This is a genomic window from Sphingomonas sp. BL-S-30 (assembly GCF_055521475.1).
Genome location: NZ_CM145481.1, coordinates 2,501 through 60,171, shown reverse-complemented (window position 1 = coordinate 60,171; position 57,671 = coordinate 2,501). Strand labels below are relative to the sequence as shown.

38 protein-coding genes, 1 tRNA gene and 2 rRNA genes (1 of these 41 cut by a window edge) are annotated in these 57,671 nt (G+C 66.2%); 17 read left to right on the top strand and 24 right to left on the bottom strand.

Annotated elements, in window-relative coordinates; translation table 11 throughout:
- Positions 1–1,066 carry the start of a glycoside hydrolase family 3 N-terminal domain-containing protein gene (locus ACZ1I5_RS00220; protein ID WP_465173865.1) on the bottom strand. The gene continues 1,331 nt to the left of window position 1, outside the view, so the window shows 1,066 of its 2,397 coding nt (coding positions 1–1,066); it begins with the start codon at positions 1,064–1,066; the stop codon falls past the left edge of the window.
- A 157-nt stretch (positions 1,067–1,223) separates the two neighbouring features.
- Between ACZ1I5_RS00220 and ACZ1I5_RS00215 the strand changes: the two genes are divergently transcribed.
- The 6 genes from ACZ1I5_RS00215 to ACZ1I5_RS00190 all read left to right on the top strand — a co-directional run bounded on the left by ACZ1I5_RS00215 (position 1,224) and on the right by ACZ1I5_RS00190 (position 12,500).
- The gene (locus ACZ1I5_RS00215) at positions 1,224–3,371 is read left to right on the top strand and encodes an alpha-glucuronidase family glycosyl hydrolase (RefSeq protein WP_465171734.1); all 2,148 of its coding nucleotides are present in this window, start codon (positions 1,224–1,226) and stop codon (positions 3,369–3,371) included.
- Positions 3,372–3,845: 474 nt separating this feature from the next.
- Positions 3,846–4,925, top strand: a complete 1,080-nt coding sequence (locus ACZ1I5_RS00210; RefSeq protein ID WP_465171733.1) for a LacI family DNA-binding transcriptional regulator — start codon at positions 3,846–3,848, stop codon at positions 4,923–4,925.
- 81 nt (positions 4,926–5,006) lie between these two features.
- Positions 5,007–6,785: an IlvD/Edd family dehydratase gene (locus ACZ1I5_RS00205; RefSeq protein WP_465171732.1), complete on the top strand. Its 1,779-nt coding sequence runs from the start codon at positions 5,007–5,009 to the stop codon at positions 6,783–6,785.
- Positions 6,786–6,859: 74 nt separating this feature from the next.
- Positions 6,860–8,611, top strand: coding sequence for a glycoside hydrolase family 43 protein (locus tag ACZ1I5_RS00200; protein WP_465171731.1), 1,752 nt, complete (start codon positions 6,860–6,862; stop codon positions 8,609–8,611).
- Positions 8,612–9,069: 458 nt separating this feature from the next.
- Positions 9,070–11,307 carry a copper-transporting P-type ATPase gene (locus ACZ1I5_RS00195; RefSeq protein ID WP_465171730.1) on the top strand — a complete coding sequence of 746 codons (2,238 nt, stop codon included), beginning with the start codon at positions 9,070–9,072 and terminating at the stop codon, positions 11,305–11,307.
- On the top strand, positions 11,304–12,500 hold the full coding sequence (locus ACZ1I5_RS00190; protein ID WP_465171729.1) for a serine hydrolase domain-containing protein: 1,197 nt from the start codon (positions 11,304–11,306) through the stop codon (positions 12,498–12,500). The genes ACZ1I5_RS00195 and ACZ1I5_RS00190 overlap by 4 nt, the downstream gene beginning before the upstream one ends.
- Before the next feature lie 12 nt (positions 12,501–12,512).
- Here ACZ1I5_RS00190 and ACZ1I5_RS00185 read toward each other — a convergent pair whose 3' ends face one another.
- The 17 genes from ACZ1I5_RS00185 to ACZ1I5_RS00105 form a co-directional block, all read right to left on the bottom strand.
- Positions 12,513–13,811, bottom strand: coding sequence for a glycoside hydrolase family 1 protein (locus ACZ1I5_RS00185; protein ID WP_465171728.1), 1,299 nt, complete (start codon positions 13,809–13,811; stop codon positions 12,513–12,515).
- Positions 13,808–14,530, bottom strand: coding sequence for a TetR/AcrR family transcriptional regulator (locus ACZ1I5_RS00180; protein ID WP_465171727.1), 723 nt, complete (start codon positions 14,528–14,530; stop codon positions 13,808–13,810). Before ACZ1I5_RS00180 ends, ACZ1I5_RS00185 begins: the two co-directional genes overlap by 4 nt.
- Positions 14,527–16,233: a carboxylesterase/lipase family protein gene (locus ACZ1I5_RS00175; RefSeq protein WP_465171726.1), complete on the bottom strand. Its 1,707-nt coding sequence runs from the start codon at positions 16,231–16,233 to the stop codon at positions 14,527–14,529. The genes ACZ1I5_RS00180 and ACZ1I5_RS00175 overlap by 4 nt, the downstream gene beginning before the upstream one ends.
- A complete protein-coding gene (locus ACZ1I5_RS00170; protein WP_465171725.1) occupies positions 16,230–18,518 on the bottom strand; it encodes a TonB-dependent receptor in 2,289 nt (762 codons plus the stop codon). The genes ACZ1I5_RS00175 and ACZ1I5_RS00170 overlap by 4 nt, the downstream gene beginning before the upstream one ends.
- Positions 18,519–18,672: 154 nt before the next feature.
- On the bottom strand, positions 18,673–20,760 hold the full coding sequence (locus tag ACZ1I5_RS00165; protein WP_465171724.1) for a TonB-dependent receptor plug domain-containing protein: 2,088 nt from the start codon (positions 20,758–20,760) through the stop codon (positions 18,673–18,675).
- Between the two features lie 29 nt (positions 20,761–20,789).
- Positions 20,790–21,665: a hypothetical protein gene (locus ACZ1I5_RS00160; RefSeq protein ID WP_465171723.1), complete on the bottom strand. Its 876-nt coding sequence runs from the start codon at positions 21,663–21,665 to the stop codon at positions 20,790–20,792.
- A 113-nt stretch (positions 21,666–21,778) separates the two neighbouring features.
- Positions 21,779–23,395, bottom strand: a complete 1,617-nt coding sequence (locus ACZ1I5_RS00155) for a M56 family metallopeptidase (RefSeq protein ID WP_465171722.1) — start codon at positions 23,393–23,395, stop codon at positions 21,779–21,781.
- Between the two features lie 2 nt (positions 23,396–23,397).
- Positions 23,398–23,781: a BlaI/MecI/CopY family transcriptional regulator gene (locus tag ACZ1I5_RS00150; protein WP_465171721.1), complete on the bottom strand. Its 384-nt coding sequence runs from the start codon at positions 23,779–23,781 to the stop codon at positions 23,398–23,400.
- 63 nt (positions 23,782–23,844) lie between these two features.
- Entirely contained in the window at positions 23,845–24,693 is an 849-nt protein-coding gene (locus ACZ1I5_RS00145) for an aldose 1-epimerase (RefSeq protein WP_465171720.1), read from the bottom strand.
- A gap of 1 nt (position 24,694) precedes the next feature.
- The gene (locus tag ACZ1I5_RS00140; protein ID WP_465173864.1) at positions 24,695–26,137 is read right to left on the bottom strand and encodes a sugar porter family MFS transporter; all 1,443 of its coding nucleotides are present in this window, start codon (positions 26,135–26,137) and stop codon (positions 24,695–24,697) included.
- Positions 26,134–27,021, bottom strand: a complete 888-nt coding sequence (locus tag ACZ1I5_RS00135; protein ID WP_465171719.1) for an SMP-30/gluconolactonase/LRE family protein — start codon at positions 27,019–27,021, stop codon at positions 26,134–26,136. Before ACZ1I5_RS00135 ends, ACZ1I5_RS00140 begins: the two co-directional genes overlap by 4 nt.
- 1 nt (position 27,022) lies before the next feature.
- Positions 27,023–27,835: an SDR family NAD(P)-dependent oxidoreductase gene (locus ACZ1I5_RS00130; RefSeq protein ID WP_465171718.1), complete on the bottom strand. Its 813-nt coding sequence runs from the start codon at positions 27,833–27,835 to the stop codon at positions 27,023–27,025.
- Positions 27,832–28,986 (bottom strand): fumarylacetoacetate hydrolase family protein, encoded by a 1,155-nt coding sequence (locus tag ACZ1I5_RS00125; protein WP_465171717.1) that lies wholly within the window; start codon positions 28,984–28,986, stop codon positions 27,832–27,834. The genes ACZ1I5_RS00130 and ACZ1I5_RS00125 overlap by 4 nt, the downstream gene beginning before the upstream one ends.
- Positions 28,987–29,100: 114 nt before the next feature.
- Positions 29,101–30,015: a crotonase/enoyl-CoA hydratase family protein gene (locus ACZ1I5_RS00120; protein WP_465171716.1), complete on the bottom strand. Its 915-nt coding sequence runs from the start codon at positions 30,013–30,015 to the stop codon at positions 29,101–29,103.
- On the bottom strand, positions 30,012–30,623 hold the full coding sequence (locus ACZ1I5_RS00115; protein WP_465171715.1) for an Isoquinoline 1-oxidoreductase subunit: 612 nt from the start codon (positions 30,621–30,623) through the stop codon (positions 30,012–30,014). Before ACZ1I5_RS00115 ends, ACZ1I5_RS00120 begins: the two co-directional genes overlap by 4 nt.
- The gene (locus ACZ1I5_RS00110; protein WP_465171714.1) at positions 30,620–32,773 is read right to left on the bottom strand and encodes a xanthine dehydrogenase family protein molybdopterin-binding subunit; all 2,154 of its coding nucleotides are present in this window, start codon (positions 32,771–32,773) and stop codon (positions 30,620–30,622) included. Before ACZ1I5_RS00110 ends, ACZ1I5_RS00115 begins: the two co-directional genes overlap by 4 nt.
- Positions 32,770–33,237, bottom strand: coding sequence for a (2Fe-2S)-binding protein (locus tag ACZ1I5_RS00105; RefSeq protein ID WP_465171713.1), 468 nt, complete (start codon positions 33,235–33,237; stop codon positions 32,770–32,772). Before ACZ1I5_RS00105 ends, ACZ1I5_RS00110 begins: the two co-directional genes overlap by 4 nt.
- A 212-nt stretch (positions 33,238–33,449) precedes the next feature.
- Here ACZ1I5_RS00105 and ACZ1I5_RS00100 point away from each other — a divergent pair, with 212 nt between their 5' ends.
- From ACZ1I5_RS00100 to ACZ1I5_RS00060, 9 genes are all read left to right on the top strand, one after another.
- Complete coding sequence (locus ACZ1I5_RS00100; protein WP_465171712.1) at positions 33,450–34,028, top strand: ANTAR domain-containing response regulator; 579 nt, start codon at positions 33,450–33,452, stop codon at positions 34,026–34,028.
- Positions 34,025–35,233: an ABC transporter substrate-binding protein gene (locus tag ACZ1I5_RS00095; protein WP_465171711.1), complete on the top strand. Its 1,209-nt coding sequence runs from the start codon at positions 34,025–34,027 to the stop codon at positions 35,231–35,233. Before ACZ1I5_RS00100 ends, ACZ1I5_RS00095 begins: the two co-directional genes overlap by 4 nt.
- A 245-nt stretch (positions 35,234–35,478) precedes the next feature.
- Positions 35,479–36,702 (top strand): nitrate/nitrite transporter, encoded by a 1,224-nt coding sequence (locus ACZ1I5_RS00090; RefSeq protein WP_465173863.1) that lies wholly within the window; start codon positions 35,479–35,481, stop codon positions 36,700–36,702.
- A complete protein-coding gene (locus ACZ1I5_RS00085; RefSeq protein ID WP_465171710.1) occupies positions 36,702–37,910 on the top strand; it encodes an alginate export family protein in 1,209 nt (402 codons plus the stop codon). Before ACZ1I5_RS00090 ends, ACZ1I5_RS00085 begins: the two co-directional genes overlap by 1 nt.
- On the top strand, positions 37,907–40,393 hold the full coding sequence (nirB, locus tag ACZ1I5_RS00080; protein ID WP_465171709.1) for a nitrite reductase large subunit NirB: 2,487 nt from the start codon (positions 37,907–37,909) through the stop codon (positions 40,391–40,393). Before ACZ1I5_RS00085 ends, nirB begins: the two co-directional genes overlap by 4 nt.
- Positions 40,393–40,734 carry a nitrite reductase small subunit NirD gene (nirD, locus tag ACZ1I5_RS00075; protein ID WP_465171708.1) on the top strand — a complete coding sequence of 114 codons (342 nt, stop codon included), beginning with the start codon at positions 40,393–40,395 and terminating at the stop codon, positions 40,732–40,734. The genes nirB and nirD overlap by 1 nt, the downstream gene beginning before the upstream one ends.
- A 151-nt stretch (positions 40,735–40,885) precedes the next feature.
- Positions 40,886–43,468 (top strand): molybdopterin-dependent oxidoreductase, encoded by a 2,583-nt coding sequence (locus ACZ1I5_RS00070; protein ID WP_465171707.1) that lies wholly within the window; start codon positions 40,886–40,888, stop codon positions 43,466–43,468.
- Positions 43,461–44,240 (top strand): uroporphyrinogen-III C-methyltransferase, encoded by a 780-nt coding sequence (gene cobA, locus ACZ1I5_RS00065; RefSeq protein WP_465171706.1) that lies wholly within the window; start codon positions 43,461–43,463, stop codon positions 44,238–44,240. The genes ACZ1I5_RS00070 and cobA overlap by 8 nt, the downstream gene beginning before the upstream one ends.
- A complete protein-coding gene (locus ACZ1I5_RS00060) occupies positions 44,233–45,453 on the top strand; it encodes a molybdopterin molybdotransferase MoeA (RefSeq protein WP_465171705.1) in 1,221 nt (406 codons plus the stop codon). Before cobA ends, ACZ1I5_RS00060 begins: the two co-directional genes overlap by 8 nt.
- Before the next feature lie 21 nt (positions 45,454–45,474).
- Here the strand turns inward: ACZ1I5_RS00060 and ACZ1I5_RS00055 are convergent, their stop codons facing one another.
- The 3 genes from ACZ1I5_RS00055 to ACZ1I5_RS00045 are packed head-to-tail and all read right to left on the bottom strand — an operon-like array spanning position 45,475 to position 50,885.
- A complete protein-coding gene (locus tag ACZ1I5_RS00055) occupies positions 45,475–46,401 on the bottom strand; it encodes a PEP-CTERM sorting domain-containing protein (protein WP_465171704.1) in 927 nt (308 codons plus the stop codon).
- Between the two features lie 11 nt (positions 46,402–46,412).
- Positions 46,413–49,520, bottom strand: coding sequence for a TonB-dependent receptor domain-containing protein (locus ACZ1I5_RS00050; protein WP_465171703.1), 3,108 nt, complete (start codon positions 49,518–49,520; stop codon positions 46,413–46,415).
- 18 nt (positions 49,521–49,538) lie between these two features.
- Positions 49,539–50,885 carry a dicarboxylate/amino acid:cation symporter gene (locus ACZ1I5_RS00045; protein WP_465171702.1) on the bottom strand — a complete coding sequence of 449 codons (1,347 nt, stop codon included), beginning with the start codon at positions 50,883–50,885 and terminating at the stop codon, positions 49,539–49,541.
- 220 nt (positions 50,886–51,105) lie between these two features.
- On the opposite strand from ACZ1I5_RS00045, the gene ACZ1I5_RS00040 reads away from it, so the two are divergent.
- Both ACZ1I5_RS00040 and ACZ1I5_RS00035 read left to right on the top strand, forming a co-directional pair.
- Positions 51,106–52,893 (top strand): sensor histidine kinase, encoded by a 1,788-nt coding sequence (locus ACZ1I5_RS00040; protein WP_465171701.1) that lies wholly within the window; start codon positions 51,106–51,108, stop codon positions 52,891–52,893.
- Positions 52,893–54,251 carry a sigma-54-dependent transcriptional regulator gene (locus ACZ1I5_RS00035; protein ID WP_465171700.1) on the top strand — a complete coding sequence of 453 codons (1,359 nt, stop codon included), beginning with the start codon at positions 52,893–52,895 and terminating at the stop codon, positions 54,249–54,251. The genes ACZ1I5_RS00040 and ACZ1I5_RS00035 overlap by 1 nt, the downstream gene beginning before the upstream one ends.
- A gap of 96 nt (positions 54,252–54,347) precedes the next feature.
- On the opposite strand, the gene ACZ1I5_RS00030 is transcribed toward ACZ1I5_RS00035, so the two are convergent.
- From ACZ1I5_RS00030 to ACZ1I5_RS00020, 3 genes are all read right to left on the bottom strand, one after another.
- A tRNA-Met gene (locus tag ACZ1I5_RS00030) sits at positions 54,348–54,424 on the bottom strand.
- A gap of 88 nt (positions 54,425–54,512) precedes the next feature.
- Positions 54,513–54,627, bottom strand: a 5S ribosomal RNA gene (gene rrf, locus ACZ1I5_RS00025).
- A 245-nt stretch (positions 54,628–54,872) separates the two neighbouring features.
- Positions 54,873–57,668: ribosomal RNA gene (locus ACZ1I5_RS00020) — 23S ribosomal RNA — on the bottom strand.
- Between the last annotated feature and the right edge of the window lie 3 nt (positions 57,669–57,671).

Genomic DNA, 57,671 nt, shown 5'->3' with positions numbered 1-57,671 from the left:
GCAGTGCCGCCTCGGTCCGGTCGGCTGCGATATGGTGGATCGAGCGCAGCTGATCGATCGCATCATAATCGCTGGTGATCGCGCCGGTGAAACCCCATTCGCCGCGCAGCACATCGCCGAGCAGCCATTTGCTCGCATGGCTCGGCGTGCCGTCGATCTCGTTATAGCTGGGCATCACCGCGCCCGGCGCGGCGCGGGTGATTGCCTGTTCGAAGGGTGGAAAGAAATTCTCCCGCAGCTCGCGTTCGGAGATTTGCGCGGGTCCGATATTGGTGCCGCTCTCGGGCTGGCCGTGGCCAGTCAGATGCTTGAGCGTGGCGAACACCTTGCCCGGTGCGAGCTTCTCCGCCTTGTCCGCGCCCTGCAGGCCCTGCACCGCCGCGACGCCCATTTCGCCGACGAGATAGGGATCCTCGCCGAACGTCTCCTCGATCCGCCCCCAGCGCGGGTCGCGCGCGACATCCACCACCGGCGACAGCGCCAGGGTCACGCCGCGCGCCGCGATCTCGCGCGCGGTGATCGTGTTGATCTGGCGGATCATGTCGGGATCCCAGCTCGAGGCCAGGCCGATCGGCACCGGGAAGCTGGTCGCATCCCGCGCAGCATAGCCGTGCAGCCCTTCCTCATGGAACAGGATCGGGATGCCGAGCCGCGTCTTCGTCAGCGCGTAACGTTGCAGCGTGTTGACCACATCGATCGTGCCCTTCACGTCGTGACCGGGCGTCACGCGCGGCGAGCCGGCGCCGAGCGTATCGGACGGACGGGCGAACCCGCCGAACCCATTGGGGAAGAGCGCGGCGACCTTGGCCGGATCGATCCGCTTCCTCGCATCGAGCATCTGCGCCTTGGCGCCCCACACCGTCAGCAGCTGGCCGACCTTTTCCTCGAGCGTCATGCGCTTGAGCAGATCGTCGACGCGTGCAGCAATGGGTGCGGCGGCATCCTTGTAGAGCGGGCTGGCCTCCGCAACGGGCGCGGGCGGCGGCGCAGCGCCGGCAAGCGCGATCGGCGCGGCGCAGGCGAGCAGAATCGCCAGCGAACGATGAAGAGTACGCGGCGCTACCATCGGCATTTCGGCTACCCCCTCGGTGGCGCTGATTCGTCGGCCAACACCCACGTCAGCGCCTTTTTCTGATAGCGCTACCATGCTAAGTCAGGCAAAGACTGTCAATCGCCGATGGCCAAGCAAAGGGCCGTGGCGCGTGCGTTTGGAGAGGAATGACATGGGTCGGTTGATTGCCTGGTGCGCGGCATTGTTTCTGACGCTGGGCGCGCTGCCCGGCATCGCGCAGGCCGAGGACGGCTATGATCTCTGGCTTCGCTACCGACCGCTGCCCACCGATATTCAGGCCCGCGACCGGGCCCAGGCGACGGCCCTGGTGTTCGAGCGCAACGATCCTTCGATCCTCAAGGCGGCGGAAGAACTCGACCGCGCGCTGTCGGGCCTGCTCGGCGCGAAACCGCTGGCCGGCGCCATCCAGCCCGGTGCGATCCTGCTCGGCACTGCCGGCGAGCCCCGCATCCAGGCGCTCAACCTCCCGCTCGGCAAGCTCGGCAGCGAAGGTTATCTGATCCGCAGCCTTGCGGTCGACGGCAAGAAGGTCACGGTCGTCGCAGCGAATAGCGGCGTGGGCGTGCTCTATGGCAGCTTCGCGCTGATCCAGCATCTGCAGCGCGGCCTGCCGCTCGACGCGCTCGACATCGCCTCCACGCCGAAGCTCAAGCTGCGGCTGCTCAACCATTGGGACAATCTCGATCGCACGGTCGAGCGCGGCTATGCCGGCCAGTCGATCTGGGACTGGTGGAAGCTCCCCGACTTCAGGGACCCGCGCTACACCGATTATGCGCGCGCCAATGCGTCGATCGGCATCAACGGCACCGTGCTCAACAACGTGAACGCCAAGGCCGACAGCCTGACCGCGCCCTATATCGCCAAGGCGGCGGCGTTGGCGGATGTGTTCCGGCCCTATGGCATCAAGGTCTATCTCTCGGCGCGCTGGTCCTCCCCGATCGAGATCGGCGGATTGAAGACCGCCGACCCGCTCGACCCACAGGTCGCTGCCTGGTGGAAGGCCAAGGCCGACGAGATCTACAAGGCGATCCCGGATTTCGGCGGCTTCCTGGTCAAGGCCAATTCGGAAGGCCAGCCCGGCCCGCAGGATTACAAGCGCAACCATGCAGAAGGCGCCAACATGCTCGCCGCCGCGGTGCGCCCGCATGGCGGCATCATCATGTGGCGTGCCTTTGTCTATCAGCACGAGAACCCCGAGGACCGCGCCAAACAGGCCTATGACGATTTCAAGCCACTCGACGGCCAGTTCGCGGACAATGTCATCGTCCAGGTGAAGAACGGCGCGATCGACTTCCAGCCGCGCGAGCCTTTCCATCCGCTGTTCGGCGCCATGCCGAAGACGCCGCTGATGATGGAATTCCAGATCACCAAGGAATATCTCGGGATGGCGACTCACCTCGTCTATCTCGGACCGCTCTACGAAGAAGTGCTGCAGGCCGACACCTTCGGCCATGGCAAGGGATCGACCGTCGCCAGGGTGATCGAGGGCGATCTCGACCAGTACAAGCTGACCGGCATGGCGGGCGTCGCCAATATCGGCGTCGACCGCGACTGGAGCGGATCGACCTTCAACCAGGCCAACTGGTTCGTCTTCGGCCGCATGGCCTGGGACCCGCAGGCTTCAGCGAAGCAGGTCGCGGGCGAATGGTCCGAGCTGACCTTCGGCCCGAACCTGGCGGTCACGCCCAGAGTCGTCGACATCATGATGACCTCGCGCGAGGCCGTGGTGAACTATATGACGCCGCTCGGCCTCGCCCATCTGATGGCGACCAGCCATCATTACGGCCCCGGCCCCTGGGTGAAGGATCTCGCCCGGCCCGAATGGAACCCGGTCTATTATCACAAGGCCGATGCGACCGGCATCGGTTATGACCGGACCAAGACGGGCAGCAATGCCGTCGCGCAATATGCCCCGGTGCTCGCCAGGCAGTTCGGCGATGTGAAGACCACGCCCGAGCAGGACCTGTTGTGGTTCCACCATGTCGGCTGGGACTATCGCATGAAGTCCGGCAAGACCTTGTGGGAGGAGCTTGCCGGCAAATATTCGCTGGGCGTGCGCGAGGTGGCCGACATGCACGAAGCGTGGTCGGCGCTTGCTCCCTATATCGACCGGGAGCGCTTCGCGAAGACCGACGGCTTCCTGTCGATCCAGCAGCGCGAGGCGCAATGGTGGCGCGACGCGAGCCTCGCTTACTGGACCAGCGCATCGGGCCGGCCGCTCCCGGCGGGCGAGGCGCCACCGGCAAGGCCGCTCGCCGACTATGAAGCGATCTCCTGGCCGTACGAGCCCGGAAGATGAGCGCTAACAGATCGGGAAATGAAGGAAGGATGAGGCCGGCGCGGGAGGATTGACACTTCTCCAACATAGGAATAGCTCTGCATGTGATCGCTACCATGCCAGATGGCACGGAGCGTGGAACGGGCACGAAGAGGCCCGCACTGAAGGGACAGGATGATGAGGGAGCTGCTTCACCAACGCGCATTCGACCGATCCGCCGGCGCAGCCCGCGCGGTCGCGACGCACGCCGCAGCTTTGCAAACATGGTTTTTCGGCCCGCACGGCCGCTGCTGATCCGGATGGCGGCGGCTGTGGTCGCACGCCGCCATCCAGTCCCGGCATGGGCGCTCCTCGCTGCCCATGCCGGATGATCTCCCCTAGGGCGGCCGGCGCATATCCGGCCGCCCCTCTTTTTATCCCCCACCACCGAATATAACGTTCACATTGCAGCGCATGCCGCAACATTATAGCCACCGTGCCGAGGAGCATCACGCTTTGAGCCAACAAACGTCCCGTCGGCAACGCACCACCGCCACCATCACCGATGTGGCGCGCAAGGCCGGCGTCTCCCCCATGACGGTGTCGCGGGTGCTGAACGGCGAAGGCAATGTCCGCGCCACCACGCGCGAGGTGGTCAATGCCGCGATCGCCGCGCTCAATTACTCGCCCAACCCGGCCGCGCGCAGCCTCGCCGGCGCGGCGCCGGTGCGGATCGGGCTGCTCTACAGCAACCCCAGCGCCGCCTATCTCAGCGAGTTCCTGGTGGGCAGCCTCGATTATGCCAGCCGCGCCAACATCCAGATCGTGGTGGAGAAATGCGACGGGCTGGAACAGGCCGAGGAAGCGGCGGCGCGCCTGCTGCGTAGCGGGATCGAGGGAATCGTGCTGCCCCCGCCGCTGTGCGATTCCCTGCCGCTGCTCGAGGTATTGCGCCAGGCGAACGGCTTGGCGGTGACGGTCGCCAGCGGCCACCCCGCCCTGGGCTTCTCCGCCGTCAGCATCGACGATCACCGCGCCGCCTTCGCGATGACGCGCCACATCGCCGCGCTCGGCCATCAGCGCATCGGCTTCATCATCGGCAACCCCGACCAGACCGCGAGCGAACGCCGCCTCGCCGGCTATCGCGACGCGCTCGAAGCGGTCGGCCTGCCCTATGACGAGAAGCTCGTCGTCCAGGGCCTCTTCACCTATCGCTCCGGCCTGGACGCCGCCGAGCATCTGATCGATACGCCCAACCCGCCCTCGGCGATCTTCGCCAGCAATGACGACATGGCCGCGGCGACCGTCGCGGTCGCGCATCGTCACGGGCTTGACGTACCCAACGACCTCACCGTGTGCGGCTTCGACGATACCGCGCTGGCCACGACGATCTGGCCGGAATTGACAACGATTCACCAGCCGATCACCGACATGTCGCTTGCTGCGGTCGAGCTGCTGGTGAAGGAAATCCGCAGCCGCCGCGCCGGACACCGCGACCCGTCGCAGCACCGCCAGCTCGACTTCCAGCTGGTGCGCCGCCAGTCCGATGCCGCGCCGCGCCGCCGCCCTTCGGTGACGTCGGCGCGACCGTCCTGACGAGGTTTGCGCGCGACCGTCGTTGAGCGTAACGGATCTTTGCGTTAGCGGTACCATTCGAGACGACCAGGAGAGGCCATAGTGCAGCGTGAACCCGTAAAGCCATTCCGTTCGCGGGACTGGTTCGCCGATCCGGAGCGCTCGGACATGACCGCGCTCTATCTCGAGCGGTTCATGAATTACGGCATTACCGCCGCCGAGCTGCGCAGCGGCCGGCCGATCATCGGCATCGCCCAGACCGGCAGCGACCTGTCGCCGTGCAACCGCATCCACGTCGATCTCGCGCGGCGCACCCGCGAGGGCATTCGCGATGCGGGGGGCATTCCGATGGAATTCCCGACGCATCCGATCTTCGAGAATTGCCGCCGCCCGACCGCGGCGCTCGACCGCAACCTCGCCTATCTCGGCCTGGTCGAGATTCTGTACGGCTATCCGATCGACGCCGTGGTCATCACCACCGGCTGCGACAAGACCACGCCATCCGGCATCATGGCGGCCTCGACCGTCGATATCCCGGCGATCGTGCTCTCCGGCGGGCCGATGCTCGACGGCTGGCACGAGGGCGAACTGGTCGGATCGGGCACGGTCATCTGGCGGTCGCGCCGCAAGCTTGCCGCCGGCGAGATCGACGAGGAGGAGTTCCTCCGCCGCGCGACCGACAGCGCGCCCTCGGCCGGGCATTGCAACACGATGGGCACCGCCTCGACGATGAACGCAGTCGCCGAAGCGCTCGGCCTGTCGCTGCCCGGTTGCGCTGCCATCCCCGCGCCGTACCGCGAACGCGGGCAGATCGCCTATGAGACCGGCCGGCGCATCGTCGACATGGCCTATGAGGATTTGCGGCCGTCGAAGATTCTGACGCGCGAGGCGTTCCTCAACGCGATCCGTACCATCACGGTGATCGGCGGCTCCTCCAATGCGCAGCCGCATCTGATGGCGATGGCGCGCCATGCCGGGGTCGAGCTGCATCCGTCGGACTGGACCGAACATGGTTATGACCTGCCGCTGCTCGCCGATGTGCAGCCGGCCGGGCGCTTCCTCGGCGAACGGTTCCACCGCGCCGGCGGCGTGCCCGCGATCCTGCACGAACTGGCTGAGGGCGGCGTGCTCGATGGCGGCTGCCTGACCGTGACCGGGCGCAGCATCGGCGAGAATATCGCCGGCCGCGAGTCGCGCGACCGCGAGGTGATCCGCCGCTTCGCCGAGCCGCTGAAGGAGAAGGCCGGGTTCCTCGCTTTCTCGGGCAACCTGTTCGACTTCGCGATCATGAAGACCAGCGTGATCTCCGAGGAATTCCGCAACCGCTATCTCAGCCACCCCGGCAAGGAAGGCGTGTTCGAAGGCCGTGCGATCGTGTTCGACGGGTCGGACGATTATCATCACCGGATCAACGACCCCGCGCTGGAGATCGACGAGAATTGCATCCTCGTCATTCGCGGCGCCGGCCCGATCGGCTGGCCGGGCTCCGCCGAGGTCGTCAACATGCAGCCGCCAGACGCGCTGATCCAGCGCGGCATCGCGTGGCTGCCGACACTCGGCGACGGGCGCCAGTCGGGCACGTCGGACAGCCCCTCGATCCTCAACGCCTCGCCCGAGAGCGCGGTCGGCGGCGGGCTCGCCTGGCTGCACACCGGCGACGTGATCCGCATCGACCTCAACACCGGGCGCTGCGACGTGCTGGTCGACGAAGCCGAGATCGCGCGGCGCAAGGGCGGCCCCGCCCCGGCCTTCCCGTCGAGCAATACGCCCTGGGAAGAACTGTACCGTGAGAAGACCGGACAGCTCGAGGATGGCGCGGTGCTGGAGATGGCGGTCAAATATCGCGGCATTGCCGCGAAGACGCCGCGGCATAACCATTGAGGCGTATGGGGCATCCTGCCGGTCGAACCAACCTCGCTTCCCCGGCGAAGGCCGGGGTCCAGTTGGACAGGTCGATGCAACGAAGCGCAGCTTCCGCCACGGGCCGTCCCCAACTGGGCCCCGGCCTTCGCCGGGGAAGGAAGGGGTGGAGCGAAACGATCACCAAGGGTCTGTGGGTCGCGATCACCGCTCTGCTGGCAGTGCCGCTGATGGGCGCGGTCGCGCCGGCGGCCCCTGTCGCCCGTTTCGCCTGGTTCGATTACAAGGGCGAAGACCCGGTCGACCGGACGATGAAGGCCGGGCCGAACGACTATCGCAACCCGATCCTGCAGGGATTCTATCCCGATCCGTCGATCTTGCGGGTCGGGCAGGAATATTACCTCGTCAATTCGACCTTCACCTATTTCCCCGGCCTGCCGGTATTTCACAGCCGTGACCTGGTGAACTGGACTCAGATCGGCAACGCGATCGACCGGCCGGGCCAGGTCGATTTCGAGCAGCTCGGCACGTCGCGCGGCATCTATGCGCCCGACCTCACCTACCGCGCCGGCATTTTCTACATGGCCGGGACCTGTGTCGATTGCGGCGGCAATTTCGTGATGACCGCGAAGAGCGCCGCCGGCCCCTGGAGCGACCCGCACTGGAACGCGATCGAGGGCATCGACCCCTCGCTGTTCTTCGACACCGACGGATCGGCCTGGATCCTCAACAACGGCGTGCCGGAGGGCAAGCCGCGCTATGACGGCCACCGGGCGATCTGGATCCAGCGCATCGATGCGACGACCCTGAAGCCGTTTGGCCCCCGCACGGTCATCGTGGACGGCGGCGTCAGGCCGGCGGACAAGCCGATCTGGATCGAAGGGCCGCACCTGTTCCGCAAGGACGGGTGGTATTATCTGATCGCGGCCGAGGGCGGCACCGCGGAGAACCACAGCGAAGTGGTGTTTCGCAGCAAATCGGTCACCGGCCCCTATGAGCCCGGGCCGGTGAACCCGATCCTGACTCAGCGCACGCTCGATCCGGCACGGCCTTTCCCGATCACCTCGACCGGCCATGCCGATTTCGTGACGACGCCGAAGGGCGACTGGTGGAGCGTGTTCCTCGGTACGCGGCCGTACAAGGGCGATTTCTACAATACGGGCCGCGAGACCTTCCTGCTGCCGGTGCGCTGGCGGAACGGCTGGCCCGAGGTGACCGCGCCCGGCGCGGCCGTGCCCTATGTCCATGCGCGACCTGGGCTGGCGCGGGGCAAGGCAGCACCGATACCCAACAGCGGCGCCTTCCATGTGCGCGACGAGTTCGCCGGCACGAAACTCGCGCCTTATTGGGTGCAGATCCGGGCGACCGATACCGGCTGGCGCCGGCTGTCCGGCGGGGCGCTGGCGATCGATGCGCGTCCGGTGGCGCTGGGCGGTATGGGCCAGACTGCCTTTCTCGGACGGCGTTTGCAGCATGGCTGGGCGACAGCGGAAACGTCGGTCGCTTTTACGCCGAAGCGTGAGGGCGACCGGGCGGGGATCGCCGTGGTGCAGGACACTGCCTATTTCTACGCGCTGACGCTGAACGGGACGGCGATCACGGTCGAGAAGCGCAGCGGCCCGAAGGACCCGGCGGACGGTGTCGCGGTCGCGTCGGCGCCTTATGCCGGCACGAGCGTGCGGCTGCGCATCGTGCTGCGCGGCGATCGGTGCGACTTCCTCTACGCGGGCGCCGACGGGCGCTGGCACATGCTGGCGAAGGACCAGGACGCGACGATCCTGAGCACGAAGATAGCGGGCGGCTTTATCGGTGCGATGGTCGGCCCGTTCGCGCGGGCGGGCGATTAGCGCGGGGAGATATGGGACACCGGACTGTCCCGTTTCTCCGCGCTGCCCCGTAGAATATTCCTGTTGGAAGCTGCCGCGAAACGCCCAGTATTCGCCGATTTTCGCGACCCACCTGCGAAGGGGCCGGAATCGAGCCCTATTACGGGCCTGCACGGGGTTCGCAGTATCGGCCAGTATAAATGTTGGAACGCCAGGAACGCGCCGACGAACAGACGCGCGACGCCAATTGAGCGGGGACTTGCCGAATTTCGCGACCCCCGTCAGTTCCTGTATCGGCGTTAATCGCGAATAGTTGCCGCATGAAATCTGTATTGGCACGCCCGAGGCCTTTCGCCTTCGCCGGCACTGACCGCCGGGCCGAGCATGATATTCCGACGATGAAGATCAGTGAATCGCCGCAATAAGGGTGTTCCCGCATTGCGCGGTTCGTGATGGCCGATGAAAGCAGGGGCCGCCGGATGAGATCGCAACGTTTGCGGCGTGCCGGCTGGAGAAACGCCGTGATCGCTTCGCACGATAGCCCGCACTCCCATGCTTCGCCCGCCCCCGGCGAGGGCCGGCACGCGGCCGAGGCGCCGCCGGGGACGATCTGGACCTGCCCGATGCACCCGGAAATCCGCCGGGATCGCCCCGGCGCCTGCCCGATCTGCGGCATGGCGCTGGAGCCGCTGGTGGCAAGCGTCGAGGCCGGGCCCAACGCCGAGATGATCGACATGACGCGCCGCTTCTTGATCGGCCTCGCGCTTGCGCTGCCGGTGTTCCTGCTGGAAATGGGTGGGCATCTGGTGCCTTCGCTTCATCACCTGGTTCCGCCAAGAGTTTCGGGCTGGATCCAGTTCGCCCTGGCGACGCCGGTGGTGTGGTGGGCAGGCTGGCCCTTCTTCGCCCGCGCCTGGACGTCGCTGCGCACGCGCAACCTCAACATGTTCACGCTGATCGCGATGGGGACCGGGGTCGCCTGGAGCTATAGCGTCGTGGCCCTGATGACGCCGGCAATCTTTCCGCCCGCCTTCCTCGGCATGGACGGATCGGTCCCGGTCTATTTCGAGGCGGCGGCGGTCATCACCGTGCTGGTGCTGCTCGGCCAGATGCTCGAACTGAGGGCGCGCGCCTCCACCTCGGATGCGATCCGGGCGCTGCTCGACCTGGCCCCGAGGACCGCGCGGCGGTTGAGGGCGGACGGCAGCGAGGAGGAAGTCGCGATCGAGCTGATCGCGGTGGGAGACAGGCTGCGGGTGCGCCCGGGCGAAAAGGTGCCGGTCGATGCGATCGTCGAGGAAGGCCGATCGGCCGTGGACGAATCGATGCTCACCGGCGAATCGATGCCGGTCGCCAAGGCGCCGGGGGACCAGGCGATCGGCGGTACGCTCAACCAGAGCGGCGCGCTGATCGTGCGCGCGCAAAAGATCGGCCGAGATACGATGCTGGCGCGCATCGTCGCGATGGTCGCGCAGGCGCAGCGGTCGCGCGCACCGATCCAGCGTCTCGCCGACCGGGTCGCCGGATGGTTCGTGCCAGCCGTGCTCGGCATCGCCCTGCTCACCTTCGCCGCCTGGACGATCTGGGGCCCGGCACCGGGCGCGTCGTACGGCCTGGTCGCTGCCGTCGCAGTGCTGATCATCGCCTGCCCCTGCGCGCTCGGCCTGGCGACGCCATTGTCGATCCTGGTGGGCGTCGGGCGCAGCGCCGAGCTGGGCGTGCTGATCAAGAATGCCGAGGCGCTGGAGCGGCTCGAAAAGATCGACACGCTCGTTGTCGACAAGACGGGAACGCTCACTGAAGGCAAGCCGAAGGTCATCCGGATCGTCGCCGGCGCGGGATATGACGAGCGCACCCTGTTGCGATTGGCGGCAGGGGTCGAACGCGCCTCCGAACATCCGCTCGCGCTGGCGATCGTCGCCGCGGCCGAGGCGGAGGGGCTGGCCATTCCGGCGGTCAGCGCCTTCGATTCGCCGACCGGCCGGGGCGCGACCGGCATGGTGGACGGCCAGGCGATCACCCTGGGCAATGGCCGCTTCATGGCGGAAGGCGGGATCGCCACCGCCGCGCTGGACGGGCAGGCCGATCTGCTGCGCCGCGACGGGGCGACCGCGATCTTCATCGCGGTGGAGGGCGTCGCGGCGGGGATCGTCGCCATCGCCGACCCGGTCAAGGCGACCACGCCCGACGCGCTCGCCGCGCTGCGCCGCAAGGGCATCGCCGTCGTCATGCTCACCGGCGACAATCGGACCACGGCCGACGCCGTCGCGCGCCGGCTCGGCATCGACGAGGTGGAAGCCGACATCCTGCCCGAGGGCAAGAGCGCGGTGGTCGAGCGGTTGAAACAGGCGGGCAAGATCGTGGCCATGGCTGGTGACGGGGTGAACGATGCCCCGGCGCTCGCCGCGGCCGATATCGGCATCGCGATGGGATCCGGCACTGACGTCGCGATCGAGAGCGCCGGCGTCACGCTGCTGCGCGGCGACCTGATGGGCATCGTGCGCGCGCACCGGCTGAGCGAGGCGACGATGGCGAACATCCGGCAGAACCTGTTCTTCGCCTTTTTCTACAATGCGGCGGGCATCCCGGTCGCGGCGGGGCTGCTCTACCCGTTTTTCGGCATCCTCCTTTCCCCGGTCATCGCCGCCGCTGCGATGACCCTGTCCTCGGTGAGCGTCGTCGCGAACGCGTTGCGCCTGAGGAGGGCCGCGCTGTGAGCGTCGGTGACGCATCGGGCCTGCCGCTGATCCGGGGCGAGGTCGCGCCGGGCTTCGAGCCGGTGCGGCGCGCGTTCATCGAGAATTTCACGCATCGCGGCGAACTGGGCGGGGCATGCTGCGTCTATCGTCACGGCGAAAAGGTCGTGGACCTGTGGGGCGGCGTGCGCGACCGCGCGACCGGAACGCCGTGGCAGTCCGACACGATGGTGCTGGTCCATTCCGCCACCAAGGGCCTGGCGGCGATGACGGCGGCGCTCGCCCAGTCGCGCGGCTGGCTCGATTATGACGAGCGGGTGTGCGCCTATTGGCCGGAGTTCGCGCAGGCGGGCAAGGAGCGCGTCACGATCCGGCAACTGCTCGCCCATCAGGCGGGGCTGCATGCATTCGACGAGCCCGTCGACCATGCCGTCATCGCCGATCCCGCCCGGCTGGCGGGCGTCATGGAGCGGCAGCGACCGGCCTGGGAACCGGGCACGCGGCAGGCCTATCACGCCATCAGCCTGGGCTTTTACCTAGGCGAGATCATGCGGCGCGTCGATCCGCATCATCGCAGCCTGGGGCAGTTCTTCCAGGAAGAGATCGCATCGCCGCTGGGGCTTGATTGCTATATTCGCCTTCCGCCGGACATCCCCAATGCCCGGCTCGCGCCGCTCGAATCGCCGGGGATGCTGGCGATGTTCCTCACCCTCCCGCTCCGGCTCCAGATCGACCTGCTACGGCGGCGTTCCCCCTTCCACCGTGCCATGATCACGAACCCGGGCACGGCGCTGTCCTATGATCCGGAGCATGTCTATGCGCGCGATTTCGAGGTTCCATCAGGCGGCGGCGTGGGCTCGGCGCGCGGGATCGCGCGGGCCTATAGCGCCTTTGCCGCGCGCGACGGGGATCTCGGGCTGCGGCAGGAGACGATCGACCTGCTGATGGCGCCGGCACGCCCGCCGACCCATGGTTTCTACGACGAGGTGATGCGCGGCGAGGCGCAATTCTCGCTCGGCTTCATGAAACCGAGCCCGCAATGGCCGTTCGGGCATGAAGGCGCGTTCGGCGCGCCGGGGGCCGGCGGGTCGCTCGGCTATGCCGACCCGCGAACCGGGATCGCCTATGCCTATGTCACCAACCGGATGGGCACCGCGCTGACCGGCGATCCACGCGACCTGGCGTTGCGCGACGCGCTGCGATCGCTGGCATGAGGCGCGCGGCCCTTACCGGCCGCGGATGAGGCTCGCAAAGTGCCGCGTGCTGGGTTTCAGCGTGCGCACGAAGGTCTGGCGGTCGACGGCGACCATGCCGAAATGCTGGCCATAGCCCTGAGTCCATTCGAAATTGTCGAGCAGCGACCAGTAGATATAGCTTTTCACGTCGATGCCCTCGTCGAGGCATTTCCGGACCTCGGCGAGGCTGTCGTCGAGCCAGGCGATACGGCGGGTGTCGTCGTCGGTGGCGATGCCGCTTTCAGTGACGAAGATCGGTTTCTTCGTCTTGCGCGCGGCGAGGCGGATGGTGTGGCCGAGCGCCTGCGGATAATATTCATAGCCCGCCGCGGTCATCTCCGTGCCGGGCGGTGGCGGCACCACGCCCTTCGCGTCGAGCCGGACCCTTGTATAGGTCTGCACCCCGACGAAATCGCTGGCGTTCACCGCATCCCACCAGTCGCCATAGACCATCGCCTCGATGCGCGGGGCGAGGCTGTTCTCGCCGACCGGCTCGATCGCCTGAGTCGACAGCGTGACGCCGACGGGGAAGTCGCCGGGGCCGGCCTTGATCGCCTGATAGGCCTTGGCATGCGCCTCGAGCAGATGCGCGTCGATCCGGTCCGGGTCAGCGAACAGGATCGAGGAGAAGGCGGGGGAATTGGTCGCACGGGCGGCGGCGGCGATCATCGCGGTGCGCTTCGCCCGGTATTCGGGTGTGGCGCCCATGCGCAGCAGCTTGGCGAGCAGGTGGATATTCGCTTCGTTGAACGGGGACGCCATGCCGATCTGGTCGCCCAGCGCGCGGGTCGTGCGTTCGCAGAAACGGGCGAACAGCTCGGCGCTGTCGGGCGCCTCCCATCCGCCGCGTCTGGCGAACCAGAGCGGCACGGTGAAATGATTATAGGTGACGATCGGCAACAGGCCGTGCGCGCGGCACGAGGCGAGCACCTTGCTATAATGATCCAGCTCGGCCTGGGAGAAATGCCCGGCTTCGGGCTCGATCCGCGCCCATTCCACGCCGAAGCGGTAGCAATTCAGCCCGATCGACCGGGCGATCGCGAAATCCTGATCATAGCGGTGATAGCTGTCGCAGGCGTCGCCGGACGGATCCTTGTAGACCGTCTCGGCCAGGTTCTCGAGCAGCCAGCTGTCGGAATTCACGTCATTGCCTTCGCTCTGGTGCGCCGAGATCGCCGCGCCCCAGAGGAACCCCTTCGGCATCGCGCGCAGCGTCGCCGCGCGGGCCGGCGAGACGCCGACCGCCGTGGCCGCCGCCAGCCCTGCCAGCACCTCGCGCCTGGTCGTCATTCCGATCCTTTCCCGGTTGCCGGCTTCTGGCAGATGGCATGGAACCCCGCGGCCATGAACTTCGCCATATGCCGCTTGATCGATTCGAAATCATTGGACGAGCACAGGCCGTGCGACAGCTGGTCGAGCCGGCCGGTGCGCGCCATGTTGTGCGTCATCGCGCCCGAGACGAAGTGATAGCCCCAGAAGATCGTTTCCTCGTCGCAATCGGGCATCGCTTTCTTGAGCAGGTCGATCAGCGCGAGGACGACGGGGTTGAAATATTTGGTCATCTTGCCCGCGCCCCAATCCGTGGCGCTGTTGGCCTGGGCGGCGATCTTGCCGAAGGCGATCCATTGTTCCGCATCGTCGATCTGGACGTTGAGGTCGGCGTCGATCCAGGCATGCAGCGCGCCCTCGACCGTGACCTTGTCGCCCATTTCCTCGGCATAGCGCCGCATCGCCTCGAGCCGGTTGCGCGCCGAGATCGGCGCCTTGCGCGCCCAGACCGCCTCGTAGATGCTTTCCTTGCCGTTGAAATGATAATGAATCAGCGTCGAGCTGACGCCGACCCGCGCGGCGACGTCCTTCAGGGTGACGCCGTGATAGCCGAATTCGGCGAACAGCTGCTCGGCGGCGTCGAGGATGCGCTCCATCGACGCCTCGCGCACGCGGGCCTTGTGATTGCGCGCGCGCGGGGCCGGCTCGCCTTCCAGCATGGCTTGATCGGTATTGCTCATCGCGACTCTGGTTGCCGGGGTGCGGCAGGCGCGTCAACGCCGCCGCCCCGGCTCGCCGCCTGCGCCGGAAAGGCCGAGAAGCCGATATCGTACCGCCAGCCGCGCCCCTCCCGCAGCCGCCGTGCGACCAGCGCATCGGCCCAGGCAAAGGCCGCGGGCTGGAGGCGGCGCCCGGCGGAAGGACGGTCGTCGATATCGAGATAGAAGGGTCGGCGGGCGGTGTAGCGGGGCCAGGGCACCGCACCCGGCGCCGCCGGGACGCCGGCACGGACGAACGAGACCCAATAGCGCATCATCGCATCCGACAAGCGCGCCTCCGACTCCGTCAGCGGCGGGCGCGGCCAGTTCGGGCCGAGCGTGGCCGATGGACCGACCTGGCCGAAGATATAAGGCAGCTCGCTGGCATGGAAGGCAGCGAGATCGCGGGCGCGTTGTGCCGGGGTGCTGTGCCGGAAGAAATAGAGATAGGCGGGCTGCCCGGCCGCCGCCTGTTGCCGCACCAGATATTGGGCGGCCCAGCCGTACAGGCCGTCGCGGACCGACGCCATCACGTCCGCCCTCGGATCGGCCCCGGGATAGACGGCGAGATAAGCGTCGGCCGCCGCACCGAAACGGCGCCGCACATCGGCGACATAGGCGGCCTGGCTGTCGGGCGCCCTGGGCATCAGGAAGAGCAGCGAGCGGATCTCGCCTTCGTTGAAGCCGGCGAGGACGGGCACCTTCGCCTGTTCGCCGCGCGCGAAAGTATCGGCGAGCTGGCGCTTCAGCAGGGTGCCGTCGATCACCGGCTCGGGTTGCCAGCCGGTCGCGAGGCCGGCCTTGAACAGGACAGCGGGATCGGCCGCGCGAAGGGCCGCAGCATCCGACGCCCCGGCGGCCTTGGCCAGCGCCGTGCCCGCCGCCTCGGCGGAGGGCAGGCCGCGCGTTTCCGCATGCAGCGCGCGATAGGAGGGCATATAGCCGCTCTGCACGATCGCCCGGGCGAACAGGCCCCGCGCCGCCGGGCTGGCCAGCAGGGCGATGGCGCTGAGGCCGCCGGCCGATTCTCCGGCGATGGTGACCCGGCCGGGATCGCCCCCGAACGCGGCGATATTGGCCCGCACCCAGCGCAGCGCCTCGATCTGGTCGAGCAGGCCGTAGTTGCCGGAAAGGTGCCGCGGCGATTCAGCGCTCAGCGCCGGATGCGCCAGATAGCCGAGCAGGCCGAGCCGATAGTTGATCGAGACAAGCACGATGCCCTGCCGCGCCAGTTTCGCGCCGTCATAGAGCGGCTCGGAGCTGCTGCCCCCCGACAAGGCCCCGCCATGAATCCACACCATCACCGGCAGCTTGCGGGCACCGGCCGGCGCCCAGACGTTGAGCGTCAGACAGTCCTCGCTCGTCGCGACCATGCCGCCCGAATAGAGGCCGGTCGGCGACTGTGGCGGCTGAAGACAGGCATGGCCGAACGACCGCGCATCGCGGACGCCCCGCCAGCCGGGCGCCGGAGCGGGCGGTCGCCAGCGCAGCGCGCCCGTCGGCGGCTTGGCATAGGGGATGCCCTTGAAGGCAACCACCTTCCCGGCGGGATCGGCCATGCCCTGGAGCATGCCCTGGCGAATGCCGACCCGTGCCGCATCGCCGGGCGCGCCCGCCGCGGCGGTGACGGCGAGGCACAGCGAGGCGATCGCCGCCGAGCGCAGGAGCGGCCCTTTCGCGATCACCACAGATTATAGCCGATCCGCACGCCGAACGTCCGCGGGCGGACGATCGCGTAGCGGCTGTACACGAACGCCTCGGGATGGATGTAGGTGGTCGCGCGGCTGTTCCCGACATTCTCCATATAGAAGGTCACCGACAGATCCTTGAGCGTGATGCCGGTCTGCAGGTTGAGATAGGTATAGGCGTCGGTATTGTCGTAGAGCGGGCTCAGCACCCCCGGCTTGCCCGGCGTGTTGGGGAAGCCGTTGGGGAAGGACCCGACATGCTGGAGCTGGAAGCTGGTAAAGCCCCTGGCGCCGCTGCCCATGTCGTAATTATAGGCGCCGAAGAACGACCCCTGCACGTGCGGCGAGGCGAGGCGGGAACCGTTCACCGCGCCCGAAATCGCTGCTTCCTGCTTTGAAAGCTCGGTCACCTTGGCTTCGTTGAGCGAGCCGTTCAGGCCGAACAACAGCCCCTTGAACGGCGCGACGGTGATCTCCGCCTCGATGCCCTTGCTCGACGCCCGCCCGACATTGGTGGCGAACTGGACCGAATCCGACTGGCGATTGGCCTGAACCTGGATGTTGCGCCAGTCGATATAATAAGCGGCGAGGTTCGCGGTCAGCTTGCCGCCGAGGAAGCGGCCCTTCAGGCCGAGTTCGTAATTGATGAGATTGTCCGAACCCGCCCCCGCCGGGATGACGAGATCGGTCCGATCGACGGCGCTGACGCTGCCCGCGCGCCCGTTATAGACCGGCGTGCGATAACCGGTGGAGACGGTGGCGTAGGTCGTCAGGTTGCGGGACGGCTTGTAGCTGAGGCTCGCTTTCCACGACGCCTTGCTCGCCGACGGATAGCGTGCGGTCGCGGCGCCATTCGGCACCAGCGCGAGCGGCCCGGCGATGCCGAACAGCGCATAGGTGAAATAGGCGGTGTTGAAGCCGGGCTTGGTATCGACCGTGCCGCCATATTTGCCATAGCGCGCGCCGCCGGTCGCGGTGAGCGTGTCCGTCAGATGATAGCTGATCTCCCCGAAGCCGGCGAGTTCATAGGTGCGCGAGACGCTGCCGAAAGAAGCGAAGGTCGTGCCGGGCAGGCCGGTGATGCGGCGGGCGGCGAGGAAGGACGCGCTCGACAGGTCTCGCCCGTTCAGGTCGAGATTGCGGTGCAGGTAGAAGCCGCCGACCACCCAGTCGAATTTCCCGCCCGCATCGGAGGCGATGCGCGTTTCCTGGACGAAGGTCTTCTGGCGATAATCGTCGTCGAGATAGAAGGGGATGGCCTGGGCAATGGGCACCCCGGTCGCGAACGTGCCGGCAAGATCGACGTCGAAATCGCCATCGGCGATCGAATAGGTCGAGGAACTGGTCAGGTGGGCGCCGTCGAACTGATAGTCGATCGTGCCGTTATAGACCTGCGTGATCGAGGTATAACGATCGGGAATCGAGCTGTAGCGCTTGCGGTCGCCGAGCGACGGCGAGGTCAGCGCGGAATCCTGCGGCTCGCTCTTCTCATAGGAGCCGAGCAGCTTGATGCTCAGCCGGTCGGTCGGCTTCCACAACAACGTGGCGCGGCCGCCCCAGTCCCTGAGCGTGTTGGCATTCTTCACGCCCGTCCCGAGATTGTCGACATAGCCCTCCTCGTTCCGGTAATAGCCGACGACGCGCAGCGCGAGCTTGTCATCGACCAGCGGCACGTTGACCATGCCGTTATAGCGCTGGCGGATGCCGCCGCCGTCGGGCGTGAGGCCGATATCGACCAGGGCGGACGCATCATATTTGGTGAGGTTGGGGCTCTTGGTCAGGATACGCAGCGCGCCCGACAGCGAGCCCGAGCCGAACAGGGTGCCCTGCGGCCCGCGCAGGAACTCGACCCGCTCGATATCGTAGAGATTGGGGCTGAGCGTCACCGTGTTGCCGATCGTGCTGAGCGGCAGCTCGTCGAGATAGATGGTGGTGGTGGTCTGCAGCCCGGCGCCCCAGCCATTGGTGGAGATGCCGCGCGCGGTGAAGCGCGCATTATTGTCGCTCGCCTGGTTGAGCACGACGCCCGGGGTTTCGCGCGCGATACCCTCGAAGCCGACAATGCCCTTCTGAGTCAGCTCTTCCTGCGAGAACGCCGTCACGCTGAGCGGCACGTCCTGCAACCGCTCGTTGCGGCGCGTGGCGGTGACGACGATATCGTTGGGATCGGCCGCGCCTGCGCCCTGGCTGGTCGAATCAGGCGCGGCGCCGGTCTGCGCTGCGGCGGGAGCACCCGCGACGATGAGCGCGAGCAGCGACGACGTATAGGCAAAGCGGTTCATGTCCCCTCCTTGTCGCTGCCGCGTCTTGGTGACGCTGGTCTGCGGACGGGGGGAACATGACATTGTGGGAGGCGATGTCAATACTGACTGTTGAGTAAGTCAGTATTGACACTACTCCGACGTTTCAACCCGCGACGCCGGCACAGGCCTCCGGCTAGAAGCTCCCTTGAACCGACAGCGTGAAGATCGGCCCGACGCGCTGATGCTGACGTTCGAAGAAGCTCACCGGCGCACCGTTGCGACGGCCGGAATAGACCGTGCGGTAATTGCGGACATGGCCGTTGTTGAGGTTGAAGACCTGGAAGTTCACCTTGAGGCCCTTCACATCCTTCAGCTCGACGAATGCGCTGGCATAGGGGCCCTCCCAGTTCTGGTTGATCTCGTCGAGATAGTAGGCAAGCCCATAATGCTGGAACGAGAGGCCGCCGCCCCACGCGAACTGAGTGCCGGGAACATCGTGGCGCAGCGTCAGTTCGGCCCAGCGATCGCGCGTGTTGCTGATCACGCGTTCGGTGCCGGTCAGCGGGTCGCGCACGCGGCTCCGCTCCAAGCCTAACTCCGCATCGAGCTTGGCCCCCTTCCAGCCCAGCGGGTCGAACTGGATCGTGCTGATGCTCTCGATGCCGAGCCGGGTCGCGCTCGGCAGGTTGCCGACCGCATCTCCGTCCACGCCCACCGGTATGTGGTCGACAATGTCCTGGACCCAATAATGGTAGAGCTTGAGCCGGGTCTTGCCCCACCGCCCGAAATTCCGGGCGACCTCCCCGGTCGCTTCCCAGCTTTGCGGCGGCACGAGATTTGGATTGGCGTCGTTCTCACGATTATTGGTGATGTCCTGGTTGGCGAGGAAATCATAGAAACTGATCTGGCCGACCTTGCGCTCGACCTTGAGGCTGGCGTCCCAGCCCCTGGCGGGGCGCCAGGCGAACGAGGCGCTTCCCTTCGGCCGGAAGAAACGGCGTGCCGGCTCGGAGCTGCCCAAATCGGCCAGCTCCGAATATTCGGCGCCGCCGGCCAGTTGCAGATCGAGAGTGCCAGTCAGCGGGCGGCTCAGCGCGACGATGCCTTCATAGCGCTTCTCGACGACGATCCCGCTGCCCTGCGGAAAGGGGATATCGGCATAGCTGCCGTCCGGCCTCAGGCTCGCCAGCGTGCTGGTCTGGGCGAGGCGGTTGTCGGCACGCTCGAGTGAAACGGTCCAGTTGTTGGCACCGCCTTTCCAGCGATATTCCAGCCGGCCGATCGTTTCGCCCGTCTTCGAATCCTGGCCGTAGCGCGTGCCGGTCGAGGGCGCCCCGCTGTCATAGTCGGTCCGCTGGTCATAGGTCGCCGGCGCATGCTCGAAGTGGCGCAGGCCGATCAGCTTCAGCCGGCCGCCGGCCAGCGGCACCGAGATGTCGCCGCTCACGTCATATTGGAAACCATAGGTGCGGCGGCGATTGTCCCAGTCGTTATCGTCGCCGTCGACGCGCACGCGCCGCTGGAAATTGTCGCCGCGATTCCAATAGGGATTATAGACGAGATTGAGGTTCGCCTGGATCGGGCCGTTGCCGCCATATTTGAGGATGGCGGAGACCTTCGCCTGATCGAAGCTGTTCCAGTAAACCTGATCACGCGACTCCACCAGCGCGCCGGTCGACGACAGGATGCGAAAGTCGTCCCCACCCATCGCCCCGCGGCCGGGGCTGTTCTCCACGGACAGCGTATAGCCGAGCGCGCCGCTCGTCTCGCTATAACTGACCGATCCGGCGAGCCAGCGCGGCTTGGCATAATGGAGACGCAGCTGCGGATTCCAGCTGTAATTGCCGCTGGCTTTGCGATTGGCCTTCAGGATCACATCGGCGATCTGCCCGGTGAGACCGGCGATGCCGAGCGAAGCGGCTTCCTTGATCTCGATGCGTTCGACGTCGTCGGCGGGCACCTTCTGCAGCTGCGCGATGGCCCCGCCGGTCTTGTCGGTGGCGCGCTGCCCGTTGATCAGCACATTCTCCGAAGCCTCGCCCAGTCCGCGCGTGTCGTCGGCGCTGCGAATGGTGAAACCCGGCACCTGATTCAGCATGTCATAGGCAGTCCTGGGCGCGAAGCGCGCGAAGTCGGCCGGCGTGAAGATCTTCGCGCTGGTGGGCGCGGGCTCGCTATTGGCGGCGCTGGTCGGATCGACCTGCGCCTTCGCCGAAACCGGCGCGAGCAGCGTCGCCGATACCGCCAGCCATTCGCCGGCGCGACGGGCCGTCAACGTCATACGACGCCGGGGATTCGAAGATGTGCGGCTCATTTGCCGGCACCCCGCTTTCGGGGACCGACACCCGCGATCCGCAATTTGATCAGGTCGCGGGCCTCGAGGTCCCTCGCTCCATCCTGGCCGAAGGCGCGGACATAGTCGGGCGTGACGCCGAAGATGCGCATCTGGATCAGCGTCTCGGGGGTGAGGTCACGCAGGCCGAGGGCGCGCATCGACCGCACATAATCGGGCGTGACGCCGTGAATGCGAAAGGCGAGCAGATTGTCCCGGCCGATCCGGTCGAACCCGAGCCGGGCAAATTCCCGGATCGCATCGGGCGTCACCCCGTGGATCTTGAACGCGACGAGCGTTTCGATCGCACCGCCCTTGTAACCCGTATTCGCGAAGCCGCGCACCAGGTCCGTGGTGATATGGAAGATGCCGAGCTGGACCATTTCGTCGAGCGTGGGCGTTGCCCAGCCCTCGGCGTGCAACGCATCCAGCACGTCAAACGACACGCCACTCATAATGAGAACGAAGCTCTGCTCGCCGTTCGGCCGGGCGATGCCGCGCGCCGCGAGCCGATCGGCAAAGGCGGCGTTCGGGGCCAGCGAGCAGGTGCCGTCCGCGCGGCGATCATGGCTGAGCCCTTCGCATGAAAGCGTGCCTGCAGGACGCACCAGGCGAAACCGGACGCGGCCGCCGCGGTCGAAGGCGTCGCGCGCCAAACCATCGAGATCGGACAGCGGCAGCGACTGGGACCAGTTGTTGCGTTGCTGCCGCCCGGCATGGCGCTTGACACGCAGTTCGATGTCGGCGGCGCCACTGGGGCGCAGTTCGAAGTGGAGGCGATCAATCGTGGCGGGAGGGGCGGCGGATGCGCAGCAGGCAAGCAGCATCGCCGACGCGAGCAGGGAACGAAGCATGACGGGTCTCCTGGTGAGGGCAAAGCGGTGCCCTTCGCCCCGGAAGGGGGCGTTCGGGCAGTGCGATTTCTGGACGTGCGGTGGAACGGAGGCGGGTGGCCGTTACGAGATCGTTACGGGTCGTCGCTCTCCCTGTCAGGATCGAAGCCGACTGCTTTCAGCTCCGTCAGCTTGTCGGGCGAGGTGACGTCGATCCCGCGTGCGCGTAGTTTTCGCACATATTGGGGCGTGACACCGAGGCTGATCATGCCCTGATAGTCGTCGAGCGAGCCGTTGACGCCAAGCTTGCGCATCGCACCGATATAGGCGGGATCGATCCGGAGAGCCCGCGCGCCGAGCAGTTGCTCGAAGTTCCCCGACAATCCCGCGGCGCGCATCTCGCGGACATAATCGGGCGTGACACCCAGCGATCGCGCTTGCACCAGCTGGTCGGACGTGAGGTCGGGCCAGCCCGCCTGCGCCATGGCGTGTTTATAGTCGAGCGTGACGCCGGCGGCGCGCATCTCGATGATCTGATCGACATCGACCTTTTGAGAACCGCGATCGGACGCGCCGGTTTGTGGCGCCGCGACGGCACGACCGAGCAGCTTCTCCTGCATCGGCGCCTGCAGCGCGGGGCTCGTCTCGACCAACGCACGGCTGGAAGCAGGAGCGGGAGGCGATGCGATGGTCGCGTTGCGCGCCGGTTCGGACGCGATCGACGCGCCCTGACTCGGCGCGAACGTCACCGCGGCAAGCGGCGCGGCCATGGTGAGCATGCCCGCGGCGAACCCCGCCACCCACGACTTGCCCGAAGGCTGGCGCGCCGGACTGATATCGAGCACCCGCGCCACGCGGCGGCGCAGTGAATTCTTCGCCGGCGCAACGCCGTGCGCGCCGAGCAGCACTCCCCGGCATTCGTGGCGGGCGACGCCAATCAGCAGTTCGGCATAGTCGGGCCCGTCGATATCGGCGGCAAGCACGGCATCGTCCGCCGCTTCTTCGCGCAACTGATGAGCTTCGCGCGCCAGTACCCAGGCCAGCGGATTGAACCAGAAGGCGGCGGTGGCGACACGGGCGAGCATCAGCTTGGCCCAATCGAGCTGGACGACATGCGCTAGCTCGTGCGCGATGATCGCCTCGGCCTGTTCCGGCGCGCGGGCCGCGGCGTCGCTGAGCAGGATCGTCGGGCGCATCAGGCCCCAGCTGATCGGCGAGGCAAGCTCGTTGCTTCTGAGCAGCGCCGTGCCGCTCTTGAAGCCCATCCGCCGCTGCGCCCGGGCAAGCGCGGCCAGCCATTCGGGCTCGACCAGCACTTCCGCACGCTCGCGCAGTCCGACCAGGCGAAACAACGCAGCAATAGTGAGCAGCAGCAATGCCGCGGTTGGCACCAGATAGGCATGCCGCGCCATGACCATCACGGCGTCGCCGAACCGCGAAGGCTGTTCAGATATGGCTTTGGCTTGCTGTTCTGCCTGAGAGGGGACGGCCCTCCCGCTGGTCAGTGCGGCTTGTGGGGCCGCGATGCCGGGTGGCGCCGTGGCCTCGACGAAGCCCGCCACGGACTCGGGCAATGGCAAGGACAGCGACGGCAGCGCCAGGCCCGCAAGCGGCAGCGCGACCAGCGCGAACAATCCGAGATGCGCGATGGTCGATCGCTCGGCGGCCGAGCGGCGATGAGTCAGGCGCAACAGTAACAGCGTCGCTGCCGCGACCAGCAGCGATTTGAGCGCGAGGAGTAGCACGGCCATCGTTATTCCCCCCGGCCCTGCGCCCGTCGCGCTTCGGCGATCATCGCCTCGAGAACGTCGAGCTCGCGCGCATCGGGCTGCTGCGCCATGCCCAGCAGCGCGCTGGCGGCACTGACCGGCGATCCGTTGAAGAAGGTGCGCACCACCTGGCTGAGCGCGGTCCGCCGCGCCTGGGTGTCGGGCAAGGTCGGCGAGAAGACAAATCCCCGGTCGCTCTCCTCGCGGTGCACGAAGCCCTTGTCCTCGAGCCGCTTCAGCATCGCGCGCACCGCCGACCCGGTAAGCCGGTCCGGCAATGCATCGCAGATTTCCGAGACGGTCCTCGCGCCCCCTTGATAGAGCAGGTCGACGATCTGGCGCTCGCGGGGCGGCAATTGCGAAAGCATGGCTTACCTCATTGGCTACAAATGTAGCGTGCTACATTTGTAGCGCGAGCGCAAGCGGTAGTTTCAGTGAGGTTCCAGGCCGATCCGCATCGTCAGCACCAGGGATCCACCCGGCGGCAACAGATCGAACATCGCGCCCGGCCGGTTGAACGCGTCGGGCAGATGGCTGACCGGTTCCAGACAGCAGTAGCTCTCGCCTTCCGGGTGGAAAAGATGCAGGTCGCGCGCGCCCCTGGCAGTCAGGCGGACGACATGGTCGCCGCGGTCGAGCGTCGCACGCCCGTCCCATCGCTCATAGCTATGGTCGATGAAACCGGCGTCGGAGATCGAGGCGCCCGCTGCCCAGTCGCCGAAATGGTCGGCGGCAACGGCCTCGCTCGGGATCTGGACGGCGTCCGTCAGCCATAGCCTGGCGGCGTTGAGGCGCAGGCGCGTCCCGGGCGGGATCGCGAAATAGGGGTGCAGCCCGATCCCCGCCGGCATTGGCTCGCGCGACGCGTTGGCGAGCGTCAGGGTCACGCACAGCCCGTCCTCGCCGAGGCTGAATGCCTGCTCGGCGCGGTAACGCCACGGCCAGCCACCGCCCCCGTCATGGACATGGATGAGTCGCGCCCGAGCGGAGCCTGCTTCCACGACCTTCCACGGACGCTGCCAGCCGAAACCATGCAGGGTGTTGGGGTGATCGCCGAAATTGAGCGGCAGGGCGATACTGCGCCCGCTGAAGCGAAACCGCCCGCGCGCGATGCGATTGGCATAGGGTACGAGCGGGAAACAGGCGCTCTGCAACGGATCGGTGACACCTTCCGCCGTGGGGCGCAGGATATCGGCGCCCTCGAATTTCAGGCTGCCGATCGCGCCCCCGAGCGCGGGGAGGAGCGTCAGCGCCCACCCCGCGCCCGAGAGCTCGATCATGTCAGCCTTCCATCGCTTCCAGCTCGCGACCCTTGGTCTCGTTCACCAGTGCCTTCACGAAGAAGAAGGAGATGAACGCGCTCGCGGCGTAGAAGCCATAGGTGACCGGCAGGCCGATGTTCGAGGCCATCCAGGGGAAGCTGACGCTGATCAGGAAGTTCGCGCCCCATTGCGCGAGGCCCGCTACGGCGAGGCCCGAGCCGCGGATCTGGTTCGGGAACATTTCACCGAGCATGACCCACATGATCGGGCCCCAACTGAGGTTGAACAAGAACGAGTAGGCGAGCGCGCTGCCGAGAGCGATCTTGCCGATCATCGGCGACATCTCCGGACCATGTGCGCCGACCGTCGCGGTCGAGAAGGCATAGGCCATCAGCGCGAGTGTGACGGCCATGCCGACCGAGCCGATCAGCAGCAGCGGCTTGCGGCCAACCCTGTCGACGATGGCGATCGTCACCAGGCAGGCGGCAATCGAAACCAGCCCCGAGATGATGTTGATGATCAGCGCGTCATTCTCGCTATAGCCGACCTGCTGCCACAGCACCGACCCGTAATAGAAGACGATGTTGATGCCGACGAACTGCTGGAACACGGCAAGGCCGATGCCGGCCCAGACGATCGGGCGGACCTTGCCGCTCGCATCGAGCAAGTCGGCGAATTTCGGCCGGTGATGATCGGCGGCGAGGCTGTCGCGAATCTCGGCGACTTTTGCGCGGGCGGCGTCGGCGCCGAACAGTTTCGTCAACACCACTTCGGCCTCGGCATCGCGGCCCTTCATCGCCAGATAGCGCGGGCTTTCCGGGATCAGCAGCAAGGTGAAGAGATAGAACACGGCCGGGATGACCTGCAGCCAGAACATCCAGCGCCAGGCCGGATAATCGAACCACAGATTCTGGGTCGAGCCGCCGGCACTGTGCGCCAGCGCGTAATTGGCGAAAAAGGCGCCGGTCAGGCCGGTGATGATCATCACCTGCTGGACGCTCGACAGCCGGCCGCGGATGTTCGCGGGCACGACCTCGCTGATATAGACGGGCGCAAGCACGCTGGCCGCGCCGACGCCGAGGCCGCCGATGATCCGGGCGAGGATGAACATGATCGACGAGGTTGCGGCACCGGCACCGAGCGCGCTGATGATGAACAGAACGGCGGCGATCATCATCACGCCGCGGCGGCCGATGACATCCGCGAGGCGACCCGCGATGAAGGCGCCGGCGGCACAGCCCAGCAGAATTGCACCGACATTGAGGCCAGTGCCGAGCTTCGACAGGTCGAAGGCCTTGTTCAGCCCCTCCTGCGTGCCGTTGATCACGCCGCTATCATAGCCGAACATGAATCCGCCGATCGTCGCTACCGCCACGATCAGCGCGATAAAGGCCATATTGACCCGTCCCGCCTCTGGTGTTGCCATGGTCTTGTCCCTCTCCGTTCCTGTTCTACTTGTTATGCGCTGACCCGAAGTGACGCCTCGGTCACCGGCAGCCCCGGCACCGCGACGTCGAACGCGAACAGATCCCCTGCCTCAGGTTGCCCCGCCAGCGCTTCCGCGTCGAGCCCCTTGCGGGCGGTCGTGACAAAGGCAGTCTTCAGATCGGGACCGCCGAACGCGATCTTGGTGACGTTCGAGACCGGCAGCTTGACCGTCTCGAGCAACGCGCCGTCGGGCGCATAGCGGCGCACGCCCCAGCCGAAAAACAGGCCGGTCCACACGCAACCCTCGCTGTCGACGACCGGGCCGTCGGGATAGCCCGCGCCCTCCTCGATCGTCGCGAAGACGCGCATCGCGCCGAGCGAGCCGTCGTCATGGACGTCAACCGCATGGATGATCTTGCCGAGCGTATCGGTGTGATAGAGCGTCCTGCCATCGGGCGAGACGGTCGGGCCGTTGGTGATCGAGACCGGCGGCAGGCCGGTATCGACCACGCCGTTCGCGTCGAGCGCGTAGAGGCGTCCGCTCAGATCGGCTTCGCTGTCGTCCATCGAGCCGAACAGGATGCGGCCGCGCGCGTCGGTGGTCGCATCGTTGAGGCGGTTGCCGGGCAGATGCGCTTCCGGCCTATGCAGCGGGGTAAAGCCGCCGGTCGCCGAGTCGAATCGCTCCACGCCGCGCTGCATGCCGACGATGAAGCCGCTGTCCTGTTCCGGCAGGACCCAGCCGATCTGCGACGGGGCGTCCCAATGCTTCAGCGCACCGGTCGCCGGATCGAAGCGGTAGATCCGCTTCTCCTTGATATCGACGAACCACAGCGCGTTTTCCCGCGCGACCCAGACAGGTCCTTCGCCCAGCGTCGCCCCGACGCTGCAGACCCGGCGCGGCGAGCCTGCGACCATCTCAGCGCCAGCCGGCATCGACGAAATAATCGTGACCGGTGCACATCTTCGCATCGTCCGACGCGAGAAACAGCACCAGCGCGGCGACGTCGGCGGGCTGGATGCGGCCGTCGAGGCACTGCGCCGCGACGATCTCCGCCTCGCCTTCGGGCGTGTACCATTTCTCCTGCCGCGGCGTCTGGACGTTGCCGGGCACGATGGTGTTGACGCGGATATTGGCGCGGCCGAGATCGCGCGCCATGCTGCGCGTCATGCCTTCGATCGCTGCCTTGGCGGTCTGGTACAGGACCAGGTCGTTCAGGCCGAGATGCCAGCTGATCGAGCCGAAGTTGAGGATCGCGCCGCCGCCCGCGCGCTTCATCGCCGGCACTACTGCCTGGGCCGCGAAGAACTGATGGCGGAGGTTCACCGCCATGCGCTCGTCCCAATATTCCGGGGTAACGTCGTCGATCGTGTGGCGATCGTCGTTGGCGGCGTTGTTGAGCAGGATATCGACCCCGCCAAGGCCCTGTTCCAGCTCAGCCATCACGGTCTTGAGCGCGGCGATGTCGGTCAGGTCGAGATGGCGATAAAGCGGGGCATGCTTCGCGCCGGGGGTCAGCCGCTCGACCACCGCCCGGCTGGCGTCGTCGGCGATATCGACGAACGCGACCTTCGACCCTTGCGCGACGAATGCCTCGACGAGGCCTTCGCCGATGCCGCTGCCGCCGCCAGTGATGATGACGCACTTGTCGGCGAGGCTGGGATACAGTGCGCGGGGTGCGCCAGCGACTTTTGCCTGCAGCACGGATTCAGTCTCCAGAATATGCGTCATGATACGGCCAGCAGACCCCGACGCGCGAGATTGCGCATCAGGTCGCCAATGCCGAATTGCCAGGGCGGCGCCGCCTTGGACGTGGTCACGCGGTTGACGAGGCGCCCGATGCGCGGCGTCGAGATGGTCACGACATCGCCCACCTTGTGGGTGAAGCCGTGCTTCGGCACGTCGCGATCCTGAGTCGGCGCGAACAGGGTGCCGAGGAACAGTACGAAGCCATCGGGATATTGATGCTCGCTCATCGTGTGCCTGAGCAGCGCTTCCGGATCGCGGCTGATCTGGTTCATCGAGCTGATGCCGGTGAGGCGGTAACCCTCGGGACCTTCGATCAGCAGCTCGACTTCGGCATTGCGCACATCGTCTAGCGTGAAGCCCTTATCGAACAGCCGCACGAACGGGCCGAGCGCGCAGGACGCGTTATTGTCCTTCGCCTTGCCGAGCAGTAGCGCCGAGCGGCCTTCGAAATCGCGCAGATTGACGTCGTTGCCGAGCGTCGCGCCGATCGCGGCGCCGGTCGAATCGGCGAGCATCACGATCTCGGGCTCGGGATTGTTCCAGGTCGAATCGGACCGCACCCCGATCTCGCCGCCATAGCCGATGGTCGAGAGCACCGGCGATTTGGTGAAGACTTCCGCATCCGGGCCGATCGCGACCTCGAGATATTGCGACCACATGCCGTCCTCGATCAGCGCGGTCTTCATCGCCGCCGCCTCGGGCGAGCCCGGCACGACGGCGCGCAGGCTGCCGCCGATGATGTCCTCGAGCCGGGCGCGGACATCGGCCGCGGCACCCGCATCGCCGCGCGCGCGCTCCTCGATCACGCGCTCGAGCGCCGAGACCGCGAAGGTCACGCCGGCCGCTTTCACGCATTGCAGGTCGATCGGACTGAGCAGGCGCAACGCCGCGTCCGGGCCAGTGCCGAGGTCGAGCGAATCGAGATCCCCCAGCGCCACGCCGGCGCTCGCGTCAAAGGCTTTGTCCTCGATCAGCGCCGACACCGTCGGTGCCACTTTCGCCATGTCATGCGCGACGCCGCCGGCGATCAGGACCGGGCTCGGCCCCTCCGCGCTGGCGATGCGGCCGACAAACAAACCCTCGCGCCAATCCGCTGGCAGCGCATCCGCCACCGCAAAGCCCCCGTCAGCCATCCCACTCCGCTCAACAACGTTCTTGATAGCGCTACCATTGAGCGCTGCCGTTGCCCTGTCAAGGTCTCCAATAGTCGGTAATCGCGAAGAGTGGCGCTTCAAGCAGCGCGGAGGTCACCGGTAACGCGGGCAGTCGAACCAGTCGGCGAAATCGTCCCATGCGCCGGACACGGAATCGGGAAAGACGGCGGGGCGTTTTGCGAGGAATGCGCCCACGCCCTCGCGCGCATCGGCGCTGGCGCCGCGTAGCCACATCACCCTGCTTTCGAGGCGGTGCGCGTCCATCGGATGCTGCGCGCCGAGGCCGACCCAGAGCATCCGGCGCATCAGCGAGACGGAGACCGGTGCGCTCTCCGAGGTCAGGTCGTGGGCAAGCGCGCGAGCGGCGGGGAGCAGGTCGTCGGGCCCGTGGACACTGCGGACGAGTCCGCCACGCAGTGCCTCGGCCGCGTCGAACAGACGCGCCGAATAGCACCATTCGAGCGCCTGGCCGATGCCGACCAGGCGCGGCAGGAACCAGGTCGACGTCGCCTCCGGCACGATCCCGCGCCGGGCGAAGACGAAACCGAATCGCGCAGTGTCGCTCGCCAGGCGGAAGTCCATCGGCAGGGTCATGGTGACGCCGACCCCGACCGCCGGGCCGTTGATCGCGCCGATCACGGGCTTGAGCGACTCGAAGATGCGCAGCGACAACATGCCGCCGCCATCACGCACCGCCGGGTTCGACCAGTTGATGCTGCCATCCGGATCCACCGGCGACTCGCCATCGGCCCAGCGACCGCCGCGCTTCTCATAGTCGAAGGTCGCACCGCCCTCCGACAGATCGGCGCCGGCGCAGAAGGCGCGGCCGCTACCGGTGACGATCACTGCCCGGACGGCATCGTCGGCATCGGTTGCGTCGAAGGCGGCGAGCAGATCGTCGAGCATCGCCTTGTTGAAGGCGTTGAGCTTGTCCGGCCGGTCGAGCGTGATCGTGGCGATCCCGTCCGTATCGGTCTCCAGCAGGATCGTCTCGAAGTCCCGGCTCATGCGGCCGGGCACTTTGCTCCGCTTTCGACCCATGCCCTGGTCAGCGCGCCGAACTCGGCCTGGGTGCCGGGCGCGGGCGTGCGGCCCTTGCCCGGGTGCCAGCCCCAGCCGACCAGCACGTCCGTACCATTATGCTCGATCAGCTGCTCGAGCGTCTTGTGGCCGTTGCGCGCCGGATCCTTGATCTGCGCGCAGATCTCGGCGAGCGACTTGCCTTCCCATGCCATCGAGATCGGTGCCAACGCCCATTTGCGGTTGCCCGGAATGCTGCCCTCGCCATTGGCGAAGTCGACATTCTCCCGACCATGGCAGGTGGTGCATTCCATGCCCGATGCGCCGAAATTATACGGGCCGCGGGCGATCGGCGGGCTGTGCGGATGCATGTCGTCGCCCTGGAGCGGCCGATCGGTCCGGGGGTGGCAGTTCACGCAGCGCGGGCTCTGGATGACCTTGCCCATCTCGCGGAACAGCGCGACCGAGCGGGCATCCTGATTCGCGATGCCGGCAAAGGCCGACGGGGCTTTGAGCGTAACCGGCGCGTCCTTGGCCATGATGGCGACGGGCAGCGCTACGATGGTGACCGCCAGGGCGAGAAGGCGCGGGTTCATGCGTTTTCTCCATGAGCGAAGGGAAGTCTGCGCACGGCCTTGCCGGTGAGCTTGCGCCAGGCATTGGCGACCGCGGGCGCAAGCGGTGGCACGCCCGGCTCGCCGACGCCGGTCGGTGCTTCGGTGGAGGCGATGATCGCGACCTCTACCTCAGGCATCTCGCCAATGCGCAAGCTGCGATAGGTGTCGAAATTGCCCTGCGCGACGGTGCCGCCCTTGCCCAGCACGAGCTCCGCATAGAGCGCATGGCCGAGCGCGAAACCGATGCCGCCCTCCATCTGGGCGCGGATGACATTGGGGTTGACCGCGACGCCGCAATCGACCGCGCACCACACCTTGTGCACCTTGGGCAGGCCGTCCGCGCCCTTCGACACTTCGACGATCTGCGCGACATAGGTATTGAACGCCTTGTGCGTCGCGACGCCGCGGGCGCGGCCGGCCGGGACCGGGCCACCCCATTTCGCCATCTCCGCGACGCGCCGCAGCACGGCCTTTTCGCGCGGTTCCTTCATCAGTTCGAGCCGCCCTTCGACGGCATCCTTGCCACCGAGCGCGAGCAATTCGTCGATGAAGGTCTCGACGACATAGGCCGTGTGCGTATGGCCGACCGAGCGCCACCAGTTGGTGGTGACGGGGCTCTTCATCAGATGCGCGCCGACGCGGAAATTGGGCAGGTCGTAACTGCCCTCGCTCGCGCCCTCGGTCATCGTCGAGTCCTTGCCGTCCTTGACGATCATCTTCTCCATTGCGGTGCCGATGACGAAGGACTGAATGGCGATGACCTGATCCCAGCCGACGATATTGCCCCTGGCGTCGATGCCGCCGCGCAGCTTGTGCACGGTCATCGGCCGGTAATAGCCGCCGCGGATATCATTCTCGCGCGTCCAGAAGAACTTGACCGGCGATGCCCCGCCCCAGGCCTTGGCGACCGCCCCGGCCTCTTGCGGGAAGGCCATGTCGGAGGTGGTGCGGCGGCCGAAGCTGCCACCGGCATATTGCTGATGCAGCACCGCCTTTTCGGGCGGGATGCCGAGCACGCCGGCGATGATGCTGGTTTCGGTCGCCTGGAACTGCGACCCCATCCACACATCGAGGCGGCCGTCCTTGACCTCCATCACCGCATCCATCGGTTCCATCGGCGCATGGACGAGATAAGGCAGCTGATAGGTCGCCTCGATCATCTTCGCCGCGCCCTTCAGCGCCGTGGCGGGATCGCCCTTCTTCTCATATTCGACGCCCGGTTTTTCGACCTCGGCGCGGTATGCGCGGAACAGTTCTTCGCTGGAGCGCAGTTCGGCCGCAGCCAGATCCCAGTCGACCTTCAGCGCGTTGCGGCCCTTCATCGCGGCATAACTGTCCTTGGCATAGACCACGACGCCCTGGGCAATCGTCTTGACCCCGACGACGCCCGGGGTGGCGAGCGCCGCCGCGTCGTCGACCGACTTCACCTTGCCGCCAAAGGCGGGGGGATGGAGGATGACGGCATGGACCATGTCCGGACGCGCGATATCCAGCGTGAAGATCGCCGTGCCGTTGGACTTGATGGCGGAATCGACCTTGGGCACGTCGGTGCCGATCAGGGTCCATTTGTCCGGCGTCTTGAGCACCGGCTTGGCCGGCGGCGTCATCGCCGCGGCCTCGGCCGCAAGCTCACCGAAGCTCGCCTTGTGGCTGCCGCTGCTGACCACGCCCTTCGAGACTTTCACGTCCGCGGCCGGCACGCTCCAGCGTTTCGCCGCCGCATCGACCAGCATCGCGCGCGCGGTGGCACCGGCGCTGCGCATCTGCATGAAGCTGTTGGCGATCGCGGTCGATCCGCCCGTCGCCATCGTGCCGAAGAACAGGTTCGCGTAGAGCTTGTCGTTGTTGGTGGCGTGTTCGATGCGCACCTGCCCCCAGTCCGCGTCCATCTCGTCCGCGGCGAGCGTGGCGAGGCCGGTGGCCGGTCCCTGGCCGAACTCGATATGCTTGATGACGATGGTCACGAGATTGTCGGGCGTGACCTTGACGAAGGCATTGGGCTGGAACGGCGTGCCGGGCGCCGCCGCGAGGCTGCGGCCCATCGGCAGCGCGAGCCCGAGCACGAGGCCGGTCGACTGCAGAAAGCCGCGGCGGGAGGGGACCAGAATGTTGGAGAGGGGGGCGTTCATGCGCTTGCCTCCATCGCGGTCGACGCATCCTTGATCGCCTGGCGGATACGAACATAGGTCGCGCAACGGCAGATATTGCCGGCCATGCCCTGGTCGATATCAGCGTCGGTCGGCTTGGGCTTGGCGGTGAGCAGGCCGATCGCCGACATGACCTGGCCCGACTGGCAAAAGCCGCATTGGGGCACGTCGATCTTGACCCAGGCGGCCTTCACTGCCTCCGACCGCGCATCGGTCGCGCCCTCGATCGTCACGACCTTGCGGCCCGCGATCGTGCCGATCGGCGTCACGCACGACCGACGATTCTTGCCGTCGAGATGCACGGTGCAGGCACCGCATTGCGCGATCCCGCAGCCATATTTGGTGCCGGTGAGCCTCAGATGATCGCGCAATACCCAGAGCAGCGGGGTATCGGGATCGCCATCGAACGAAGTCTTGACCCCGTTCAGGATGAACTCGGTCGCCATGGTGCGTCTCCCTATTCTTGCCCGCTCGGTACAGAATAGGCGGTACCGGGCCGGTTGCGCAATCGAAAGGAGCGGCAATCCAACGGTTTTTCGATGGAGGGCGTCATCGGGTACCGCGCCGGGCCCGCTGACATACCGTCACCACGCGGCTGGCAGTTGAACTCACTGCCCATCGCCGTCTATGCCGCGTCGCAGCAAGAAAGGCTGTCCTGGTGCGGATTGCGATCGTCGACGAAAGCGCCGCGCGTGCCGCGGTGATCGAGGAAGGCCTGCGCGACGCGGGCCTGACCGACGTCGCCTTGTTCAACGAACGGCTGGGCATCGCCGCGCGGCTCGAGGCGTTCGCCCCCGATGTGGTGCTGATCAATCTCGCCAACCCCCACCGTGACGAGCTGGAGGAGTTGTTCGCGCTGTCGCGGGCGATGGCGCGCCCGGTCGCAATGTTCGTCGACCAGAGCGACACCGCCGGCATGGAGGCGGCAATCGATGCCGGCGTCTCGGCCTATGTCGTCGACGGACTGAAGAAGGAACGGATCAGGCCAGTGCTCGAATTGGCGATCCGGCGCTTCCGTGCCTATTCGCGGCTGCGCACCGAGCTTGACGAGGCACGCAGCGCGCTGGCCGAACGCAAGGCGATCGACCAGGCCAAGGCGCTGCTGATGATGAAGCGCGGGATCGACGAGCCCGCTGCCTATGCCGCGCTGCGCAAGGCGGCGATGGATAGCGGCCGGCGGATCGGCGACGTGGCCGACGCGATCGTCACCGCCGACCGGCTGATGGGGGACCTATGAGCAGCACGCCATTCCGCATCGGTTTCCTGCCGCTGGTCGACGCCGCCCTGCCGATCCTGGCGCGCGAGCTCGGTTTCGCCGAGGAGGAGCGGATCGACCTGACGCTGGTGCGCGACATGAGCTGGGCGACGGTCAACGACCGGCTGCTCTACGGCCATAGCGATGCCGCGCATCTGCTGGCGCCGCTGGCGATCGCGACGACGCTCGGGCTGGGCCGCCCGGCGACGCCGATCTCGGTACCGTTCGTGCTGGGGCTGAACGGCAATGCGATCACCTTGCGGCCCGATCTGGCCGAACAGGTCACGACGATCGGCCGGCCCGGCGACGTGACGGCAATCGGCGCGAAGCTGGCGACCATCGTCCGGGACGGCGGCAGGCGGCTGCGCTTCGGCGTGGTGCATCGCTATTCTAGCCATGACTACATGCTACGCTACTGGCTGGTCGGCTGCGGCATCGACCCGGACCGCGATGTCGAGATCGTCACCGTCGCGCCGCCCTTTGCCGCCGATGCGCTGGCGAGCGGCGAGGTCGACGGCATCTGTGTCGGCGAGCCATGGAACAGCGTCGCGGTGGATCGCGGCGCGGGCGTGATCGTCGCGGTCACCTCGCAGATCTGGCTGCGCGGCGTGGAGAAAGTGCTCGCCATGCGCACGGCGCGCATGGAGGAAGACCCGGACCTGACCAAACGCCTGATCCGCGCCTTGTACCGGGCGGGCATTGCCTTTGTCGATCCGGCGCGCCTCGACGAGATCGCCGACGTGCTTGCGCGGGCGGCGTATCTCGACGGGTCCGCGGCACTGATCCGCCGCGCCATTTCCGACCAGATCCTGTTCGCGCGCGGTTTCCCCGCGGTCCATGTGCCCGACTTCATGTTCCAGCACCGCGAGGCGGCGAATTTCCCCTGGGTCAGCCAGGCGGCATGGCTTTATGCGCAGATGTGCCTGGCGGGGCATACCGAGGCCAATGAGGCGGATTACCGTGCGGCGCAGCATGTCTTTCGGCCGGATGTCTATCGCGCCGCGCTCCGTCCGCTCGGCGTGCCGTTGCCCGGCGCCAGCTCCAAGCTCGAAGGCGGCATTGCCGATTCGCTTGGCGTGGGCACGACTCAAGGCAGACTGATTCTGGGTGCCGACCGGTTCTTCGACGCGCGCAGTTTCGATCCCGATGCGCTGGAAACGTACCTGTTAGGGTCGCATCGGCCCTGATTTACGCTGCGATGCAAAAAAGGCTTGCATCGAATCGCGATCCGCGTCAGCTTTCACTCGACCGCCGGATCGCTGCAACGAGGTAGCACCCGGCATCACCGAAAATTCAGGCAAAGTCGCCGTCCGGCACCGTTTCGCAACGGTCGTCGCGGCGGCTTTTTTGCGTTTGCTCGAAGGGGATCGAGACGATGACGCAAGTGCAGGCACTGGACAGGCCGGTCGTGGAACGGCCGTCACCAGCGACGATGATCGCGACCGACCGCAATGGCGGTTTCTGGCAGGTGGGGCATCGCCCCACGCTGATCGCCGCCTTTCTCTATTTCGATCTCGCTTTCATGGTGTGGGTGCTGCTCGGTCCGCTCGCACCGATCATCGCCGCCGACCTCGCGCTGACCCCCGCCCAAAAGGGCCTGATGGTGGCGGTGCCGACCCTGGCGGGCGCGGTGCTGCGGCTGGTCAACGGGGTGCTGGTCGACCGGATCGGCCCGAAACGCACCGGGGCAATCGGCCAGATCATCGTCATCGCCGGGTTGCTGGCGGCCTGGGCGTTCGGGGTGCACAGCTTCGCCGGCACGCTCGCTGTGGGTGTGGTGCTCGGCTTTGCCGGGGCGAGCTTCGCGGTCGCCCTGCCCCTCGCCTCGCGCTGGTACCCGGCCGAGCATCAGGGCAAGGCGATGGGCATTGCCGGCATGGGCAATTCCGGCACCGTGCTTGCCTCGCTGTTCGCGCCGCTGCTCGCCAAGGCGTTCGGCTGGAACGCGGTGTTCGGGCTCGCGGCGATCCCGCTCGCCGTGGTGTTCGTGCTGTACATGGCGATGGCCAAGGACGCGCCCGACCGGCCGGCGCCGAAGAAGCTCGCTGCCTATCTGGCCGTGCTGAAGCAGGCCGACGCCTGGTGGTTCATGCTGTTCTACGGCGTGACCTTCGGCGGGTTCGTCGGCCTTGCCGCGAGTCTCTCGATCTATTTCACTGACCAGTTCGCGCTGAGCCCGGTGATGGCGGGATATTGTACCGCGGCCTGTGTGTTCATCGGGTCGCTCGTCCGCCCGTTCGGTGGCGCGACGGCCGACAGGATCGGCGGCGTGAAGACGCTGACGGTCGTCTATGGCCTGGCCGCGGCGACGCTGATCGCGATCAGTACCGCGCCTGCCTCGCTCGTCGGCACCATGGCCTTGTTCCTGCTGGTGATGGCGACGCTTGGCTTCGGCAATGGCGCGGTGTTCCAGCTGGTGCCGCAGCGTTTCCGCCATGAGATCGGCGTGATGACCGGGCTGGTCGGGTTCGGCGGTGGTGTCGGCGGCTTCTATCTTGCTTCCTCGCTCGGCTTCGCCAAACAGCTGACCGGCAGCACCGCGACGGGTTTCCTGATCTTTGCCGGGCTGGCGCTGGTCGCTTTGGGCGGGCTGACCTTGGTCAAGGCACGCTGGCGCAGCACCTGGGGCGCGGCCGCCGATGGCGTGCAGATCTGATGCGTGCGTTCATCCTTTTGGCGGGACTGGCATCGACACCGGCGCTTGCCGGGCCGGTCACGCTGAAGCCGCTGATCGATGCGCGGCTGCGGTACGAGCATGTCGACCAGGCGCCGCTGGCTCGCGATGCCGATGCCGTGACGATGCGTATCCGCAGCGGCGTGGAGGCCAAGGCCGGCGATTTCGCGCTGCTGGCCGAAAGCGAGGCAGTGCTAGCGCTGTCGGAACATTATAATAGCGGGCTCAACGGCAAGACCGGTTTTCCGCTGGTGCCCGACGCGCAGAATATCGAGCTGAACCGGTTGCAGCTCCAGTATCGCGGGCTGCCCAGGACGGTCGTCACGGTCGGACGGCAGCGGATCAATCTCGACGACCAGCGCTTCGTGGGATCGGTCGGCTGGCGCGACAATGAGCAGACCTTCGACGCGGCGCGGATCGAATGGTCAGGCGTGAAGAACCTCAAGGCGGATGTGACCTATGCCTGGGCCGACCGGACCATCTGGGGGATCGACGGCGGCAATCGCTATGGCCCGGCGCGCTACGCATCGATCGGCGGCGACAATGTCTTTGCCAATCTCTCCTTCACGACGACGCTCGGCACGCTCACCGGCTTTGCCTATCTGGTCGACCAGGACCGGGCGCTGGTGCTGCGCAACAGCAGCCAGACCTATGGCGCGCGCTTCGCCGGGGGCCGCGCGATCGGGCCGAAAGCGAAGCTGACCTATCTCGCCAGCTATGCGCGGCAGAGCGACCATGGCCGCAACCCGAACCATTATGCCGCAAGCTATTATGCCGGCGAGATCGGGCTGGAGCTGGCCGCGTTCAAGCTGGGCGGTGGTTATGAGGTGCTCGGCGCCGATGAGGGCGTGGCGCTGACCAGTTTCCAGACGCCGCTCGCGACCTTGCACAAGTTCAACGGCTGGGCGGACAAGTTCCTCGTCACCCCACCCGATGGCCTGCGCGATGCCTATGCTTCGGCGGGCTATGGCTGGAAGGAGGTCGGGCCCTTCGCCTCGATCGACCTGGCCGCCGCCTACCACCGCTTCGACAGCGACCGTGCCGCCCAGCATTATGGCGACGAGATCGACGTGCAGGCGAGCGTCAGGCGTGGGCGGTACACCGCGCTCGCCAAATACGCGTCCTACGCCGCCGATCGCTTCGCGACCGATACCACCAAATTCTGGCTCTCCCTGGAGTGGGCGATATGACCCCTGACAAACCGCATCTTGTCGTCATCGGCAACGGCATGGCCGGGTGCCGCGCGATCGAGGAAATCCTTGCGCGCGACGCGGGCAAATACCGCATCACCATCTTCGGCGCCGAGCCGCGGGTGAACTATAACCGCATCATGCTCTCCCCGTTGCTGGCGGGCGAAAAGGTGTTCGAGGATATCGTGATCAACGATCACGCCTGGTACGCCGACAATGCGATCGACCTGGTCGCGGGCGATCCCGTGGTGGCGATCGACCGGGCCGGGCGCACCGTCACCGCACGGTCGGGCCGGGTCGAGAGGTACGACAAGCTGCTGCTCGCGACGGGTTCCGATCCCTTCATCATCCCGGTGCCGGGGCACGATCTGCAGGGTGTCGTTACCTTTCGCGACATGGACGATGTCGGCGCGATGCTGCGCGCGGCGTCGGCCGGGGGCGATGCGGTGGTGATCGGCGGCGGGCTGCTCGGGCTCGAGGCAGCGCATGGCCTGTGCCTGCGCGGCATGAAGGTGACGGTGCTTCACCTGATGCCGACCCTGATGGAGCGGCAGCTCGACGAAGCCGCCGGCTGGCTGCTGAAGGAAGAGCTGGAACGTCGCGGGCAGACGATCCTGACCGGGGCCGATACGGCGCAGATCATCGGCCAGGGCAAGGTCGAGGGCGTGCGGCTGAAGGACGGGCGCGAGATTCCCGCGAGCCTCGTCGTGATGGCAGTGGGCATTCGCCCCAATGTGAAGCTGGCGCGCGATGCGGGGCTCGCGATCGGGCGCGGTATCCATGTCGACGACCATCTCGTCACGTCGGACGCCGACATCCTCGCGGTGGGCGAATGCGTCGAGCATCAGGGCCAGGTCTACGGCCTGGTCGCGCCGTTATGGGAGATGTGCCGCAGCCTCGCCGACGGGCTGGTCGCGACGCCCAATGGCTATGGCGGATCGGTCACCTCGACCAAACTCAAGGTCTCCGGGATCGACGTCTTCTCCGCCGGCGATTTCTCGGGCGGCGAAGGCTGCGAGGACATCGTCATGCGCGACGCCTCGCGCGGTATCTACAAGCGCGTGGTGGTCAAGGACGACCGGCTGATCGGCGCGGTGCTCTATGGCGATACGCAGGACGGCAACTGGTATTTCGACCTGCTGAAACGCCAGGAGGATGTCGCCTCGATCCGCGACGCGCTGATCTTCGGCCAGGCCTTCGCCTCGGGAGGAGGGGCATCGGCAAACCCTAATGCGGCCGTCGCGGCGATGGCCGACGACGGCGAGATCTGCGGCTGCAACGGGGTGTCCAAGGGTAAGGTGGTCGCGGCGATCGAAGGGGGCGCCTGCACGCTCGACGCCGTGCGGGCCTGCACCAAGGCATCGGCCTCGTGCGGATCGTGCACCGGGCTGGTCGAGGGGCTGCTCGCGATCACCATGGGCGATGAGTACGCCGGCGAACGCGCCGCGCCGACCGTGTGCAAATGCACCAGCTTCACGCACGAGGATGTCCGCCGGCTGATCGTCGAGAAGTCGCTAAAGGCGATCCCGCAGGTGATGCAGGAGCTGCACTGGACCACGCCCGACGGCTGTTCCGCGTGCCGGCCGGCGCTCAATTATTACCTGCTGTGCGCCTGGCCGGGCGAGTTCGTCGACGACAACCAGTCGCGCTTCGTCAACGAGCGGATGCACGCCAACATCCAGAAGGACGGCACCTATTCGGTCGTGCCGCGCATGTGGGGCGGGGTGACCAACCCGAAGGAGTTGCGCGCGATCGCCGATGTCGCCGAGAAATATCAGGCGCGCATGGTGAAGGTGACGGGCGGGCAGCGGCTCGACATCTTCGGTATCCGCAAGGAGGATTTGCCCGCGGTCTGGGCCGATCTCAATGCTGCGGGAATGGTCAGCGGCCATGCCTATGCCAAGGCGCTGCGCACGGTGAAGACCTGTGTCGGCTCCGAATGGTGCCGCTTCGGCACGCAGGATTCGACTGGCCTCGGCATCAGGATCGAGCAGATGACCTGGGGCAGCTTCATGCCGCACAAGTTCAAGATCGCGGTGTCGGGTTGCCCGCGCAACTGCGCCGAAGCGACGATCAAGGACGTGGGCGTGATCTGTGTCGACAGCGGGTATGAGCTGTCGATCGGCGGCAATGGCGGCATCAAGCTGCGCGGCACCGATTTCCTCTGCAAGGTCGCGACCGAGCAGGAAGCGATGGATTATTGCGCTGCCTTCATCCAGCTCTACCGCGAGGAAGCGCGCTACCTCGACCGCACCGCGCCCTGGGTCGAGCGGGTCGGGCTCGATTATATCCGGCAACGCATCGTCGATGATCCGGTGGGGCGCGAGGCGTTGCGGGCGCGGTTTCTCTATTCGCAGAGCTTCATGCAGGATGATCCCTGGGCGAAACGCGCCGCGGGCGAGGACTGGAAACTCCACCAGCATCTCGCCGAGATTCGGCCGGCCCCCACGCCAGTTCCCGCCCGCAAGCTGGAGGTCGCGTGATGGAACCCGAATGGCTCGATATCGGTCCGGTCGACCAGCTTCCGGCGCTAGGCGCGCGCACCCTGCCGGTGCGGGGCGGACGCGAGATCGCGATCTTCCACACCGCCAATGGCCAGGTCTATGCGCTGGCCAATCAATGTCCGCACAAGGCCGGGCCGCTCAGCCAAGGCATCGTCCACGACACGACGGTGACCTGCCCGCTGCACAACTGGCGGATTTCGCTGGTGACGGGCGAGGCGCTGGGCGCGGACAAGGGGTGCGTGCCGGTTATTCCGGTGAAGGTGGACGGGGGACGGATTTTGATCGGGCGCGCTGCCGCGCTTGAGGGGGTCGCGTCGTGATCACTCCCCTCCCTGGAAGGGAGGGGCTGGGGGTGGGTGCGCGCGTCTGCGCGCCCAATAAAACTCGTCGCGACATGATACAAAGCTTCGAGGGGGCATCGAGCCCCCTCGAAGCTGACCCACCCCTTGCCCCTCCCTTTCAGGGAGGGGAATGATGGTCAAAACCACCTGTCCTTATTGCGGCGTCGGCTGTGGTGTGGTCGCGACTCCTACAGGCGACCGAACAGCCGCGATAAAAGGCGACCCCGACCACCCCGCCAATCGCGGCAGGCTCTGCTCGAAGGGCACGCATCTCGGCGAGACGATCGGGCTGGAGGGGCGCTTGTTGCACCCGATGATCGGCTCCCGAAAGGCGGGCTGGGATGAAGCGCTGGACCTCGTCGCCAGCCGTTTCGCCGCGACGATCGCCGAATACGGCCCGGACAGCGTCGCCTTCTACGCCTCGGGCCAGATGCTGACCGAGGATTATTACGTCGCCAACAAGCTGATGAAGGGCTTTATCGGCACCGCCAATATCGACACCAATTCGCGGCTGTGCATGGCGAGCGCCGTGGCGGCGCATGTCCGGGCGTTCGGCGAGGATGTGGTGCCGTGCAGCTATGACGATCTCGACGCCGCCGACCTGATCGTGCTGGTCGGATCGAACACCGCCTGGTGTCACCCGATCGTCTGGCAACGCATCGAGGCTGCACGAGCGACGCGCGGCACGAAGCTGGTGGTGATCGACCCGCGCCGCACCGAGACCGCCGAGCGGGCCGATCTCCACCTCGCCATCGCGCCCGACAGCGACGTCGCGCTGTTCGCCGGGCTGCTCGCCGAGATGCGGTCGGTCTGGCGGCTCGACGGGCGCTACCTTGCCGAGCATGTCGTGATGCCGGAGGGGTTCTGGAAAACCCTGCCTGCCGGCGATGTGGCGAAGACCTCCGATATCGCGCCCGCCGACCTGCAGGCGTTCTACGACCTGTTCGCCGAGCATCCGCGCACCGTCACCCTGTTCAGCCAGGGGGTGAACCAGTCGACCAGCGGCACCGACAAGGCGAATGCGATCATCAACCTGCACCTCGCGACCGGGCGCATCGGCAAGCCGGGTGCGGGGCCGTTCAGCATCACCGGCCAGCCCAATGCGATGGGCGGGCGCGAAGTCGGCGGGCTCGCCTCGATGCTGGCGGCGCATATGGGGTTCAGCGATGCGGAGCGCGACCGGGCGCAGCGCTTCTGGCAGTCGCCGACGATCTGTCCCGGGCCCGGGCTGAAGGCCGTCGACATGTTCGACGCGATGGCCAAGGGCAGGATAAAGGCGGTGTGGATCATGGCGACCAACCCCGCCGTCTCGCTGCCCGATGCGCGGATGGCGCGGGTGGCGCTGGCCAATTGCCCGTTCGTCGTGGTCTCCGATTGCATCGCGGCGACCGACACGAGTTTCTACGCGCAGGTGAAGCTGCCCGCGACCGGCTGGGGCGAGAAGGACGGCACGGTCACCAATTCCGAACGCCGCATCTCGCGCCAGCGTGGCTTCATGACGTCACCGGGCGAAGCGAAGCCAGACTGGTGGGCAATCGCCGAAGTGGCGAGGCGCATGGGCTTTGCGGGGTTCGACTATCCCGACGCGGCGAGCATCTTCCGCGAATTCGCCGCGCAGACCGGGTTCGAGAATGACGGCGCGCGGGTGTTCGATATCTCGGACAAGGCAGCGATGTCGAACCAGGATTATGACGTCATGGCGCCGTTCCAATGGGGCGGCCCCTCGCCTTTCGCGGCGCGGAGCTATGCCACGCCCGACGGCAAGGCGCGGCTGGTGCCGGTTCGCCATGTGCCCCGCGACGATGGCAATCGCGCCTTTCCGTTGCGGCTCAATACGGGGCGTTATCGCGACCAGTGGCACAGCATGACGCGCACCGGCCTGTCGCCGAAGCTCTCCCAGCATCGCCGCGAGCCGTTGGTCGAGGTACATCCCGACACCGTTCAACGGCTCGGGCTAGTCGATGGGGGGCTGGCGCGCGTTCAGACGCCGCAAGGATCGAGCGTCTTTCGCGTCGCCAGCACGCCCGACCAGCGGAGGCGCGAGCTGTTCGTGCCGATCCACTGGACCGACCAGACCAGCGGCGGCGGCCGGGCGGGGTTGTTGCCGGGGCGCGACCGCGATCCGGTGTCGGGCCAGCCCGGCTTCAAGAATACGCCGGCGACCGCCACCCCGTACAAGCCGGGGTGGAGCGGTTTCCTGCTATCGCGCGACCTCCCGGCCAAACCCGATTGCGCTTACTGGACGCTGATCCGCACCGCGAACGGCTGGCTGACCGAACTGGCGGGCGACGGCGATATCGCGGCGCTCACCGCGCTGATGCCCGAGGGCGAGCGGGCCGAGATGGTCGACACCAAGCGCGGTGTGATCCGATCCGCGGTGATGGTCGATGGCGCGCTCCGGGCGGCCCTGTTCATCTCGCGTAGTGGCGGACTGCCGCCGCGCGACTGGCTGATCGCGCAGCTCGGCCAGGCGGATGCCGCGCCGTTCGAACTGCTCGCGGGGCGCCCCGCCACGCCGGCGCCCGATCGCGGCAGGATCATCTGCGTCTGCTTCGATGTCGGGCTCAACACCATCCTCGACGCGATTGCCGGGCAACGCCTGGTCAGCGTCGAGGCCGTCGGTGCGGCGATCAACGCAGGCACCAATTGCGGATCGTGCCGCCCCGCCATTGCCGCCCTGCTCCCACCGCAAAAGGAAGCCGCTTATGGTTGAGCTCATCGCCCCCGGCGAAGTCTGGCTGGTCGGGGCCGGCCCCGGCGACCCCGATTTGTTGACACGCAAGGCCGAGCGGCTGATCGCCGCTGCCTCGGTGATATTCCACGACGCGCTGGTCGGGCCGGGCGTGCTCGACCTGATCCCGGAGCATGTGCGCCGCGTGCCCGTGGGCAAGCGCGCCGGGCGGCATTCGCGCACCCAGGAGGCGATCAACGGGCTGCTGGTCAGGGCTGCGCTCGATGGCGAGCGTGTGGTGCGGCTGAAAGGTGGCGACCCGTCGGTCTTCGGGCGGTCGGCGGAAGAGATGGACGCGCTGGCGCTGGCAGGGGTGCGCGCGCGCATCTGCCCCGGCATCACTGCGGCCAGCGCCGCCGCCGCGAGCGCGGGGGTGTCGCTGTCGCTGCGCGGATCGGCGCGGCAGGTGCGCTTCGTCACTGCCCAGGCGCGGGCGGGCGAGGCAATCGATCTCGACTGGAGCGCGCTGGCCGATCCCGGTGCCACGCTGGTCTTCTATATGGGCCGGAGTGCCGCGCCCGAAATCTGCCGCAAGTTGATCGCCCACGGGCTGTCCGCCGCGACACCGGTGCTGATCGCCGGGGATGTGAGCCTCGCCGAGGAACGGCTGGTCCATACGCGGCTCGACCTGTTGCCGATCGCGATCGGCACCGCGACCGGCGGGCCAGCGCTGATCCTGATCGGCGAAGCGATGCGCGCGCGCCGCGCGGCCGACCTCGATGCGATACTCGACGCGGCGCGCCGGCATGTCTGACCTTGCTTTCGCTCTCCGCCCGAGCACACCCTGCCGGGCCACGCTCGGCTTCGACGCCGCGATCGCGCATATGGCGGCGGCAGCAACACCCCTCGCCCGGGAACGGGTGGCGCTGGCCGATGCCGCAGGCCGCATCCTGGCAGGGCCGGTACGGGCACGGCTCGATTCCCCGCGGGCCGACCTGGCGGCGATGGACGGGTATGCGGTTCAGGGCGGGCGGGCTGCGCGCCTGAAGGTTGTCGGCGCCTCCTTCCCTGCCCGTCCGTTCCGGGGCGCGATCGGTCCGGGCGAAGCCGTCCGTATCTTCACCGGCGCGCCGATGCCGGAAGGCGCCGACCAGGTGATCGTGCAGGAACGGGCGGTACGGCACGGTGACGAGGTCGCCGTACCCGCCGCCGAGGGCCGATGCCATGTCCGGCCGCGCGGATCCGATTTCGCGGCAGGCCAGGCGCTGCTGTCCGCGGATCGGCGGCTCGATGCGCGGGCGATGCTGATCGCCGCGGCGGCGGATGCGGCGACCCTGACCGTGTGGCGAAAGCCTCGGCTCTTCATCCTCGCGACCGGCGACGAACTGTCGCGGCCGGGCTTGGCCAGCGGCGGCATGTTGTCGATCCCCGACAGCACCTCGCTCGCCATCGCGTCGCTCGCTACCGAATGGGGCGCGACGATCTCGGGCATGGCGCTGGTCGCCGACGATCGCGACATGATCGAAGCGCAAGCGCGGGTTGCGATGGCGGAGGCGGATGTGCTGATCGTCACCGGTGGCGCGTCGGTCGGCGAGCGGGACTATTCGCGCGGGGCCTTGGCCGCTCTTGGCCTCGACCGGGTCTTTGCCGGCGTGGCGATCAAGCCGGGCAAGCCCGTGTGGTATGGCCGGGCAGGCAGTACGCAAGTGCTGGGTCTGCCCGGCAATCCGACCGCCGCACTGGTGACCGCGCGGCTGTTCCTTGCGCCGTTGCTGTGCCTGCTCAGTGGCAGACCGACGGGCGCGGCGTTGGACTGGCGACCGGCAGCGCTTGGCGCACCGCTAGGCGAAGCGGGGAATCGCGAGAGCTTCCTCTGCGGTGAGTGGGATGGGGTCGCCGTCAGGGCACTCGACCGGCAGGTCGCCTCGTCACAGGCCAGTCTCGCTTCGGCCAATGTGCTGATCCGGCGCAGGCGCGACGCCCCGGCCGAGCCGACCGGCGGCGCCGCCATGATCCTGGACTTCTGATACGGGTGCCCGCCGACCTGGTCAGCGCGGCGCCTTTTCCGCCTCAAGCTGCCTGAAGGCGATATCGCGCAGCGCCGTCGCGAGTTTCGGCGACAGCCCCAGATCGTCCGCCGCCTTCTCGGTCGCGCCGAGCGAGCGCGGGTCGAGCCCGGTGACCTTGCCGAAGATCATCAGTGCCTCGAGATAATAGCCGGCCGTGCTCGCGTGATACTGGTCATAGGTCCAAAGATCGGTCTTGCCGAACTCGGTCCCGTCATAGGGATTGGGATCGGCCACCCCTTCGGCAAAGGCGCGGTTCCATGCCTCGCCGATCGGGATGATCCCGTCGATCGAACGATTGGCCAGCGCAAGATTGGCGCCGGCGCGCAGATCCAGCGCCATCGCGGTGATCGGCTTGCCGAACCAATGGCCCTTGGGCTGATAGGTTTCGTCGGCGCGCGACCAGGTCGAGCTGAACTCGATCCGCACCGCCGGATTGCGCTGGCGAAACATCGCCGCGAGCAGCCGGGAATAGGTCACCAGCAGCCCGGGATCGCCCGGCTTGGCCCGGTCGAGCGTGCTGAATTCCTGCAGCACAACGACATCCCATTTGCGATCGAGCAACGCGCGCCTGGTGTCGTAATGGAAATCCAGGCCCTTGCCGCCCTGGGTCTCCAGGCTGACGGTATAATTGAGCCCCGCCTCCTGCGTCATCAGCTTGAAGATCGCCGGCACGCCGCCGGTGCCGTCATTGGTGAGGTCAGTCACCGTGTCCGTACGGTAGCGGCGCACCGCCGAATGCGCCCCTTGCGTGAAGCTGTTGCCGACGAACAGGATCGTCCGGGCCGGCGGCGCCACCGTGGAGATCACCGGCGGGGGGACGGGCGCCTGCACCTGCGCGACCGCCGCGACAGGGGACAGCGCCACGAACGACGCCGCCAGCAGCAACCCGATCTTGCCCAATTTCATCCGCGTCTTCCTCAAAACTTCTTGCCGATCGATACGTACCAGTAACGGCCATAGGGATTGTAGAGCGAGCCGAAATAGCCATCGGCGGTGATCGGCGGCTGCTTGTCGAACAGGTTGCGCGCGCCGACGCGGATCCGCGTATTGTCCAGCGCGCCGCCCTTGAAGCGATATTGCGCGTAGAGGTTGAACGTCGTCTGGCCTTGGATGACATAGGGATTGCCCGATGCATCGAGGAAATTGGTGTCGTTGACGTCACTGGTGAAGTTGGCGAAGCCACCGATCTGAACCTGGCCGAGCGTCCAGGTGAGTGACCCGGTGACGCGCCATTTCGGCTTGCCGCGCACCTCGATCAGATCGCTGCCGTCAGTGAGCGGCGTCGCCGCGTTGATCGTGCCGGCCGAGCGCGCATCGAACAGCGTCTGCACCATCGGGGGATTCTCGCGGGCATATTTGGTCAGCCGCGCCGCGTTGATGTTGAGATCGAAATCGCCAATCCCGGTATCGTTCAGGCGATAGAGCAGCGCGAGATCGACACCCTGCACCGTCTGCGGCAGCAGATTGGTGAACTGGTCCTTGATCTGCAGGATCGCCCCGGCCGGCGCCAGGTTCGATCCGGCGAACACCGCGGTGTCGTCCGGCGTCACCGCCGCGCGGATGACGTTGGGGTTGCTCGAACCCTGGAGGCGCAGGAGATAGTCGAGCACCAGCGCGTTCTGCGCGCCGAACTGGCCGACGATTCCGACCTGGTGGATCGACCAGAAATCGGCGGTCAGGGTCAGCCGGCCGAAACGGCGCGGGATGAACTTGGGCTCGATCACCGCGCCGACCGTCCAGTTGGTGCTGTCCTCCGGCTTCAGGTCCGGGTTGCCGCTGATCAGGATGGTGTAGCTGATGTTGCGCGTGCAGGTGTTGAAATTGGCGATGGCGGCTTTGCGTACGTCCGCTTCGCAGCGATAGAAATCCTGATTGATCACACTGCTCGAGCTGAGCCGCGAATATTGCACCGTCTTGGTCTGTTCGAGGTTCGGCGCGCGGAAGCCCTGCGACCAGGAACCGCGCAGGCGCAGGCCATCGACCAGATCCCAGGCGGCGGCGACCTTCGGCTTCGCCACCGATCCGAAATCGCTGTAATGTTCGTAACGGCCGGCCAGCTGCAGATCGAGGCGCCGGACCAGCGGGATGTTCATGTCCGGCGAGACCAACGGCACGGCGAGTTCGCCAAAGGCCGAGGCGACGAAGCGGTCGCCCCGGGTGGACGGCGTCGGGCTGACCGCCGCGACATTGCTGATCGAGGTCTCCCCGGTCACCGCATCGACGAACTGGATCCGCCCGTCGAGGTTCGGATCGCGATCGTCGCGCTGAGTCTCGCGGCGGCCCTCGATGCCCGCCGCGATGCCGACATCGCCGCCCGGAAGCGCGAAGAGATGGCCGTTGGACACCTTGAAATCGCCCAGCGCCAGGGTGGTCTTGTCGTGCCGGCGCAGCTTGAAGGTGATCGCGTCGATCGCTGCCTGGGACGAGGGCGAGCAATCGCCGATGCTCGGATTGGCCGAGCAGCCGCCGCTGAACGGATTATAGGCGTCGGGCGTCGACAGCGCGAGGCTCTGCTGCAGCTTGGTCATGTTGATGGCGTCGGACTGGTCGGTCGCGATCGCCTCGGAATAGAGGAAGGCCGTGTCGAAATCGAAGCTGCCGATCTTGCCCCTCGCGCCGCCGAGGAAGCGCGACTGCGAGTTGGTCACGTCGACATATTGCGGACCGGTATCGACGAAGCGGTAGGTCGACAGGCGCACCGGCAGACCGGCGGCGGGCACGTTGGTGAGGCCCGAAATACGGTTTGGATTCACCGTACCGTTGGCGAAGACGGTCGGGCCGAACGGATTCCAGTAATTGGTCGCCGGCACCACGATCGCGTTCAGGTTGATCGTCGGCGGCTGAACCGCGTGGCTCTTCGCCTTGTAATAGCCGATCTCGGTATAGAAAGTGAAGGCATCCGAGACGTCGTAATGCGCGCTAAGAAAGCTGTTGAAGCGGCTGATGCGCGGCGAGACCGTGGTGTCCGCGGCATTGTCGAAGCGCTCGTTGCGCAAGGTCGTGCCGGTCGCACGCGTGCCGGTGCCGAGGCAGGTATCGGCGCTGATCGTGACGACGCAGCCGGGGTTGAGCGCCGACTGGGTGTGGAAGAGACCAGTCGAGCTGGTAACGGCGGTGGTACCGCGGCGGATCGTGCCAGGACCGCCGACGACGGCGAGATTTGCCCAGGGCGACTGAGTCGCGCGGCTGTCGGGATTGGCGCTGCTGGAAAAGTCGGGGTCCTGGAGAAACAGCGAACGCAGATCGTTGGTCGCCGTATAGGCTTCGTCACCCGAAAGCTGCGCGGTGCGCCGGGTATAATCGAGATAGAGCGACACATTGCCGCGTCCCCCGGCAAAGTCGGTGCCGGCGAAACCGGTGATCTGATATTCCTTGCGATGCGTGCCTTCGGCAAAGCCGAAGCGGCCGTCGATCGACACGCCCTTGTAATCGCTCTTGGTCACGGTGTTGACCACGCCGGCCACGGCATCGGCGCCGTAGATCGCGGCCGCGCCGTCGCGCAGCACTTCGAGCCGCTCGATGCCGGCGACCGGCAGCGAGTTGGAGTTGAAGCCCAGCACGGGGACATTGCCCTCGCCCGCCTGGCTGACCGGATGCGAGACGAGGCGGCGGCCGTTGAGCAGCACCAGCGTGTTGCCGACGCCGAGGTTGCGCAGGTTGATCGAATTGACGTCGCCGCGCGCCGCGTTGCTGGTCTGTGGGTTGTTCGAGGGGTTGAAAGTGACGTCACCCATTTGCGGGATGGCGCGGATCAGGTCGTCGCCGGTCAGCGCGCCGGTCGCGTCGATCTGCTTCGAATCGAGCACGGTGACGGGGAGCGCGGCGGTGACGCTCGACCCCTTGATCTGCGACCCGACGACGACGATGTCCTTCACCTCGGCCGCATCCTCCTCCGTCGGCGCGAGCGAGCCGCTATCCTGCGAGGCGGGCGCGGCCGGCGCTTCCTGCGCCCAGGCGCCGGCGGTCACGAGCGCGGCAAAGGCGGTTCCGGCAAGCAGCGCCGCCGATCGGATTGCAAGGTTCATCTTCTCTCTCCCCATTCGTCATTCTGCCAGCGCCGTTGCGACGTCCGGTGCGATCACTGATTCAAGCGGTAGTGGTTGGCCGGCCATCGCCGCGTCGAGACGGGTGCGATCGAGCGCGCCTTCCCAGCGCGCGACCACCACGGTCGCGACGGCGTTGCCGATGAAATTGGTCAGGCTGCGGCATTCCGACATGAAGCGGTCGACGCCGAGGATCAGCGCCATGCCGGCGACGGGCACGTCGGGCACGATCGACAAGGTCGATGCGAGCGTGATGAAGCCGGCACCGGTAACCCCGGCCGCGCCCTTCGAACTCAGCATCGCCACCAGCAACAGGCTGATCTGCTGCCACAGCGACAGGTCGACATTGCAGGCCTGGGCGATGAACAGCGCCGCCAGGGTCATATAGATATTGGTGCCATCGAGATTGAACGAATAGCCGGTCGGCACGACCAGCCCGACGACGGTCTTGTCGCAGCCGGCCGCTTCCATCTTGCCGATCAGGCTGGGCAAAGCCGCTTCGGACGAGGAGGTGCCGAGCACCAGCAGTAGCTCGGCGCGCAGATAGACGATCAGCCGGACGATCGAGAAGCCATGCGCCCGCGCGACCGCGCCCAGGATCACCAGCACGAAGAACAAGGACGTGAAATAGAAGGTCGCGACCAGCGCGCCGAGATTGACCAGCGATCCCACGCCATATTTGCCGATGGTAAAGGCCATCGCCCCGAACGCGCCGATCGGCGCCGCCCGCATCAATATGCCGACCAGCTTGAACACGATCAGCGCCAGCCGCTCGACCAGGTCCAGGACAGGCTCGGCGGGCTTGCCGACCAGCGACATGGCGATGCCGAACAGGATCGCGACGAACAGCGTCTGCAGGATCGAGCCATCGGTCAGCGCCGAGACCATCGTCGTCGGGATGATCGACAACAGGAAACCGGTGATCGTGGTCTCGTGCGCCTTATGCGAATAGGTGGCGACCGCGCCCTGATCGAGCGTGGCGGGATCGACGTTCATGCCGGCGCCCGGCTGCACGACATTGGCGACGATCAGGCCGAGGATCAGCGCCAGCGTCGAGAAGGCAAGGAAATAGCCGAACGCCTTGGCCGCGACCCGGCCGACCGACGACAATTGCCGGACGCTGGCGATGCCGCTGACCACCGACAGGAAGATCACCGGCGCGATGACCATCTTGACCAGGTTGATGAAGCCGTCGCCGACGGGTTTCATCGCTGCGCCCCAGACCGGCCAGAAGTGGCCGAGCGTCACGCCCAGAATGATGGCGACCAATACCTGCGCATAAAGGTGCCGCCAAAGCGGGACGCGCGCACGGGGTTGGTCGGTGGCAGTGGCGACGGTGATCGTCATTCAGTCCCTCTCGGCGCGCGAAACCGCGCTGTCGGCCACTTTCTGGTGAGCGGCTGGGTGTGAAACTACGACGCCAGAACGCCGCTTGGGAGAGTTTCGAAATGGGAGGACATATGATTGAGAAATATAGATTATTTAGATGAGCATGGCCTGCTGGTCGATTTAAACTGTGCGCATTTCCGCACATGACAGCGGAGATTTGTGTGGTATGTCGCTCATAATGGCCGACCGACCAAATGCTATCAGACTTCGGCTCGTCGCGGCAGCATTGCTCCTGATCGCCGTCGGCGCCGTGCTGCTCTGGGCCGGAGCGCGCTGGGCCAATGCCCAGGCGGAGTCGGCCGCCGATGCCGCAACCAGCCAGACCGCGCGGAGCCATGCCGGGTTGCTCGCCAGCGAGCTGCAGAAATTCCGGCTGCTGCCGCTGGTGCTGGTCGAATATCCCGATGTCGCGACGGCGCTGGAGACTCATGCGCCGGCAGCGGTCGAGCGGCTCAATCGCACGCTCGAACTGCTCGCCAGCCGTACCGACGCCGCCGCGATCTACGCCATCGACGCGGGCGGCCTGACCGTCGCGGCGAGCAACTGGCGGTTGCCGACCAGCTTTGTCGGCCAGAATTACAGCTTCCGCCCCTATTTTCGGGGAGCCATGGCGCGCGGCGCCTCGGAACTGTTCGCGCTCGGCACGATCAGCGGGCGGCCGGGCCTGTTCCTCGCCCGGCGGCTCGAAGTCGGCGGGCGCGCAGTGGGGGTCGTGGTGGTCAAGGTCGAGTTCGACCGGCTCGAAGCGACCTGGGCGCGCACGCCGGGACCGAGCTTCGTCACCGATGCGCACGGCGTGATCCTGATCACCAGCGTGCCCGGCTGGCGTTTCCGCGCCACGCATCCGCTCGATGCCGCGACGCTGGCGCAGGCGCGCTCGACCTTGCAGTTCGGCAGCGGGCCGCCCCAGGCCGCGCCGATCACCCTGTCGGGCGCGGCGGCAACAGCCACGCTTAGCGGCACCGAAGCGCGATATCGTGCCGGCTCCTTTCCGGTGCCGCTGGCGGGGTCGCAGCTGGTCCATCTCGAACCGCTTGCCGCCCCGCTCGCCGCCGCGACGACGCGGGTACGGCTCTGGGGCCTCGGTATCCTGGTCGTCCTCGGCGCGGTCGCCGGGCTGGCGTGGCGTGCGCGCGAGAAACGGCAGCTCCAACGCGAGGCGCAGGCGGCGCTGGAACAGGAAGTCGTGCGGCGCACCGCCGAGCTGAGCGAGACCAACCGCCAGCTCACCATCGAATCCCGCGAGCGTGTCGAGGCCGAGCGCCGCTTCCGCGCCGCACGCGAGGAGCTGGCCCAGGCCAACCGGCTCGGCTCGCTTGGGCAGATCACGGCGGGCGTCGCGCATGAGATCAACCAGCCGGTCGCCGCGATCCGCACCTTTGCCGAGAATGCCGGCATTTTCCTCGACCGCGACCAGATCGATCCGGTGCGCGGCAACCTCGCCCAGATCATCGATCTGACCGCGCGGATCGGATCGATCACCGCCGAGCTGCGCAACTTCGCCCGGCGTCGTACCCCGGCGCGCGGGGCCATCGCGCTGGGCTCCGTGATCGACGGCGCGCTGCTGATCCTCGGCGAACGCGCGCGCGAAGTAGTAACGGCCGACTTGCCGCCGGCGATGCGCGACACCCACGTCGCCGGTGATCGGGTCCGGCTCGAGCAGATCCTGGTCAATCTGCTGCAGAACGCGCTCGACGCGGTCGACGGCGTGGCCGCGCCCCGCATCCTGATCGGCGCGACCGCCTCGGGCGGCGATGTCACCGTGACGGTCGGCGATAATGGCCAGGGCGTCGACCCGACCATCGCCGATCAGCTCTTTGCGCCCTTCGTGTCCGCCAAGCCGGAAGGGCTCGGCCTCGGCCTCGCCATCGCGCGCGACATCGCCCGCGAATTCGGCGGCGAGCTGGAGATCGGCAGCTCCGCGCTCGACGGGGCGGCCTTCATCCTCAGGCTGAAGCGCGCCTGATGCTGTTCCCGACCGAGCAGAGCATCTTCTTCGTCGAGGACGACGCGCCGCTGCGCCAGGCCACGATCCAGACGCTCGAGCTGGCCGGCCTGAGCGTGCGCCCCTTTGCCAGCGCGACCGAGGCACTGCCCGAGATCCGGCCCGACTTTGCGGGCGCAATCATCTCCGACATCCGCATGCCGGGGATCGACGGACTGCAGTTGCTCGAGCGCGTCCGCGCGATCGACCCTGACATCCCCGTGATCCTGATCACCGGCCATGCCGATGTGGCCATGGCGGTTGGGGCGCTGCGCGACGGCGCGTTCGATTTCCTGACCAAGCCCTTTGCCACCGATCACCTCGTTGCGGCCGCCAACAAGGCGCTGGAGAAGAGGTTGCTGGTACTCGACAATCGCCGGCTGCGCGCGGCGGCCGAAGTCGACGAGGGGGGCCCGCTGATCGGCGACAGCGCGGCGATGGTGCAGCTGCGCAGCACGATCCGGCAGCTCGCGCTCGCCGATATCGACGTGCTGGTGGAGGGGGAAACCGGGACGGGCAAGGAACTTGCTGCGCTGTTGCTGCACCGGATGGGCACGCGCAGAAGCCGGCCGTTCATCGCGGTCAATTGCGGCGCGCTGCCCGAGGCGCTCGCCGAGGTCGGGCTGTTCGGCCATGCGGCGGACAGCGTGCCGCACACCAGGCTCGCCCGGGTCGGTCAGATCGAGGCATCGAGCGGCGGCACCCTGCTGCTCGACGAGATCGACAGCATGGCGCTTCCGCTGCAGTCCCGGCTGCTGCGGGTGCTCGAGGAGCGCGAGGTCCATCCCATCGGCGATACTCGACCGCGGAGCGTCGATCTGCGCGTCATCGCGACGACCAAGACCGACCTTGCCGATGCGGCGATGCACGGGCGGTTCCGGCCGGATCTTTATTACCGGCTGAACCTCGTCCGGCTGCGCGTGCCGCCGCTGCGCGAACGCCCCGAGGATATTGCGAGCCTGTTCGCGCGCTTCGTCGAAGAGGCGAAGCAGCAGGCCGGCGTTACTGAATTCCTGCTAACCGACGCCATGCGCCGTCATCTGCGGTCGCATGACTGGCCGGGCAATGTCCGGGAGTTGCGCAACTTCGCGTTCGGCGCGGTCCTTGGCCTGGCCGAACCAGCCGCGGCGGTGCCGGCCGGTCCCCGGCCGAGCCTGCCGTCGCGAGTCAATCAGTTCGAGGCACAGGCAATCGAGGAGGCACTGCGGGCGACGGGGGGCAGTGTGGCGGCGGCGCTCCCGCTGCTCGGGATTCCGCGGAAAACCTTTTACGACAAGGTCGCGCGGCTGGGCATTCGCGTGGAGGATTTCCGGACGCGCGGTGGAGCCGGCAAGGGCTGACCCAGGAGCTTTTACGTCGAGAAGGAGCATCGGCGGTTGTGCGTTGGAGACGCAAAAAAGCCCGCGAGGCGCGTGCCTGCGGGCTGTGTTGTCCGTTGGTTGCGGGGACAGGATTTGAACCTGTGACCTTCAGGTTATGAGCCTGACGAGCTACCGGGCTGCTCCACCCCGCGCCAAGGTTCGCACCCGCTGGTTGGCGGGTGGATGACTGTGAATGGGTTCTGATAGATCCGTTTTTCGTGTTGTTTCACCGGCTTCAATGCCTGGCGACGACCTACTCTTCCATTGCTTGAGCAATAGTACCATCGGCGCAGTCAGGTTTCACGGCCGAGTTCGGGATGGGATCGGGTGGGGCACTGACGCTATAGCCACCAAGCAATGAGGCCGGTGAGACAGCTCGCGGTCAGTTTCCTGACCGCGGGCAGATCCCTTGTGAGGATCTGTCTCGAAAAACGGTTCTTACGGGTCCCATCAAAGTGATACTTTGATGGGTTCCCTTAAAATCGATGCACGCTTTAGCCTGAATTCAGGTGTAGTTGTTTATTAGGCGTTGCTGTCAATCATCCGACGATCGCGGACAGTGCTGGATCTGAACCCAGGATTGTCGTTGATGGTGGGACTCTCAAGCGCAAATAGAGCAATTAGTATCGGTTAGCTCCATGCGTTACCGCACTTCTACATCCGATCTATCAACGTCGTGGTCTCCGACGGCTCTATGAAATCTTATCTCGAGGGAGGCTTCCCGCTTAGATGCTTTCAGCGGTTATCCCGTCCATACATAGCTACCCTGCTGCGCTTCTGGCGAAACGACAGGTACACCAGAGGTATGTTCAACCCGGTCCTCTCGTACTAGGGTCAACTCCTCTCAAATTTCGACGCCCACGGCAGATAGGGACCAAACTGTCTCGCGACGTTCTGAACCCAGCTCACGTACCACTTTAATTGGCGAACAGCCAAACCCTTGGGACCTGCTCCAGCCCCAGGATGTGATGAGCCGACATCGAGGTGCCAAACAACCCCGTCGATATGAGCTCTTGGGGGTTATCAGCCTGTTATCCCCGGCGTACCTTTTATCCGTTGAGCGATGGCCCTTCCACGAGGGACCACCGGATCACTATGACCGACTTTCGTCTCTGCTCGACTTGTCAGTCTCGCAGTCAGGCTGGCTTATGCCATTGCACTCTAACAGACGGTTTCCAACCGTCCTGAGCCAACCTTCGCGCGCCTCCGTTACTCTTTAGGAGGCGACCGCCCCAGTCAAACTACCCGCCACAGAGGGTCCCTGATCCAGTTTCATGGATCGAGGTTAGACATCAGAAAACAACAGGGTGGTATTTCACCTATGGCTCCACGACAGCTGGCGCCGTCGCTTCAAAGCCTCCCACCTATGCTACACAGTTCTTTCCTAATGCCACTCTGAAGCTGCAGTAAAGGTGCACGGGGTCTTTCCGTCTAACCGCGGGTACTCCGCATCTTCACGGAGAATTCAATTTCGCTGAGCATGTCCTGGAGACAGTGGGGAAGTCGTTACGCCATTCGTGCAGGTCGGAACTTACCCGACAAGGAATTTCGCTACCTTAGGACCGTTATAGTTACGGCCGCCGTTTACCTGGGCTTCATTTCGCAGCTTGCACCACTCCACTTAACCTTCAGGCACCGGGCAGGCGTCAGGCCCTATACGTCGTCTTGAAGCCGACTTAGCAGAGCCCTGTGTTTTTGCTAAACAGTCGCTACCCCCTGGCCTGTGCCCCCTCAAAGTGCTTGCGCATAGTGAGGGCCTCCTTCTTCCGAAGGTACGGAGGCAATTTGCCGAGTTCCTTCAGGACACTTCTCTCAAGCGCCTTGGTATACTCTACCTGACCACCTGTGTCGGTTTCGGGTACGGTCTATACGGTGGGGCTATTTCCTGGAACCTCTTCGAAGCCCGCCCAATCCAATAAGGGCGAACAACTCACGAGATCCGTCACACACCACCAGGCCCACGAATATTAACGTGGTTCCCATCGACTACCCCCTTCGGGCTCGTCTTAGGGGCCGGCTCACCCTGCGCGGATTAGCCTTGCGCAGGAACCCTTGGTCTTTCGGCGAGAGGGCATCTCACCCTCTTTATCGCTACTCATGTCTGCATTCGCACTTCCGATACCTCCAGGATCCATTACCAGATCCCTTCACTGGCGTACGGAACGCTCCGCTACCGCTCATCTTGCGATGAACCCTAAGCTTCGGTGCGTGTCTTGAGCCCCGTTACATCTTCGCCGCAAAACCTCTTATTTAGACCAGTGAGCTGTTACGCTTTCTTTAAAGGATGGCTGCTTCTAAGCCAACCTCCTGGTTGTTTTGGAAGTTTCACATGCTTTCCCACTTAGACACGACTTGGGGACCTTAGCTGTAGGTCAGGGCTGTTTCCCTTTTGACGACGGACCTTAGCACCCGCCGTCTGTCTCCCGGATATCACTCGCAGGTATTCGGAGTTTGGTTAGGTTTGGTAGATCTCGCGACCCCCTAGCCCATCCAGTGCTCTACCCCCTGCGGTGTCCATCCGAGGCACTACCTAAATAGTTTTCGCGGAGAACCAGCTATTTCCCGGCTTGATTGGCCTTTCACCCCTAAACACAACTCATCCGGTAACTTTTCAACGTTAATCGGTTCGGACCTCCAGTGCGTGTTACCGCACCTTCATCCTGGTCATGCCTAGATCGCCGGGTTTCGGGTCTAATACATCAAACTTAGTCGCCCTATTCAGACTCGCTTTCGCTGCGCCTACACCTAACGGCTTAAGCTTGCTTGATACATTAAGTCACAGACCCATTATACAAAAGGTACGCAGTCAGGCCACATGAGCCCTCCTACTGCTTGTAGGCAATCCGTTTCAGGTACTGTTTCACTCCCCTCATCGGGGTGCTTTTCACCTTTCCCTCACGGTACTAGTTCACTATCGGTCGCATACGAGTATTTAGGCTTAGAGGGTGGTCCCCCTATGTTCAGACAGAATTACACGTGTTCCGCCCTACTCGAGTCCTGAAGTCTCACTTTCGCATACGGGGCTGTCACCCGCTATGGCCAGTCTTTCCAAACTGTTCTGCTAGTTGAACTCCAGGCACTGGCCTGGTCCGCGTTCGCTCGCCACTACTAACGGAATCTCGGTTGATGTCTTTTCCTCCAGCTACTGAGATGTTTCAGTTCGCCGGGTTCGCTTCACGAAAGCTATGTATTCACTTAAGTGATACCTAGCCCCATTTAGCTTGGTCGCCCTGGTTACCCAGAACGCTCAAGTTAAACGGGATAGGTGGGTTTCCCCATTCGGAAATCGTCGGGTCAAAGGTTGCTCACACCTCACCGACGCTTATCGCAGCGTGCCACGTCCTTCATCGCCTGTATGCGCCAAGGCATCCACGAATTGCCCTTACCTTACGCTTGAGA

Bases quoted from the DNA above. Each gene is read 5' to 3' on its own strand.
- ACZ1I5_RS00155 (WP_465171722.1), bottom strand. From the start codon at position 23,395: ATGGCCGTGCTACTCCTCGCGCTCAAATCGCTGCTGGTCGCGGCAGCG.
- ACZ1I5_RS00170 (WP_465171725.1), bottom strand. From the start codon at position 18,518: ATGAACCGCTTTGCCTATACGTCGTCGCTGCTCGCGCTCATCGTCGCG.
- ACZ1I5_RS00180 (WP_465171727.1), bottom strand. From the start codon at position 14,530: ATGAGCAATACCGATCAAGCCATGCTGGAAGGCGAGCCGGCCCCGCGC.
- ACZ1I5_RS00060 (WP_465171705.1), top strand. From the start codon at position 44,233: ATGTCTGACCTTGCTTTCGCTCTCCGCCCGAGCACACCCTGCCGGGCC.
- ACZ1I5_RS00050 (WP_465171703.1), bottom strand. From the start codon at position 49,520: ATGAACCTTGCAATCCGATCGGCGGCGCTGCTTGCCGGAACCGCCTTT.
- ACZ1I5_RS00185 (WP_465171728.1), bottom strand. From the start codon at position 13,811: ATGACGACCAGGCGCGAGGTGCTGGCAGGGCTGGCGGCGGCCACGGCG.
- ACZ1I5_RS00215 (WP_465171734.1), top strand. From the start codon at position 1,224: ATGGGTCGGTTGATTGCCTGGTGCGCGGCATTGTTTCTGACGCTGGGC.
- ACZ1I5_RS00145 (WP_465171720.1), bottom strand. From the start codon at position 24,693: ATGATCGAGCTCTCGGGCGCGGGGTGGGCGCTGACGCTCCTCCCCGCG.
- ACZ1I5_RS00095 (WP_465171711.1), top strand. From the start codon at position 34,025: ATGAGCAGCACGCCATTCCGCATCGGTTTCCTGCCGCTGGTCGACGCC.
- ACZ1I5_RS00035 (WP_465171700.1), top strand. From the start codon at position 52,893: ATGCTGTTCCCGACCGAGCAGAGCATCTTCTTCGTCGAGGACGACGCG.
- ACZ1I5_RS00130 (WP_465171718.1), bottom strand. From the start codon at position 27,835: ATGACGCATATTCTGGAGACTGAATCCGTGCTGCAGGCAAAAGTCGCT.
- ACZ1I5_RS00160 (WP_465171723.1), bottom strand. From the start codon at position 21,665: ATGCTTCGTTCCCTGCTCGCGTCGGCGATGCTGCTTGCCTGCTGCGCA.
- ACZ1I5_RS00115 (WP_465171715.1), bottom strand. From the start codon at position 30,623: ATGAACCCGCGCCTTCTCGCCCTGGCGGTCACCATCGTAGCGCTGCCC.
- ACZ1I5_RS00070 (WP_465171707.1), top strand. From the start codon at position 40,886: ATGATGGTCAAAACCACCTGTCCTTATTGCGGCGTCGGCTGTGGTGTG.
- ACZ1I5_RS00135 (WP_465171719.1), bottom strand. From the start codon at position 27,021: ATGGTCGCAGGCTCGCCGCGCCGGGTCTGCAGCGTCGGGGCGACGCTG.
- ACZ1I5_RS00085 (WP_465171710.1), top strand. From the start codon at position 36,702: ATGCGTGCGTTCATCCTTTTGGCGGGACTGGCATCGACACCGGCGCTT.
- nirD (WP_465171708.1), top strand. From the start codon at position 40,393: ATGGAACCCGAATGGCTCGATATCGGTCCGGTCGACCAGCTTCCGGCG.
- ACZ1I5_RS00040 (WP_465171701.1), top strand. From the start codon at position 51,106: ATGGCCGACCGACCAAATGCTATCAGACTTCGGCTCGTCGCGGCAGCA.
- ACZ1I5_RS00165 (WP_465171724.1), bottom strand. From the start codon at position 20,760: ATGACGTTGACGGCCCGTCGCGCCGGCGAATGGCTGGCGGTATCGGCG.
- ACZ1I5_RS00125 (WP_465171717.1), bottom strand. From the start codon at position 28,986: ATGGCTGACGGGGGCTTTGCGGTGGCGGATGCGCTGCCAGCGGATTGG.
- ACZ1I5_RS00090 (WP_465173863.1), top strand. From the start codon at position 35,479: ATGATCGCGACCGACCGCAATGGCGGTTTCTGGCAGGTGGGGCATCGC.
- nirB (WP_465171709.1), top strand. From the start codon at position 37,907: ATGACCCCTGACAAACCGCATCTTGTCGTCATCGGCAACGGCATGGCC.
- ACZ1I5_RS00055 (WP_465171704.1), bottom strand. From the start codon at position 46,401: ATGAAATTGGGCAAGATCGGGTTGCTGCTGGCGGCGTCGTTCGTGGCG.
- ACZ1I5_RS00200 (WP_465171731.1), top strand. From the start codon at position 6,860: ATGCAACGAAGCGCAGCTTCCGCCACGGGCCGTCCCCAACTGGGCCCC.
- ACZ1I5_RS00120 (WP_465171716.1), bottom strand. From the start codon at position 30,015: ATGAGCCGGGACTTCGAGACGATCCTGCTGGAGACCGATACGGACGGG.
- cobA (WP_465171706.1), top strand. From the start codon at position 43,461: ATGGTTGAGCTCATCGCCCCCGGCGAAGTCTGGCTGGTCGGGGCCGGC.
- ACZ1I5_RS00195 (WP_465171730.1), top strand. From the start codon at position 9,070: ATGAGATCGCAACGTTTGCGGCGTGCCGGCTGGAGAAACGCCGTGATC.
- ACZ1I5_RS00045 (WP_465171702.1), bottom strand. From the start codon at position 50,885: ATGACGATCACCGTCGCCACTGCCACCGACCAACCCCGTGCGCGCGTC.
- ACZ1I5_RS00150 (WP_465171721.1), bottom strand. From the start codon at position 23,781: ATGCTTTCGCAATTGCCGCCCCGCGAGCGCCAGATCGTCGACCTGCTC.
- ACZ1I5_RS00105 (WP_465171713.1), bottom strand. From the start codon at position 33,237: ATGGCGACCGAGTTCATCCTGAACGGGGTCAAGACTTCGTTCGATGGC.
- ACZ1I5_RS00110 (WP_465171714.1), bottom strand. From the start codon at position 32,773: ATGAACGCCCCCCTCTCCAACATTCTGGTCCCCTCCCGCCGCGGCTTT.